Raw genomic sequence first — 57671 nt, 5'->3', positions numbered from 1 at the left:
GCTGCAGATGAGCTGGATTGGAATACGACCCATAAACAATATGCTCCTGAAACACGGAAAGAGATGGATAGAATAGTGGCTGCGGATGCTCTGGTCTTTGTGTTTCCACTATGGTGGTATAGTGTCCCGTCCATGCTAAAAGGGTACCTGGATAAAGTGTGGAACATAGGTTTACTTCAGGAGTTCACGACAAAGCAGGTTCTGTGGATGTGCTTGGCGGGAGGGACTAGAGAACATCTGATCAAGTATGAATATCACGATTTGGTTACTAATTATTTGAATAAAGCCATTGCTGGTTACGCAAGAGTAAGAGAGTCCAAGGTGGAGTTCTTCTATGATACTTTGTCCGAGTCGAAAGAATACATTGAAGGTTTACTGGAGCACGCTTATCAATTAGGTCTGGCATATAAGTGAATTTTATTCTGATAACAATGAGAATTTCATATTGTTGAGGATTTGTTAAATCCTGATTATTGAAAAAGGGTTAAGGCTCATTAGATGGCACTTAACCCTTTTTTATTTTACAGACGAGCCCTATCCTTTTATAGGCTCGTGCATAGGCACTCCCTTTTCAAAAGCAGAACTCGCAGTTTGCTTGGCCAGCTTCTGTTTTTCCCACAGAGCTCTGGCAATAACCAGCATGGAGAGTACGCCAACATATAGTAACAGAGAACCGAGTTCGGGAAGCATCTCTTGCAAAGGTGCACCACGCAGACCCATGGTGCGCAGGAATTTGTACATCCACACGAAGGGGAAGAAATCACCGATTTGAATCGCTAAAGGTGGAAACAGTGATCTGGAAAGAACAGCCCCTGACAAAACAAAAGCAGGCATGAGTATCATCACCATTCTGCCGATGGCTATTCCCGGATGTGCAGCGCCCCACGCAACCAGGACATTGATACAAACGATACCGAATACATACAGGACAACCGGAATTATAAAGAAAATCGGATTGGCCTCGAAACGGCCTCCCCCAAACACTTTAAGCATCCCGAGAGAGAAGATTAAGCCAGCCGTCGAAAACAGCGTATAATGAAGCATACGCAGCAGGATGTTGAATGGATTTTGCAACTCAACAGCCAGCCTTTTGGAAACCCGGAGTCTAGCGACCAGAGGTAAGCTATTTATATTCAGTATCATAAAAGAGAACATACAAGTGAAGGCAAGTATCGTCGTATTCTGATAGTCATTGGTTGGGTTAAACAGGGAACGCACTTCCAAGGCGATACCATTGAGGGCCCCTTGGGCCTGGTCTGCGTTCATCCCGGTTTTCAACATAGCTGGAACAGACAGTTCCATATTCTCGGAAACGCTAATTTCCTGCATAGCTGTACGAATCGAAGTAATAGATTGAACATTGGTATTATCGAGAATGAGACCCACGCGGCTAGAATGGTTCAAGCTTTTCCCTGCATTGATATTTACAATGAAGTGCTTGATAATAAGTGAATATCGCACGAGACAAAGAACCCAAAAGTGAGGAATCTGGAATGACGACAAAATTATACTACACTGCTCCGCATCTTACGGAGTGGGACACTCATATTACACGAAGCATGGAAAGAGACGGAAAATATTTGGTTATGCTGGAGGAAACGGCCTTCTATCCGCATGGCGGAGGCCAGCCTTGTGATACAGGAACCATTCAGGGCGTTCGGGTATTAGATGTTGTCCTCGAAGATGGGGACATTTGGCATCAGGTAGAGCGTTTGCCGGAGGATCGGAAAGTAGCCTGCCGATTGGATTGGGAGCGCAGATTTGATCATATGCAGCAGCATAGCGGGCAGCACTTGCTGTCAGCGGTTTGTCTAGAGTTGTTGGGTGCCCGTACGGAAAGCTTTCATCTGGGACAAGAATATGACACGATTGATGTGAACTGTTCGGATATAACGCCTGCGCAGCTATCGGCAATCGAGCAGGAAGTAAATCAGCAAATCTATAGTAATCGCAGCATAAAAAGTTATTTTGTAACCCGTGAGCAATTGAAGGACATTCCGCTTGTGAAAACGCCCAAAGTGACAGAAAATATTCGGATTGTCGAGATCGAGGGCATTGAATATAATGCTTGCGGTGGCACACATGTAGCTCAGACCGGGGAAATTGGGATCATTAAATGCTTAAAATGGGAGAAGCAGAAGGGGATGGCAAGAATCCATTTCAAATGTGGCGCTCGCGCACTCCAGGATTTTAACGATAGTGTTCAGATATTGGACGTGTTATCTATGAAGTTCAATACCGGGCGAAAAGATATTTTGACCCGATTCGAAAAGTGGGAGCAGGAGCATAAACAGCTTAAGGCGCAAGTGGAGCTCCTACAAGAGGAAAATGCTTCGTACCAGGCGAAAGAGTTGCTATCTGCTGTGCGGGGGCATGTTCTTGCTCATGTATTCGAACAAAAATCCCTGCAGGACATGCAGCAATTGGCTACCAAGCTGACAGCTGAGCATGATTTGCTTGTTCTATTTGCCACAACAGCAGAAAACAAAATCCTTCTGGCACATAACGGCACCCAGTCTGTTAGCTGCGGAGCATTTTTGAAAGAGAATCTGGGGGCATTTCACGGTAAGGGGGGCGGTAGCAACCAATCAGCTCAGGCTGCATTCCCGTCCCGTGAAGACCTTTTGAATTTCTTTGAAACGGCCCAGCGCCAGTTCGTTCAGGGCTGATGTAATGGAGGATTAGTGGCGTAGGGGAAGCTTCCACTTTTCCTTTTCTGTAAATAAAATAAAAGAAAAAATAAGTGCAACAACAGCGCCCCAAACGGCTTTATCCCCAATTGTCAAAGTTAGAAATCCCCCCAGCAAGGCTCCTACCAAGAAGGCTGCCAGGATGACACCATAACGCATCGCTCGAATGGCAGCGTTCGTGTCCTTGGTCGTTACGGCGACATACACAGCCTCGATAGCTGATCGGAGGTTACCGGTGCTGACCGTGGAGGTGTACGGCACATCAATGAGCTTGCGGAAGGAAGTCATTTGCACGGAAGCGACGAACGAGACGATCACCACCACTACCGTATTGGGAACTCCTTGCGGAATCAATCCCACGATGAAAAAAATCGCAATTTCCAGTAAAAGAATTGCGCGGGTCCAGTCCGGAGTTAAACGGTGGGTTGATTTTCGTTTAATCCCTTCAGCAACAAAAACCCCCAGTGAAAAGGCGATCAGGGGCGGGATATAGGATAACGCCTGAATCCAGTGCCCCTGAATGACTTTGACAGCCAGCAGCACGATATTGCCTGTCTGTGCGTTGGCGAAAACACCGCCTCTTCCAACAAAGGTATATGTGTCCAAAAAGCCCCCTACTAATGATAGTAAGGCGCCCAGTCGCAACGATTCGGACGTTACCTGATGTAAATGTATTTTGCCTTTCATAAACACGGCATATAAGCCTCCTATGCTAAACGTCGATTGTTTAAAGCTAACACGAAAATCCAGGACCATACAATTAAATTAATCACTTAAGCATGAAAATGACACAAAAAAGCCACATCAGGTCCCATACAATAGAAAGGACGTGATGCGGCTTGTTGGAGTGCTGTTTAAAGTGTCATCTGGAACTTCGAGAATGTGCTTATTGCAGAGCTTGAACGAGGGCTGCGCCGAATTCCTGTGCACCATCTGGGCCATCGGCTGTAATAATGTCGCTATGCGCAACGACATGCTGAGCGAGATATTCGGCTTGATGCACTTGAAGCTGATCCTTTTGTATATCCACTGGATAGCATGTAGCCGTTCTACCAGAGAGTAGTCCGGTTTGAGCCACGGCTACAGAGCCTGCGCAGATGCCAGCCAATAAAGTCTTTTGCTCATGAGTTTGTTTTAGCAGAGTTTGGAGATCCGCGTTATTCCACAGATGGTCATTCGTACCTGATCCGCCGATCACAGATACTACATCATAATCAGCCAGCACAGCGTTTGTAAAAACAAGATCAGCTGTCGCTTTACCGTTGTAGTCACCCGTGATTTCGCCTGTTTTTGTACTAGCTAGGGTCACGGTAACGCCTGCTTGCTCCAGCGCTTCCTTCGGTTTAAACAATTCATCCTCATTAAAGCGCTCTGGGGGTATAATAAAAAGAGCTTTTTTACTCATACTTTATTCCTCCTTGAATGTGTAACATTATCTACTATTGTAGGATGGCTTCGTCAGGCTGTGAAGAATGCACTTTCAAGTACGGAGGTTACCTACAGGTTACTATTAGAGTGCAAGACCATGATGATTTAGAAGGAGTTAATTATATATGTCTGATACACTAAGAGAAGAAATACGGGAGAAGATCGTCAACGGGGACTATAACTGCGAAAAGGAACTGACCCTGTCGGTGTTAAGCGGAAAGTGGAAGGTCGTTATTTTATGGCATTTGGGCGTAGAAGGGCCGCACCGTTTCAGTGACCTGCAAAGGCTGTTTCCAAAGCTGTCGCATAAAGTGCTGACCAATCAGCTGCGGGAGTTGATGGAGGACGGTATTGTGCACCGGGAAGTGTATCCCGAGGTACCTCCAAAGGTGGAGTATTCGATGACCGAGCTGGGGATGACGATTTTACCCATTGTGGAGATGATGTATGACTGGGGGAAAAAACGGGTGCAATCCATTCGTGAGGAGATGCAGCGCAGCGGTGAGGGAAACGTTTAAAGTTCCTTCATATGAAAAATAGAACGCCTTGCACTATGAGTACAATTGTACTTAGAGCAAAGGCGTTCTTTGGCATGTTAGCAGTCTGTTTTTTTATCATATTAGTCTAGGAACAATAGCGGTAGCCGTGAAGCTGCTTCAATAAGAATCATTGCTGTTCAAGTGCTGGTAGAACCTCAATCCAGCGTGTAGCCCAAGTACCGATATGGTCAAACAAAGGAGCTAAATCGCGTCCTTTATCCGTAAGAGAGTATTCAATCCGTACGGGCTTCTCAGGATAAACCATACGTTGTATGATTCCTTCTTCCTCCAGCTCTTTCAAACGGTCCGAAAGGACCTTTCCACTTAAATTAGGAATTGAATTCTCAATAGCGACGAAACGTTGCGGACCATTCGTTAGTTGAAATACGATCAATACCGTCCAACGCTTACTCAGTAGTTCCATAGCCTTTTCAAACCGTGGACACATCTGCGGAATGTTCATGTGATCACCTCATGCTTATTATTAACGATTCACTGTTAAAAGTAAATGATTTTACTTTACATAAATTTATTACTTGACGAAATGATATGATATAAATATACTTTGTTACATAAAGTAACTTGTTAGCTTTGAGACGGAGCTTAAGATATGAATACTTAAAATTTAAACTTAATTTGATGTTATTTTTGATATTATTAATGATGTAATTAAATGAACAGGTACGAACTAATCGTTGAGGTTATGGTTTGGGTGTAGGGGGAAGTCGGATGAAGCTGGAATGTGAAGTGTGCGTAGTTGGAGGGGGACCCGCAGGGACTTTGTTGTCCTGTCTACTGGCGGCGCAGGGTGTATCCACGATATTGATTGAGCGACAGAGCATAGCGGGAAAGGCCTTTCGCGGTGAAATCTTGAATGATGAGGGTCAGGAAGTGATCCAAAGGCATAAGCTGCTCGAACAAATTCATGAGAACTATGTTCTCGCCTCCACAAGGATCGAATATTGGGGGCATCAGCGGCAAGTGAAGACGGTCAAGCCAGTATCAGTTGATGGTAATGTGGGGGTTCATATTCCACAGCCTCGATTTTTGGAGGCTTTGCTCAAGCAGGCGTCAACCCACGAGTACTTCCGTTACCTGGCGGGTACAACTGTGACTGCGTTGGAAGGTAACAGCGAGCAGGGGTACACGGGCTTGACCGCACGCGATAAGAACGGTCATGAGATCACGATTCACAGTTCGTTGATTGTAGGGGCAGATGGTCGCTATTCGACTGTGCGCAAGCTGGCGCAGATGCCTGTGACGAACATTCGACACGGCTATGATCTGCTATGGGCGAAAATCACAGCACCTGCTGGGTGGGAGCCCGTCACTCGTCTGGCATGGGTCAACGGAGGACAATTGGCTTTATTCTCGCAGGCTGAGGGCTATATTCAAATTGGCTGGAATGTGGAGGAGGGTAGCTTTCCAACCCTGTTTAAGCAATCCTTTGAACCATTTATACAACGGTTTACAGAGGCTTTTCCAGATTTGAAGCATAGTGTGCATGATCATATTCGTTCATGGAAGGACTTCGTACCGTTGGATATTTTCAGCAGTCGTAGTGACACTTGGACGCAGAACGGACTGGTCCTTATTGGAGATGCGGCGCATACCATGACACCTACCGGAGCTTTTGGCTTGAACGCAGCTTTGAAGGATGCCGATGTGCTAGCCAGTGAGCTTCTTCGTTTACGACAGAAGAGCTATACCGCAGGAGACCTAAAGGCGTTCGAAGACGGACGACGGCAGGCTGTAACCGAGCTTCAGGAACGGCAACTGACGATGGAATCCACGTTTCATGAACATTTTTTACACAGAGTTCAATGATTTATGACCCTAGCAATAACGATTAGCCTTTGAGGAATTAGGCATTTTCTATATAGAGCTTATATAAAGGATGGTGCAAAGAGATGAACCAAAAAGATGTAGCTACGCTACTTAACGATAAAATTCAAACCGTTCGCGGAGAGCAATCTTCGACGATTTTGGTAGGACCGATCAAGCTGCCAGTTAATTTGGAAGGAGAAACGGTTGTTTTTCAGTGGTATTGCTGGTTGCCTGTCCGGGATGAGGAAGATCGTCAGGACTTACTGAATGCCACCGCTGAGACGATTGTGAAGCGATTGTCCACACTGGATTTGGCAGAGGGACAACAGTCAAGCGTTTTGGTGTACGGCGATCTCGAGCAGTCGGAAAATGCATTAGTTCGCATGCATAGTATTTGCCATACTGGAGATATTTTTGGTAGCAAGCGTTGTGATTGCGGATTTCAACTCCACCAGTCCATGAAAATGATCGTGGAGCATGGAACGGGTGCATTGTTCTATCTGGCTAACCATGAAGGCCGCGGAATCGGTTTGTTTAGTAAAGCAATGGCTTATATTCTGCAGGAAGAAGGCATGGATACCGTGGAAGCCAATCATCAATTGGGTTTTGAAGATGATACACGCAACTATGCGGATGCCATTAGTGTGCTCCGTCACCTGAGACAAAAGCCGGTAACCCTGATTACAAATAATCCTAAAAAACTGGATGCCTTGAAAAAATCGGGTATGAATGTGGCGGGTCGTATGCCGCTCTGGGGCGATGTGTCGCAATATAATGAACGGTATTTGAATACAAAAGTGGAACGATCCGGCCATTTGCGGGATTCCGATCTCAGGGAGGTTCTATGACCACTCACGAAAAATATATGCGCCTGGCACTGGAAAATGCCAGAAGTGCTAAAGGGCAAACAGAACCGAATCCGCTCGTCGGATCAGTCATTGTCAACAACGGCCGTATCGTTGGGATCGGCGCTCATCTGAAGCCCGGCGAGCCACATGCCGAGATTCATGCGTTGCGTATGGCGGGTGAACACGCTCAGGGAGCGACGATTTACGTAACGCTGGAGCCGTGTTCCCATCACGGCCGGACAGGCCCGTGCGCGGAAGCGATTGTGAAGGCTGGCATTCGTCGAGTGGTGATTGCAGCGCTGGACCCGAACCCGCTGGTTTCCGGCAGAGGGGTGCAGATTTTGAAAGATGCAGGCATTGAGGTCATTGTCGGCGTATGTGAGCAGGAATCCATCCGCATGAATGAAGTGTTCAATCAATATATCGTGAGCAAGCGTCCTTTTATTACGATCAAATCAGCAGTAACGCTGGACGGTAAAATTGCAACTCGAACCTCTGAAAGCAAGTGGATCACATCTGAGGCTGCACGGGAGGATGTGCATCGTCTTCGTCACGAGCATGTAGGAATCCTGGTCGGTGTACAGACCGTGATTCATGATAATCCTCAGCTTACGACTCGTCTACCAGAAGGACGGAATCCGATTCGTATCATTCTGGATAGTAAGCTTCGAATTCCATTGGATGCTCGTGTCATTACAGATGGGGAGGCTCCGACCTGGATATTCACAGGACGGGCCTACGATGAAGGCAAGCGAAGCCAGCTGGAACAGCTGGGTGTAAAAGTATATCCGACACAGGATGAAAACAGCGATCGGGTTAACCTGCCGCAAATGTTGGATATTCTGGGGGCAGCGGAGGTGTCATCGGTGTTCGTGGAAGGCGGAGCCGAAGTGAACGCTTCGTTCGTGCAGCAAGGGCTGGCAGACAAGCTGGTGCTGTATATGGCGCCGAAGCTGGTTGGAGGACGTGCAGCCCCGGGATTTCTCGGGGGAGAAGGCGTGTCTGCGATGAGCGATGCGGTGGCATTGCATGATTTGAGCGTGACACAGGTTGGTGTAGATTGGAAAATAGAAGGGTATTTTGAGCGGGGAAAATGAGTGAGTTGTTTTCGGGTGGAGGAGGCGCTTCGCGGAGAGGTTGATCTTCCGATCGCTGTTGTAGTGGGATTCTTCGGATTGTATGAGAGATTTAAAGGTAAGAATCCCACTGCAAAGGCGAACGCTTCCGCTTCTCCAGATGCAACCCCTTCGCTCCGCTGCTGCCCACCGCAAAGTCACTCTTTTTCCGAAATGTTGTGGAGCATGGGAAGGGCATAAGAAACTAAATACTCAAAAACTCAAAGGCTCAAAAACTTATAAATTCAAAACAGAGGATCTGAAGGGCTAAAAGGCCTGGAGGATTCTTTTTTTATATACTAAACGTTTATTAGGGTGAATGGTTAATGGGATGAATAACTTATAGGGTGAATGTCTTATGGGGTGAGTTTGAAAACATAATTACGCGAATGTCTACCACTGGATCTATAATTTGGATGCTGTAGGCAACATCGACCGCAGCATCACCGCTAATTCACCTATTTATGCCGTATTTCATAAAAACGGTGTAAAAACTTATGTGGCTTACAATTTTACAAACCAGTTCAAAACGGTAACCTTCTCAGATGGGCACAGTATTATCGTGCAGCCGAACAGCTTTAATACCGGAAATGGAAGCGGCGGTGGCAATCCGCAACCTGATACGGAGGCTCCGTCCATCCCGACGAATGTACGAGTTACGACCAAAACGGCATCGACAGTCACTCTGGAGTGGGATGCAGCTACAGACAATGTTGGCGTTGCGGGGTATATCGTTTATAAGGACGGGGCACAGGCGGCAGAGATAAGCGGTATTTTCGCTTCAATGACAGGGCTAAATGCAGCTTCCACTTACAGCTTTACCGTTAAGGCTCGCGATGCAGCTGGTAACCTATCTGCAGCAAGCCATGCTGTATCGGTAACTACGGAGGCAGCATCTGGCGGTAATGAGGGCGGCGGAGAAACGGAGGATTATAAAGTAGGAGCTCGCTTTGTCAGCGATCGTGAAGCATTGCTTCAATTTACACCCAAAACAGCCTCAGCCTATGTTGACGTGCATTATACTTTAACGGGTGGACAACAGCTCAATTACCGGATGACCAACAACGGCGGTGTCTGGGAGCAGCGGGTAACAGACCTCGATATCGGGAAGGGTGTCAGCTATTGGTTTACCTATGAAAAGGCGGGATTGCAATACGAGACCCCTCCATTCAGCTATACACACCAGCAGATTGCCTCAACAACGACAGACGTTCCAGAACTTCCAACACCAGGCGCTGATCCCGTTTTCGAAAAAACATCCTAGTGGATCAGGCCTAAGATACGAACGCGACTAGTTAACTATAGAGAGATAGACACGAGGGAAGCACATATGCTTCTCCTGTGTCTTTTTCGTTTTTTATAGGGTCGTAATACTTTCGCCATGTTCGCGAGTTCTAGATTACGCGATAATGATAAAGGCTGATACAGGAAGATATTACCGAGGCGCGGATTTCCAAAGGTCCCGCAGTGCCTGCCCTGATGGGGTCAGGTATCCTGTAAACTTGCGTATCCACCAACAATTAGGGTTCGATTCCCAATCGCCTTCCACGCGACTTCTGGTAGAGTATTCGAATGATCGAATAAAAACAATGAAAAGACCCGGATAAGAGCATCCCATGTCTGGTCTTGATGACAGATACCGGGGCGATGGCTATGCGGCCAGCGGATACCGGAGAGAGCAAGCGCCGACAGGGCCCGAGGCTTCGGGGATACAGATTCACAGTCGATGTTGGGCTGATGAATCCCATCCTTATAACACGAAAACAGGCGGTATCTTTCTTTTTCCTCAAGCTTGACCCCGCCGTTCACACCGGAGGGATGCTCTGCAAGGGTCCTAACCCTACTACAACAAATAAAAATAAAAAATCCTCATTTTAAAAGTGTGTTAATTTTAAGGCGGGCAGCTACGGAGCGGTCCATTTGAATCTGAAGAAGCGAAGCGTTCGCCTTTTGCCCCTGAAGTTTAACCCTATAAGGGGTTCATCAAATCCAAAAATTCAGGGGCAACAGCGATCGGAAGATCAAATGGATCGCGGAGCGCCACACGTAGAAAAAAGCACTCTTTTAAGTTGAGGATTCTAAATACTAGGAGTGATACGATGTTTAAGAAGATAACAATTAAATCCGATGAGCGCGGATTGCTGTTCAAAAAAGGAAGCTACCACAAATTGTTGCAACCAGGAACTTACCTATTGAAGACATTTCAGCAGGAAGCGGTTGAAATTTTGAATGTAGCCGAACCATTTTTTGTACCGGACCATGATATTCGTTTGTTTTTGACAGATCCCCTATTGCTTGAGCAATTGAATGTCATTGATGTAGAGGACCATGAATATGTGCTGCATTATGAGGATAATCGGTTTGTGGAGCTGCTGACGGCTGGGAAATATGCTTATTGGAACGTGCTCAAGGAACATCGTTTTGTTCGTGCAGATACTCGGCAGCCTGCAATTGATAAGGCATTGGGGCAAGCATTCTTGTCCAAGACACCGGGCTTCTGGAAGGCACTTCAGGTGGCCAGCTATGAAATGGGCTTTTTGTATTACGATAATGTGTTGCAGGGTGAGCTGAAACCGGGCAAATATTATTTCTGGATGTCCACGGTGAATACAGAGATCAAAACGATAGATATGCGACAGCAGCAGTTGGACCTGATGGGACAGGAAATCATGACAGAGGACAAAATCACGCTGCGCCTCAACTTTGTCTGTCAGTACCGTATCATCGATCCGTTGCGGGCGTTGGAATTCCGAGCATACGAGGAACAAATGTACATTATGCTTCAACTGCTGCTGCGCGAGTACGTTGGCACGATGAAGCTGGATGATTTGCTGAAAATGAAGCAGGAGATTGCGGAATATGTTTTGACTCGACTGAATGAGCAGAGCAGCGAATATGGAGTGACTTTTACGTCAGCAGGGGTGAAGGATATCATTTTGCCAGGGGATATCAAGGATATTCTGAATACCGTGCTGTTGGCAGAGAAGAAGGCACAGGCCAACCTAATCACACGACGTGAAGAGACGGCATCCACTCGTAGTCTGCTCAATACGGCCAAGCTGATGGACGAGAATGCGACCCTCTATCGTCTTAAAGAACTGGAATTCATGGAAAAAATCTGCGAGAAGATTGGCACGATTTCACTGACTGGCGGAAATACGTTGCTGGAGCAGCTGAACACGCTGGTTCACATGAAAGAGGGGCAGGGACTCCAATAACTGAAAATACTCCCGAACGATGAGTGCAAGCCGGCTCAAGGTTCGGGAGTATTTTGCGTTTTAGTTCGTCTTGGTGGATGCAAGAAAAGCGTCCATATCGATCACCGGAATGAGGGTACCCTGATGCTCCATCACAGTAGGGAACAACTCGCGCTGCCACTCTTCCTCATTGCTTTGTAGCTGACTGTCCTCGGCAGAAGCCGTGTCCTCCACCTGATCGACAAGCAGAGCAATCTTCGCACGGCTGAGCAAAATCATTTTGTCCTCGGAGGAATCGCTGGATGCAGGAAGAAGCAGCTTTTTGCGTAAATTAAGGATTGTAAAGACACCACCGCGAATAGTCACCATTCCTTCATGCCACGCTTCAGAAAAGGGAAGTGGGGTCCCTTTTTTGGCATTCATGACTTCTTCTACTTCCAGAAAGTTTAAAGCGAACTTTTTGTCCGCCAGACTGCACACAATGAATTCAGACATAGCAATTCTCCTTACATATTCAGATAAGCCATCACAAGTTGTGAATGAGCGGTAAAATGGGTTAACTATTGCGTTTTGATAGATGGAACGATAAAGTTGAGGATGCGGTAAAGTAGTTGTAGTTAATCACAGAATATCACAAACGAGCAGTTAAATCTTCCAAAATAACAACCATACGGCCAAGGCGTGGCTTCAAGTTTCCCTTCATATATAATGTTTGGGACTAAAGCTGTGTCCGATGGCACTACATTTTAAGATAAGCGGGTTGAGGTAGAGTGGATCATGAAAAGCAGCGATTAAGTATCGAAGCAGCCAGATTATACTATCTAAACGACTACAGCCAGCAAGATATCGCGGTCAGACTCGGGGTTTCGCGTCCTACGGTATCGCGGTTACTTCAGGCTGCCAAGGAACAAGGATACGTGCGGATTAGTATTGTGGACCCGATGGAGGATATGGACGCGCTCGGAGAGCAGGTGAAGAAGAAATACGGACTGGATACTGTGTTAGTCTGTTATTCGCCGTTAAATGAATATCAGGAGATCAAGAAGCATATTAGCAAAAAAGCAGCCGATTATTTGCATGAAACGGTACAGGATGCTGATATTATTGGAGTGACATGGGGAACAACCATGCATGCCGTGGCGCTTCATCTCCAACAAAAGCAGGTCAAGGGAGTTGAGGTGGTTCAGCTCAAGGGAGGCGTGAGCCATTCACATGTCAACACATATGCTGTGGAAACCGTGAATTTGTTCGCAGAAGCCTTTCATACTATAGCAAGGTATTTGCCGCTGCCTGTAATTTTCGACAGTCACGCCGTTAAGAAAATGGTCGAGGAGGATCGGCATATCCAGCGTATCATCGAACTTGGCAAGCAGGCGAACATCGCGGTGTTTACGGTGGGGACGGTCAAGGAGGATGCGTTGCTGTTCCGATTGGGTTATTTTAACGGGGAAGAGCAGAAGCTACTGCAAAGAATTGGCAAGGGCGATATTTGCTCACGCTTTTTTGACGCTGAGGGCAACATATGCAGTCAGGAAATCAATAGTCGTACCGTCGGGATTGATTTGCCTGATTTGCGAAAGAAGGAGAAGTCCATTCTCGTCGCTGGAGGCCAGCGTAAAGTGGAGGCCATTCGGGCATCGCTGCGTGGCAAGTATGCGAATATCTTGGTGACGGATCAGTTTACGGCACAAGCACTTTTACAATAGAGCAAGTCGCCTCCATCCAGCAAAATACACGGTTATGGCGTGTGCCTACAGGGTAATATGAATGGTAGGTGAACGCCTTATGTACAAGCGTGAACATAATTTCAAAATGTGTTTTACATATGTTCAAAGCCGTGCTATGATGATCTCATCACAGAGAAATAAAGGACTTTTGTCTTCAACTATTTATCTAATGAAGGAGCTTTTAGATATGAACATTGCAGCATTAATCGACCATACATTGTTGCGTGCAGATGCGACGAAGGATGAAATTACGAAATTGACTGCCGAGGCAAAAAAATATCAGTTTGCTTCTGTATGTGTGAACCCGGCGTGGGTAGCTTATGCAGCAGAACAGCTCGCAGGCACAGGCGTAGCCATTTGTACAGTTATCGGTTTCCCGCTGGGAGCGAGCACGTCCGCAACGAAAGCATTTGAAACGAAAGATGCTATTGCTAACGGAGCGACTGAAATTGATATGGTTATTAACATAGGCGCTTTGAAGGAACGTGATGTACAGCTCGTCGAGCAGGACATCCGTGCGGTCGTGGAAGCAGCTGCTGGTACACTGGTAAAAGTGATTATCGAGACCTGCCTGCTGACTGACGAAGAGAAGGTACTGGCATGTGAGCTGTCCGTCAAAGCGGGGGCGAATTTTGTGAAAACCTCGACAGGCTTCTCAACAGGTGGAGCTACTGCGGAAGATGTGGCTTTGATGCGCAAAACGGTAGGACCTGAGATTGGTGTCAAGGCTTCAGGCGGTGTACGCAGTCTGGAAGACGTGCAAAAATTAGTAGAAGCTGGCGCAAGCCGGATCGGTGCAAGTTCCGGTGTGAAAATCATCGAGGGCGAGCAGTCTACATCTTCCTACTAAGTTTATTTTAAAGTCATGGAGGGATTCGCAATGAAGGATCAATTGATTCAGAAAGCGCTTGAGGCGCGTAAACAGGCGTATGTTCCGTATTCGAATTTTCAGGTGGGTGCTGCGGTTCTCGGAAGCGATGGCACGATTTATCACGGATGTAATGTGGAAAATGCCTCCTACGGCTTATGCAATTGTGCAGAGCGGACAGCGATTTTTAAAATGGTATCCGAAGGCTGCCGGAAAATTGATTCGATTGCGGTTGTAGCTGATACGGAAGGGCCTGTGTCTCCATGTGGGGCCTGTCGTCAGGTCATTTCCGAATTTGCTCATCAAGATACCAAAATTTATCTGACAAACCTTCATGGCAACACGGAAGAGTGGACGGTGGATCAATTACTGCCGGGTGCCTTTCGACCTGCGGATCTGGGGAAATAAAAAAAAGAATGCCTCTTTGGGGCGCGTTCTTTTTATGGGGAATGTAAGCGCTTAATGTAATAAGGGGGAAATTAAATGAAATATGTAATCGCTCTGGTGGGACTGCTCGTTGTTTTTGCACTTACTTACGTTGCCAGTAGTGACAAACGTAAAATCAGGTATCGTCCGCTGGTGGTTATGGTTGTGTTGCAGGCGGCGCTAGCTTTTGTATTGCTCCACACAGGTATTGGCGAAATTCTAGTCAAAGGTTTTGCAAAAGGGTTTAAAAGTCTGATTGATTATGCTATGGAAGGGATTAACTTTGTATTTGGCGGAATTGCGAATGAAGGAGCAGCACCGTTCTTTATCGGTGTACTGCTGCCAATCGTGTTCATATCCGCGCTGATTGGTATATTGCAATATGTAAAAGTGTTGCCTTTTATTATTAAATATATCGGGCTTGTCTTGAGCAAAGTAAACGGAATGGGTAAACTGGAATCCTACAACGCTGTAGCTTCGGCTATCTTGGGTCAATCCGAGGTGTTTATTTCCGTTAAGAAGCAAATTGGTCTGCTGCCAAAACATCGGTTGTATACGCTGTGTGCGTCTGCGATGTCTACGGTGTCCATGTCGATTGTGGGAGCTTACATGCAAATGTTAAACCCCAAATATGTGGTCACAGCTTTGGTATTGAACCTGTTCGGCGGCTTCATTATCGCTTCTATTATTAATCCGTACAAGATTGAGAAGGAAGACGATTTACTGGAGGTTCAGGAGGAAGAGAAGCAGTCCTTCTTCGAAATGCTCGGGGAGTATATTATGGACGGTTTCAAGGTTGCGATTACGGTAGCTGCGATGCTGATCGGTTTTGTGGCGCTGATTGCCATGGTTAACGGGATTTTCTCCTGGTTGTTTGGAATCAGCTTTCAGGCGTTGCTTGGATATGTGTTTGCGCCTTTCGCTTTTGTCATGGGTATTCCGTGGAACGAAGCCGTTCAGGCGGGCAGCATTATGGCTACCAAACTCGTATCCAACGAATTTGTGGCTATGCTGGATCTGACCAAGCAAACAGGCTTGTCGGAGCGCACGGTCGGGATCGTATCGGTATTCCTCGTATCCTTTGCTAACTTCTCATCCATCGGTATCATTTCCGGGGCTGTGAAGGGTCTGCATGAAAAACAGGGAAATGTGGTGGCCCGCTTTGGTCTGAAGCTGTTGTACGGGGCAACGCTGGTTAGCGTGCTGTCGGCAACGATTGCAGGGTTGTTTTTGTAGAAAAAAACAGCGAGTCAGGAAAGGATTTTTATAATGTCTAAATTCAAACGGATTCACTTGGTGGTTATGGACTCGGTTGGTATCGGCGAAGCGCCGGATGCTGCCCAGTTTGATGATTACGATGTAGATACACTCGGTCATATTGCGCGCGAACGTGGCGGCCTGAAGATGCCGAATATGGGCAAGCTCGGTCTGTCCAACATTCGTTCCATAGAAGGGATACCAGTGGCCGATAAGCCACTCGCGTATTACACCAAAATGCAGGAAGCGTCCAATGGCAAGGATACGATGACGGGTCATTGGGAAATCATGGGTTTGAATATTGCAGTTCCTTTCCGTGTATTTCCTGATGGGTTCCCGGATGAGCTGATTCAACGCATTGAGGAGCACACAGGTCGCAAAGTGATTGGCAATAAGCCTGCTAGCGGCACGGAAATCATTGATGAGCTGGGCGAAGAACACGTGAAAACTGGAGCGCTCATCATCTATACCTCGGCGGACTCTGTGCTGCAAATTGCGGCGCATGAGGAAGTTGTACCTTTGAAGGAGCTCTATGAGATTTGCGAGTTCTGCCGTAAAATCACGCTGGAAGATCCGTACATGCTGGGTCGCATTATTGCCCGTCCGTTCGTAGGTGAGGCAGGGAATTTCTCTCGTACCTCTAATCGACATGATTACGCGCTCAAACCATTTGGTCGCACTACAATGAACGAGCTGAAGGATGCAGGCCTGGATGTGATCGCCTTGGGTAAAATCTCTGACATTTATGACGGCGAGGGTGTAACGAAGGCGGTGCGTACGGTGTCCAATATGGACGGCATGGATAAGCTGGTGGCCACGCTCGACGAGGATTTCACCGGATTAAGCTTTCTGAATTTGGTGGACTTTGACGCTGTGTACGGTCACCGTCGTGATCCACAGGGATATGGTCAAGCTTTGGACGATTACGATGCGCGTTTGCCAGAGGTTTTTGCTAAAATGACCGATGACGATCTGCTGATCATCACTGCAGACCATGGGAATGATCCGACGTATCGGGGAACGGATCACACCCGCGAATATGTACCTTTGCTGGCATATTCCCCGCGTTTTACAGCTGGGGGCAAGGAACTTGCGGTTCGTATAACCTTTGCTGATATTGGAGCGACTGTAGCGGATAACTTTGGTGTGAAACTGCCTAAACACGGAACGAGCTTTTTGGCAGAGCTTCAGTAATCCAGGGCCCGCAAGAGTCAAGCAAGATTACAAAGATTAATGTAACGGTATAAATAACGATACAAGCACGGACAAATGGGACGGAGGAATAAAAACATGAGTGTACACATTGGAGCCAAACCTGGAGAGATTGCAGAAACGATTTTGCTGCCAGGAGACCCGCTACGGGCAAAATTTATTGCTGAAACATATCTGGAGGACGTGACCTGCTACAACGAGGTGCGCGGAATGCTCGGATTCACGGGTACGTACCAAGGCAAACGCCTATCTGTACAGGGAACTGGGATGGGGCTGCCGTCTATCAGTATTTATGTCAACGAACTGATTAGCGAATACGGTGTGAAAAACCTGTTCCGCGTGGGTACATGCGGCGGAATGAAGGAGCATGTGCACGTTCGTGACGTCATTTTGGCACAAGCATCCTGTACGGATTCCGGTATGAATCGCCATATTTTTGGTGGCTACGACTACTCGCCGATTGCCAGCTTCGATCTATTGAAGAGCGCTTATGATCGTGGTGTTGCCAAAGGCTTGAACATGCATGTCGGCAATGTATTCAGCTCAGACAGCTTCTACCGTGATGATAAATCAGTGGTACAAAAGCTGATGGAATACGGTGTGCTGGGTGTAGAGATGGAAACTTCAGCTTTATACACGCTCGCAGCCAAGTTTGGCGTAAACGCACTGACGATTCTGACGGTAAGCGATCATTTGCTGACGGGGGAAGAAACGACCGCAGAAGAACGGCAAACGACCTTTAAAGAAATGATGGAAGTTGCACTGGATACAGCAGTATCTCTGTAAACGATCATACGCACAGTGAGGAGAAATGACATATGAGAATGGTAGACTTGATTGAGAAAAAACGTGACGGAAAAGAACTGAGTACGGAGGAAATTAATTTTATTATCCAAGGCTACACTCAGGGTGAAATTCCCGATTATCAAGTCAGTGCATTGGCGATGTCCATTTTCTTCAAAGATATGACTGAACGCGAACGCGCTGATCTGACGATGGCGATGGTTCATTCGGGTGATACCATTGATCTGTCCGCGATTGAAGGTGTAAAGGTCGATAAGCATTCTACTGGCGGCGTGGGTGATACAACAACGCTGGTGCTGGCTCCGCTCGTAGCGGCCTTGGACATTCCGGTAGCCAAAATGTCAGGCCGCGGCCTCGGACATACCGGAGGAACAATCGACAAGCTGGAGGCTATAGCAGGTTTCCACGTAGAGATTAGCAAGGACGAATTCGTGGATTTGGTGAATCGCAGTAAAATTGCGGTCATCGGACAAAGCGGCAACCTGACACCTGCGGACAAAAAGCTGTATGCCCTGCGTGACGTTACGGCGACGGTCAACTCGATTCCGCTGATTGCCAGCTCGATTATGAGTAAGAAAATCGCTGCCGGCTCCGATGCTATCGTACTCGATGTAAAAACAGGTGCAGGCGCATTTATGAAAACCGTAGATGATGCCAAAGCACTGGCACATGCCATGGTGAGCATCGGTAACAATGTGGGTCGCAAAACGATGGCAGTCATTTCCGATATGAGTCAGCCGCTGGGTCTGGCTATCGGGAACTCACTGGAAGTAAAAGAAGCAATTGATACGCTGCGCGGCGAAGGACCCAAAGATCTGGAAGAACTGTGCATGGCTTTGGGCAGTCAGATGGTATTTTTGGCAGGGAAGGCAGATTCCCTCGATAACGCCGAAGAGAAGCTCAAAGAAGTCATTCGTAATGGCAAAGCACTGGAAAAATTCAAAGAGTTTATTGCGAATCAGGGCGGTGACGCTTCTGTAGTGGATCATCCTGAACGCTTGCCGCAAGCACAGTATCTTATTGAGGTGCCTGCGAAGCAGGACGGTGTGGTAGCTGAAATCGTGGCTGACGAAATCGGTACCGCAGCGATGTTGCTTGGAGCAGGACGTGCGACCAAAGAATCCGAGATTGATCTGGCCGTCGGCTTGATGCTGAACAAAAAGGTCGGGGATGCTGTTCAAAAAGGCGATTCGCTAGTTACTATCCATGCGAACCGTGAAGATGTAGCCCAAGTGCTGGAGAAAATCTACGCGAACATCCGTATTGCAGATCACGCGGAAGCGCCAGTGCTAATCTACGGAACAGTGACAGAGTAAGCGATAAGCCCTACTCATAAAGTCGTATTAGTAGCATGCATATGAAGCCGGAGGCCCTAAGTTTAGGGTGCTTCCGGCTTTTCTGTTGTCCTCGTTCTCAGACAATTGAACGGCAGAATTTAAAAATGGGGTTGTCAATTTCAAGTGAGGGTAATATACTGAACCCATAAACTGACGACCGTTCGTAAGGTATTGGAGGAAAAGCATGACACTACAGAAAATTAAAACAGTTAGCTTGCAGCAATTTGCGAAAAAGGGATACGATGCGTCCTCTCTGCAACTGATAGCTGATGAGGTAGGGATTAAAAAGCAGTCCATTTATGCTCATTTTAAAAGCAAAGATGATTTGTTTTTAGACATATTTAAGGATGCGGTGGATCAAGAGATTTTGGAACTGGATCGTTATTTTCAAGATCAATCCGAACAATCACTTGAAGTTGTCCTGCGCGGACTAATCGTTGAATTTAAGGAACGCTATGAGAGTGCTATGAATTTGCGTCTGATTCTGTATATCGGCTTTCTGATTCCATCTGCACTGGAAAGCCAGGTTCAGGCTTTGGTCACACGCTACGTACAGCATAAAACCAGCTTGGTACACGGGCGACTGGCAACTGAAACATCGGTTAAACTTCGTGTTCCAGCTCAATCTGCCGCGACAGCCTATATGAATTTGATTGAAGGCATGCTGGTAGAACTGGTGTACAACGGCACCGACGGTTTTGATTTGCGTCTGGAAAGCTCTTGGGATATTTACTGGCATGGCTTGATTCGGGCCTGAACAACTGAGCAGTCGAAGTAAACATGATTGTATTGGGGGAAGAGAACAGTGTCTGTGAAAGAAAGCTTTTGGTCCAGAAACTTTATTTTTTTGATGATATCCAACGCTTTGTTGTTCATGGCATTCGAAATGCTTATGCCTACGCTGCCGCTGTTTGTGGAAAGTCTTGGCGGCAGCCCATCCCAGATTGGATTGGTGACTGGCGTGTTTATGTGTTCTGCTATATTGATTCGTCCATTTTCAGGTACGCTGATCCAGCTCTTGGACAAGAAGTATGTTCTGATTATCGGAGTTGTGATTTGTATGCTGGCAACGGGAAGCTACATGCTTTCCAGTAGTTTGGTACTGCTGTTAGTATTTCGGCTGGTACATGGCTTTGGATTCGGCATTGCGAGCACGTTGTATGCTACCTCAGCCTCAGATGATTTGCCGCCTCATCGTATGGGGGAAGGAATGGGCTACTTTGGCGTAGGTGAAACCGTAGCGATTTCAGTGGGGCCACTGATTGGTATATGGATGCTTCACGCATCAGGTTTTAACGGACTGTTTTCCACGGGAGCTATAATTCTACTGTTGTCGCTCGTGATGAGCGTATTGGTTCGTCGCCGTGCTCCGAAACCTATGTCGGCGGATACAGTGCAGGGCAAAAAGAAGGTTCCTTTTAAATTATTTGAAAAAAGAGTGCTGCTGCAATCCTGTCTTGCGTTGCTGGTTGGCGTGGTGGCAGGTGGAGTGATGTCTTTCGTGGCTTTATTTGCCAAGGAGCAGGGCTTTACCAATGCAGCATGGTTCTTCTTTACTGTGGCTATGGCAAGCTTCCTCGTCCGACTGGTGTCAGGTAGAATTTTCGATACCAAAGGCCCAGCTTATATCCTGATTCCTGCAGGGATTGTGCTTATCGCCGCCATCGTTATGGTGGCCTCATCGCGGACCGAGTTACAATTTTTGGTTGCTGCTGTGATGTATGGTTTGAGCTTTGGAGCTATTTTCCCAGCTTTGCAGGCTTGGGCAATCAGTGTGGTCGGAGAAGATGAGCGAGAGGACGCTGTAGGCTCCTTTTATAATTTCTTCGATTTGGGCATTGGAGGAGGCTCTTTGGTTCTGGGGATGGTTGCTGGATTAACCTCTTATAAAACAATGTATTTGTTCTCCACTTTGCTGATTGCGGCTTATCTAATTATATTTGTGACGTATATTGTATTGGATAAGAAAAAGAAAAAGTCCCATAACACGTTGAACGTATAAGCTATGATTACGGAATACGAAATATATGATGGAGCGCTTGCGTTTGGGTGCCTTTGATCAAGTTTGAAAAAAATGACAGCCGGACTCATAATAGATATGAGTTCGGCTTTTTTTACGAAGGAGGAAATCAAATGGTGGAGAAGTGGGTTTGGGTTGGGGTTGCCGGGGCAATCGTGGGTTATGTCACTCTTGCCAATATATCGACTACCATGCATAGTACATCATCGGTGAGTCAGGCGCACTCGGCTGCTCCGTTAAGTGCACAGAGTGAGAATGGGAGCGCAGCGAAGCGTATCGTACATGATCAAAGAATGCATTTTGAAGGACAAGGCGGAACGAACTTTAAATTTGAAGAGGGGCGCAAGCTGTACATCAGCATCAAGAATGTTGGAAAGCAGCCCATACAATACAAGCTCAACAGTTCGAATGGATCGGACTTGCAAGGTACAACGAGCGGATTTTCCAGTCGAACGTTGCAGCCAGGAGAACGCCATGATCTGCTGTTTGTAAAGCCAGAAGGGCAGGATGAAGCAGCAAATGACTCCTTAAAAGAGCTGATTTTGAAAGTAAGTACGGACGATGGATCGCAAGGAAGCGTTAAAACCTTCGCCTATATCACACTGTAAGCTCCTTCCAGAAAGGGCACGACATGCGGTCATTAGTCTACTTATGTTACAATAGAACGGTTGAAGACTTAATGAACAGAATAGGTCAGAGCAGAAAGCAGAAAGGATGACCCGTTGTGCCCATAAACCATGAATTCGGTAATCAAAAGATGTCACGGAGGCTGTCACTCACAGCTATTTTACTTACACTTACTTTTGTAGCACTTACTGGCTGTGGTCAGGATAAGAATGCTGAAACCATTGATACTGGAAGCAGTACAAGCGTGATCGAGAATGGAGCCGGTGGTAATCGTAGCGGTTCAGCCCAAAATGACAAAGCAGCGAAAGAGAGCGAGAGTGCAGAAAACAGCGATACTGATGCACAAAAGTTAGCTCCTTCGGCTCCAGCTGCTTCATCGGATACTTCTTCTTCTCCGGCAGCCTCCAATCCATCGCAAAATCCATTTGAGGTAGCAGGTATTCAAGATCCTAAAGCGTTTTTGAACACGTTCAAAGCGCTGCAGAAGGCAGTTGCCGACAATGACAAGGAGAAAGTGGCCGATTATATTTTGTACCCTCTGCGTGTTAATGATAGTGAAAAGTCGTTAACGATTCCGAATAAGAAAGATTTTATTGCCAAGTATGATCAGATTTTTACGGACGCGATTCGCGAGGCGCTTGTGAATCAAAAGACAGATGATTTGTTTGTTAATTATCAGGGAGTCATGGTGGGATCAGGTGAACTGTGGTTGAGAAGGGCTACGGACAATCCGAAGCTTTTTGGAGTCTTTTCGATTAATCTTGAAACGGTTGCCAACTAAGTCGTACCCCGTGTGTAAATGACCTCTAAACGGTCGGAAACATATACAATGTTTCTGACTGCCCCCCTTAAAGAAAGAAAAGTACAGATAATGCATACCAAAAAAAGGTTTGACATCACTCCTAAACTCTCGTATTATATCCGTATAACTCATTAAACAGGTAGGAATTAAAGAATTAAAGTTTGATCTCGCCATTTTGGCGGAGAACCTCTAGGAACAGCAGGCAGACACTGTCCACACGACAGGTTTGACCTAACAGGGCTGCATCAGGGAATTCTCCGCTCTTTTTTTAATTATGTCTGTAAATAACAGGCGTAAATGAATACAAATTACATAGAATTCGGGGTGTCTTGATGAAGAGGCAATGGAAAAGTGGACTTATTCTCGGACTATCTTTGGTTTTAACGATGATGCTAAGCGCTTGCGGGGCAAGCAAGGGAGGGACGGAGGTAGATGGTAGCTCTGCTGCCGTGGAGTTGCTCAATGTTTCTTATGATCCGACCCGTGAGCTGTATGAGGCATATAATAAAGCATTTGCCGCCCATTGGGAGAAGGAGAAAGGACAGAAGGTTACGATTAAGCAATCTCACGGAGGATCTGGCAAGCAAAGTCGTTCTGTGCAGGACGGGCTGGATGCGGACGTGGTCACTCTGGCTCTGGGCTATGATATTGATGCGCTACAGGAAAAAGGACTCGTTCAAGAGGGATGGCAAAGTAAATATGAGCATAACAGCGCCCCGTACACTTCAACCATCGTGTTATTGGTACGCAAAGGGAACCCGAAAGGGATTAAGGACTGGGACGATTTAATCCGTGGCGATGTGCAAGTCATTACACCGAATCCTAAAACTTCGGGTGGAGCACGTTGGAACTATCTTGCAGCCTGGGCTTATGCGCTCAAGAAGAACAATAATGATGAAGCCAAGGCCCAGCAGTTTGTACAGGAGCTGTATAAGCATGTGCCGGTATTGGATAGCGGAGCACGTGGAGCGACAACGACTTTCGTAGAGCGTGGAATTGGCGATGTGCTGATTGCATGGGAAAATGAAGCACTGCTCTCGGTGAAGGAGCTGGGTACGGATAAATTCGATATCGTATATCCATCGATCAGTATATTAGCTGAACCTCCGGTAGCAATAGTCGATAAGGTGGTAGATAAAAAAGGTACACGCGAGGTAGCGGACGCGTACCTGAAATATTTGTACAGTGAAGAAGGGCAGACCATTGCTGCTGAAAATTATTATCGCCCAACATTGGAGAGTGTGACGGCAAAGTTCAAGGATCAATTTCCTAAATTGGAGCTCGTAACCTTGAAGGATGTATTCGGGACATGGAAGGAGACGCAGCAGAAGCATTTCAGCGACAAAGGCATTTTTGACCAGATTTATGTACCCGGCAGTTCATAAAATAGGTGGACTGTGTAGACGATTGGATTGGTAGCCGCGAGTGTCATAGTGAATGAATTCAGAGAGGGATGGACAGAACATGAGTCAAGTGCAAGCCACTCGAAAACGCGTACTTCCCGGGTTCGGGTTAACAATGGGTTATAGTGTGCTGTATCTCAGTCTGGTGGTGCTGGTGCCTTTATCGGCACTGCTTCTGAATTCAACTGGACTGACGTGGGAGAAATTTTGGGACGTGGCGACTGATGTCAGGGTGCTGGCTTCCTACAAGGTTAGCTTTTTGTGTGCCGCGGCTGCGGCGCTGATCGACCTGTTTCTCGGTTTATTGATAGCCTGGGTGCTGGTGCGTTATGAATTTCCGGGGAAACGAATTTTTGATGCGGTGATTGATCTGCCCTTTGCTTTGCCTACTGCGGTAGCGGGGGTTGCTCTAACTGCCCTATATGCGCAGAACGGCTGGATCGGTTCGTTGTTCGAACCGCTTGGATGGAGGATGGCGTACTCACAGACGGGGATTACGCTAGCATTGATGTTTATTGGCATTCCGTTTGTCGTACGGACAGTTCAGCCGGTGCTGGAGGAACTGGACAAGGACGAGGAGGAGGTCGCTGCTACGCTGGGAGCTGGCAGATGGCGTATCTTCTGCAGCGTTATTGTGCCGGAGCTGGTACCACCGCTGCTGACGGGTTTTGCGCTCGCCTTTGCCCGTGGCATTGGCGAGTACGGCTCTGTCGTCTTCATTTCTGGCAATATGCCGATGAAGACGGAAATTGCTCCACTGCTCATAATGTCCAAGCTGGAGCAAAATGACTATGCAGGAGCTACGGCGGTAGCATTGATGCTGTTGGTGATTTCATTCGTGCTGTTATTCGTGATTAACAGCATTCAGCGCTGGTCACGGCGCCGTGCAGTTTAACGTAACTGCCTAAACGCAACTGTTAATATAATTGTTTAACGTTAATATGCAGGGCTGCGCATAATACCCGCGTTCTAAGGAGGGATACACCATGTCACAAGCAATAACTGGGCAGGAGCTTGCTTCTGCACCAGTGCCTTCATCCGCACCGCCCAACAGGGTCACAACCGAAGCCCCTTGGGTGAAGTGGACGCTGATTGGTGCTGCTTTTTTAGCTTTGCTCTGGGTACTGGTATTGCCGCTAATCGTCGTGCTTACCGAAGCGCTCAAGCAAGGATGGGGCGTCTACGTCGAAGCGTTACGGGACCCAGATGCCATGTCTGCATTGCGGTTGACGCTGCTGGTGGCAGCGATAACGGTACCGCTGAATACGGTATTTGGTGTAGCTGCCGCTTGGCTGATCACGAAATTTCAATTTCGCGGCAAAGGCTTACTGGTCACCTTGATTGATTTACCCTTTGCCATCTCTCCTGTCGTTGGAGGGCTGATGTATGTATTAGTGTTTGGTGCACAGGGCTGGCTTGGACCGTGGCTGGACGAGCATGATATTAAAATTATATTTGCTTTGCCTGGTATTATTTTAGCGACGCTGTTCATCACCTTTCCATTTGTGGCGCGAGAACTCATTCCAATGATGGAAGATCAGGGACAGCAAGAGGAAGAAGCGGCGGTCACGCTGGGCGCGCGCGGTTGGCGCATTTTCTGGAAAGTGACGCTGCCGAACATCAAGTGGGGTCTGCTGTATGGCATCATTTTGTGTAATGCGCGAGCCATGGGTGAGTTTGGTGCAGTGTCCGTCGTCTCTGGACATATCCGGGGAGAGACGAACACACTGCCGCTGCATGTGGAAATTTTGTATAACGAATATCAGTTCTCGGCATCTTTTGCGGTGGCCTCGTTATTATTATTACTTGCTCTGGCAACCTTGGTGCTTAAAAGCTGGTTTGGACGCAAACGCGTGCATTAACTTATGATTTTGTATATGATCCCTTAGGGCCTCTCTTTGCGTCTATCGTCTGTTAACGGCGAGAAGATGGGAAGAGAGGCCCTTGTTCTAAGGTGGCTGATATGGATAATAAAATGATCATATCAAGGCACGTTGGTGTGCCCAGGAGGAGCGAAGGGAAAAATGAAACATCCGTTTCAGTCCTACCGTCAGCTGTTTCCAGTGCTGTCCTCACATATCCATGTAGGGAGCTGTTCCCAAGGGGCCGTATCGAGGCCGGTTTCCGCTGCCATTGAGGAATATCATCGAAGTTTGCTGCAACACGGTCATAACGGTGATCTGTCTATGGCACGTTTGGAGGAGGCTAGAGGGCATTTTGCCAAGCTCATCGGGGCGGAGACTGACGAAATTGCGGTCCTGTCCTCAGCCTCTGAGGCGATTGCCGGGGTGGCCACAGCCCTTCCTTATGTATCGGGAAAAGAAGGCATTGTGTATGCGGACACCGACTTCCCGACAGTGGGACACATCTGGCAGGCACAGGAGATGTTCCGTGATCACATCTGTTGTATCCCCTCCATCGAGGGAGAAGTGATAATAGAACAGTATGAGGAGCATGTTACGGAGAAAACTGCGCTCGTTATGGTGTCACAAGTGAACTATACCAACGGATTTCAGCAGGATTTAAAATCCATTGCAGATATAGCTCACCGAAATCAGGCGTTGCTGTTTGTGGATGCCTATCAGTCTGTAGGGATTATTCCAGTGGATGTAAAGGCAATGGGCGTAGATATTCTGGTCGCTGGAGCACGCAAATATATGCTTGGGATTCCGGGCGTGGCTTTTCTTTATGTAAGCAAGGATCGAATAGACCGCTTCAAGCCCCGTCTTACGGGCTGGCTTGGGCAGGAGCCCGCTTCCCGGTTTGATATTGCTCACCCGGTTCCGGCGGCGGGAGCCCGACGCTTTGAGACGGGATTGCCTTCTTTCATTAGCATTTTTGCCGCCAATGCGGCCTTAAAGCTGCTGCTGGAGATTGGGGTCACGAATATTCAGGCTTATATGAGTGAGTTGTTGGATTTTTCCGTTGAATATGGACGACGCAAAGGGCTACACATACGTGTACCTTACAGGGGAGGCACATTACCAAGCCTACTCGCTGTTGAAGTAGCGGACGTGTCGGCTGTGGAGAAGAATTTGAGAAGCCAAAATATGATCGTTTCAGCACGAAAGGATGTTATCCGTGTGGCTCCGCATTTTTACAATACGGCTGAGGAAGTCCGACGGGTTTTAGATGAATTGGCAGGGAGATGTTGAACGACAAAAGCCTCTTCCGAGTGAATGGGAGCATAACATGTCCCTTTTTACACAGGAGAGGCTTTTTTGGCGTTTAGAATTCTAATTATACGATTCGTTTGCGCAGCCAGCCGGAAATCAGATCCGTCAAAATGATCAGGACCACGATGCCGAGCAAGATAACGCCTACGCGGTTCCAGTTGCGCATTTGGAGTGCAAACAGTAGCGGAGTACCGATACCACCTGCACCGACCAGACCAAGCGTGGTAGCAGAACGGATATTAATTTCAAAACGGTAAAGCGAATACGAAAGAAACTGTGGAATCACCTGCGGTAGCACGGCGAAGAAAATCACCTGCCAACGGTTGGCACCGCACGCGATCAAAGCTTCCTGGGGCCCGTGATCGACACTTTCAATCGTTTCCGAGAAAAGCTTCGCCAGCATGCCGATGGAATGAATGCCGAGGGCAAGCACACCCGCAAACGAGCCGGGGCCAACGGCTTTGATAAACAAGATGGCGACGATCATTTCGGGAAATACCCGGATGACACTAAGTACAAATTTCCCGCTACCCGATAAGGGACGCAGACGGGTCATATTGCTGGACGCCCAAAAGGCGAACGGAAGGCAGACAAATGCGGACACGAAGGTTCCGAGCACTGAAATGACCAGCGTATCCAGCAACCCGCGCAGCAAATCCTCTCCCTCAGGGATGTAGACGAACGACCAGTCGGGATGAAGGAAGCCGTCCAATATAGCGACAGAGACACTTTTGGCCGTTCCCTGTAATCCTTCAAACTGCATCCCGCGAAAAGCCCAAATATAAATGATGATTAGCAGAATAGCTATCGCCCATAGGCGCAGGCGGGAGCCCATAGGTCTGCGAAGCGTAGGATCATTCATAATAATTTCCTCCGTAGCAGGTTACTGCCGTAATCAATCGCAAGGACGATGACGAGGGTCAGTAGAATAATGATGCTTGCCCGATCATATCGGAACAGCCCCAGAGAACGGTCAAGCAACAGACCGATACCGCCAGCGCCAACCAGGCCCAGAACGGAAGCCGCGCGCACATTAACCTCAAAGGTATACAGCAAGTACGACACAAAATAAGGCAGAGCTTGCGGAACGACACCAAAGGCGATGACCTGAATGCGGCTCGCGCCAACAGCGGTCATAGCTTCCAGTGGTCCGGGATCAATGGCTTCAATCGCCTCAAAGGTCAGCTTGGCTATAATGCCAAAGGAGAAGAAGAGCAGGGCGAGCATCCCTGCAAACGGCCCGATGCCGAATACCGCCACAAAGATCGAGGCGAACAGCAAATCGGGAATCGTCCGTACTAGATTCAGGATCGTGCGCATCGGCAGCGAAATCAGCTTGCGCGGCATTACATTATAGGCACACAGCAACGCGACAGGGATTGCCAATATGGCTCCCAGTGTCGTGCCGACAATAGCGATCTGGATCGTTTCCAGCATCGGTTTCCAGATGGTAGGCAAGTAACTCCAATCAGGAGGAAACATTTCCTCCAGCAATTTGCCCATCTCCGGTAAGCCAACGATCAATTGGTAAGGCGTGGCATCCGTATGAATGGAGCAGGCTACCAGCACTACGATAAAGATCATCCAGGTGGCGTAACGCTTATAGCGTCCTGGCAAAGGTGGCCCTGCGGGCGGCTTACTTGGCTGCGGCGGTCCAGCATGCGGTGACGGTTGCGTCGAAGAGAGCGGCTGGGCAGTAGAGTCGGGCTTCATGATCCCACTCCCAGCAGCTCATCATGCTTGATGGCCCGGCCGTAGATCTCCGCAAAGGCCTCATCCGTAGCCTCCTTCGGTGTGCCGTCAAAGACCACTTCTCCGGCGCGCAATCCGATGATCCGCGTTGCATATTCGCGCGCGAGATCAATGAAATGCAGATTGACGATGGTCGTAATCTGCATTTCACGGTTGATCCGCTGGAGGTCATCCATCACCTGGCGGGTGGTCAGCGGATCCAGCGACGCGACAGGCTCGTCCGCCAGAATGATTTTAGCCTCTTGCGCCAGAGCGCGGGCGATGGATACGCGCTGCTGTTGGCCACCGGACAGTTCATCTGCCCGGCTGTAGGCTTTTTCGCGGATGTTCACGCGCTCCAGCGCTGTTAGTGCCAGTTCGATATCCTCCTTCGGGAAGAGGCCGAGAATGGTTCGCAGCGTCGAATGATAGCCGACACGGCCGGAAAGTACATTGCGGAGCACCGTCGAACGCTTAACCAGATTGAAACTTTGAAAGATCATGCCGATGTCACGGCGAATGCGCCGCAGCTCGCTGCTTCCAGCAGACGTAACGGACCTGCCACCCACGACAATATCGCCGGACGTAATGTCATGCAGTCGGTTAATGGAACGCAGCAGGGTAGACTTACCTGCACCGGATAAGCCGACGATGACGACCATTTCTCCCTCCTGAATCGTCAAATTAATATTGTTCAACCCTTTGGTGCCGTTCGGGTATGTTTTCGATACGTTACGGAATTCGATCATATGCTCCCAACTTTCTCCCCCGATGGGGTGGAATGAAAACAACACCGCCATGAATACATGGACGGTGCTGCCCTGTCATTCGTAAAGCCTGTTTCGTAGCTGTTACTTCATTACAGTACCTTGCTTGCTCCGGTTACTTAACCGCTTGACCAACAGCTTCGGCGTATTCACGCACGGAGTCGAAGTTTTTATCGTCGCCCTTTTCATAACCTACATGGGTGTAAATCTCTTTAATGATTTCGCCGCCTGCTGGGTCTTTGGCAATGTCAATAAAGGCTTGGCTGATCTTGTCTCTCCACGCTTGATCCATATCAGAACGTACGCTGACGGTGTCATTTGGAATTTTAGCTGTGTAATGAATGACGCGAGTTTTTTCAAATACATCCGGGATTTCCTTCTTCACCGTGTTACGTGCATCCTGGAAAACAGCTACCGCATCAACCTGACCGTTCAGCAACGCCAGAATAGCAGCATCATGGCCTTTGATTGTCACACCCTGCACATCCGTGTCCGGGTCCACGCCAGCTTTTTTCAGCTCTGCTGCAGGGTACACGTAGCCTGCGGAGGAGGTTACATTTTGCCAGCCAACCTTCTTGCCTTTCAGATCAGCTAGACTTTGAATCGGAGAATCCTTTTTCACTACGATCATGGCTTTATAAAAGTTTACTTTTTCAGTCGTGTCCTTGCCTGTAGCATCTTCAATGCCGTAGCGTTGAGCTTGCAACAGCAAATCGGCTGCTTTACGGTTATCGTGTGCCAGTACATAAGCATTTGGCGGAAGGAATCCTACATCTACCTGTTTGGAAGACATGGCTTCCACGATTGTATTGTAGTCAGGAGATACCGTTACTTTCACCGGGATTCCAAGCTTGTCACCCAGTAGATTTTCGAGCGGTTTGGCTTTGGCTTCGAGCGTATCTGCATTTTGAGAAGGAACGAACTGTACCTTTAACTCCTTAGGAACATAGGCTGTGCTTTCGTTTTTAGAGCCATCTGTACCCGGAGTGGACACGCTGTTGTTATTGCTTGCATTGGAGCCACAAGCGGCCAGACCCGCTGCCAGTGTGAAGGTCATGCACAAGGTCAGTGCTTTTTTGAACAAAATAATTTCCCCCTAAACATAGTAATAACGAAAATAAAATTAAAAACCTGTAAATGCTGTGACAAACCAAATCTTAACAGCTAGTCCCGCTGCTAGGGTAAAAACCACTCCTGACTTTGGTAAAAATGATGTAAAATTTATCATATTAACATTCTCTTAACAGTGCTCTGTTAGACTTGTTCAAGCTCTATGACCGAAGCTGAGGGAGAGAACAAGATTGGATATTTTGGATATTAACGAAAAGGCAGGCCATGAAAATCTAGGTCCTGTGAGGGTGAAGTTCCGCATTATGGTTACAACCGATCTGCATGTCAGCTTGTGGAATTATGACTATTATACAGATCAGGAAACGCTGCATTACGGTCTGGCGCAAACTGCCAGCCTGATTCAAACGGCCCGGGCAGAGGTGCCCAATCACCTGCTGCTGGATAACGGAGATGTGATTCAAGGGAATCCGATGGGGGATTATGCTGTACAACGCCTTCAACAAGACCCAAGCGCGGTGCATCCCGCCTATAAAGCCATGAATCTGCTTGGGTACGAGGTGGGCAATATCGGGAATCATGAATTTAACTATGGACTGGAATATTTGCAGACTTGCCTTCAAGGAGCGAAATTTCCTTATGTGAATGCCAACATTTATATAGCAGGAGAACAAGAACGAAATTATTTTACACCATATCTATTGCTGGATAAGACGGTAGAGGATGAAGCAGGCAGTAAGCATCTATTGAAGGTGGGGGTCATCGGCTTTGTCCCTCCGCAAATTATGCAATGGGACAAGGCGTGGCTGGAGGGGAAAATCATTGTCAAAGATATGCTGGAAACAGCAAGACGGTTTATTCCAGAAATGAAGGCAGCGGGAGCCGATCTGATCATTGCCATGCCCCATGCTGGCTTCGAAGATATTCCCGAAACACTTGATATGGAAAATGCGGTGCTGCATCTGAGCAGGGTGGAAGGGATTGACGCCATTGTGTTTGGTCATGCCCATAAAGTATTCCCTGGACCTTCGTTTATGGGGAAAACAGGTGTTGATCTAGAGCGAGGTGCCATCCATGATATTCCAGCAGTGGAGCCGGGCTTTTGGGGGGATCATCTGGGGATCATTGATCTGGAGTTGACCTTTAGTGGAGGAAAGTGGCAGGTGGTTGCATCTGCTGCCGAGGTACGCCCGGTGTATGATCCGATACGCAAGGAGGCGCTGGTACAACCGGATACTGCCATTCAGCAGGCGGTAGCAGAAGAGCACGCCGGAACACTAGAGTATATTCGTGCACCTGTAGGTCAGACGACGGTGGCGGTGAACAGCTTTTTTGCTCAGGTGATGGATGATGCTTCGGTTCAGCTCGTGAATGATGCGCAAATGTGGTATGTGAAGCAGCAGATGCAAGGGAGCGAGTACGAAGGATTGCCCGTTCTGTCGGCAGCAGCTCCTTTTAAAACAGGCGGCAGATATGGCCCATCGTACTATACCCATATTCCAGCGGGAACGTTGGCGATCAAGCATATCGCCGATCTGTACAATTTTCCGAATACGCTGCATGTCGTTCGACTGACCGGAACGGAAATTCGGGAATGGCTGGAGTGGTCTGCTGGTCAATTCCGGCAAATTGATCCTTCAGCAGAACAAGAGCAAGAGCTGATTAATTCTGATTTTCCAAGCTTTAATTTCGATATCATCGACGGCATCAGGTATCAGATTGATGTAACACAGCCAGCCAGATATGATGCTGACGGGGGCCTAAAGGACCCAGATGCACACAGAATCATTCAGATGTCTTTTGATGGCGAACCGATGGATATGCAGCGACATTATCTGGTTGTTACGAATAACTATCGCGCGTTTTCCTCTGCGCTGGTCAATCCGGGTGGAGAGCGAATTATACTTGCTTCACCGGATGAAAACCGTCATGTGCTGACCGAATACGTGCGGCATATGAAGACGTTGACGCCAAAAGCTGACGGCCATTGGTCCCTCGCCCCATGGTCAGGGCGTCCGCATGTGACGTTCCTGACCTCACCGCAAGCAACGGATGCCGCTAATGCCTATTCGGAGTTGCTTTATGAAGGGTTAACGGTAGAAGGGTACGCTAAGTTTGCCGTCGATTTCGGACGTTCACGGTAGAACTGCTAACTAGTTTTTGTCCTATAAGTCCACAGCATCAAAATAATAGAAATAGACTGTCCCGCAGAGGACGGTCTTTTTTCATAAAACAGATTTAAAATCGTACAAAACTCGTGATTTTATATGTCCTGAGTCGTGTTTAAAGTTATTGACCTCTCGTATAAATAGACATATACTTTGATTAAACAAATTTTGGTTTAAAAGGTAATGAAAAAGTCACCATCATTCGTTTGAGGGGGTGTCCCTTTGGAAAAAAACACCACGATCCGCGCAGAAATAGAAAAGTATATTCAAACTGAAGGCATTTCAATGCAGTGTTTTGCAGATGCTTCCAAGGTAAATCCGGGTACACTTAGCGGTATACTTAATCGGAACCCACCACGGCCGATCTCAGTCAATCAGCTTGATCTGATTACCGAGGCCATGGGATTGGAAGAAGGATCTTTGTTCGAGATGTATGTTGATGAATGTTTTATTCATTCCTTGCCGCACTGGAGGAGGTTGCGTCCGTTTCTCCTGCGTTGTTCAGAGTTGAACAAGCTGGAGTGTATACGCAGTGTACTTGGCTATTTGATGGACGATTTATCGAACGTTCCTGCCATTTTTGAGACCGCAGAAGCGATGTTTGAGGATGGCAGATATGAAGCTTCCATGCTTCTGTATGATTGTGTCATCGAAAGTGAGAAGTATACCCACTCTGAACGATTGGCGATCAGCTATTTCCGTATATTCCAGATTCAGATTAAGGATAACCAACGGAACTTGAAGGCTGCTGTACAATTCCATTTGTACCGTAGTCGTCTACCGGAAATTTACGCATTGGAAGGCTTACATATGCTATCTCAAGTGTTTGCTTTAAAAATGCAATGGTCCGAGATGGAAATGTATGCGGACGAGCTAAGAGAGCTGGCGCAGGCATTGTATCGCAATCGGAACCGTTTCGGAGATGAGCACCTGGAGCTGCTTAAGCCGCTCGTTTATTACTATGCTCAGGGGCATCTACTCAAGGCCAGTTGCTATGAGTTTCAGGGTAGATATGAGGAATCCAAGCAATGGATTGAAGGTTATGCAGATTTGAGCTGGTTTGAGGGTTTAGACGAAGAAGGCTGGAAAGTGGTCAACTTGCATCGTGTATATGCACAGGGCAACCGACTTTGTATTGAAATTAAAATGGGCAACACTTCTGCAATCTATGAATATATTACTTACCTGCGCGAGCATCCGGATGAGACATTGGAAGGCTTGAACACCTTGCTCGAATCGGCGAACCGGTTCGGTTATTTCGTGGATGCCGAACTGGGACTGTTTAGTCAGCAACTCAAGAACTTCTGGGAGCTTGCACCGGAACGATGGGACACTCATTATCGCAAGCACTTTAATGCATTTCGTTTTGCATCCTTTTGTAAGGTGTTTGCAGAATATTATTTCCGAAAAGGCGATTACCCCGAGGGAGTGGGACAAACACTGCATTGCTTGCAATTGTCTGTTGATAATAGCTATACCGAACATATCATTGGTTGTATGGCTTTATTTGAGCAGCATCGGAATTTTGCTACACCGGAACAGCAGCAATTGTATCAGAGCCTATGCCTGGGCGTACGTGCAAATGAAAAGAATCATGCCTATGATCACAGTACCGGCGGATATTTATAATTCTAAATTTCATTCAAATTCTTCATATAACACGTTATTGCGAGGATATTCCCGTTTCAAAAGGGGATGTTCTCTTTTTTTAGCTGCTGCCGTCGCTTGTGACTTTTAGCATAGAGAGGATCGTTTTGCGCGTTGACAAGTTTCGCAAGCGGGATTAGGATAAATGCAGCACAGAAAGTGAAGGAGAGCATGAACAAATGACGATTCCCAAAACATTAACGATAGCCGGCTCCGACACAAGCGGTGGAGCGGGTATTCAGGCAGACCTGAAAACCTTTCAGGAGCTTGGCGTATATGGTATGACCGTATTGACAACCGTAGTAGCGATGGGGCCTAAAACCTGGGACCATCTTGTATATCCTGTTGCGTTGGATGTGGTAGAAGCGCAGCTGCGTACTGTATTGGAAGGTATCGGCTTTGATGCGATGAAAACCGGCATGCTAGGCTCGGTTGATATTATCGAGCTGGTAGCCAGCCATTTGAAAAAGCATGATCTGAAGCGGATCGTAATTGACCCGGTCATGGTCTGCAAAGGCACGGATGAAGTGCTTCAGCCGGAAAATACAGAGGCGATGCTGGAATTGTTGATCCCTGGCGCTGACCTGGTAACACCGAACTTGTTTGAGGCTTCGCAACTGGCGAAGAATGGACCGATTACGACACTGGAGCAGATGCAGGAAGCGGCTGCGATTATTCATGAGCGTGGAGCTAAGCATGTACTGATCAAGGACCGTGGCAAAATTCGTGCAGGTAAAGCGATGGATCTGCTATATGACGGAATCACTTTTGACTGGTTTGAAGCCGATGTTGTAAAAACAAACTTTACCCACGGTGCAGGCTGCACCACTTCGGCAGCGGTAACGGCTGGTTTGGCACAAGGGCTGACTGTACGTGAAGCAGTGGATCAGGCCAAGAAATTCATTACACAGGCCATTGAAGGTAGCTTCAAGCTGAATGAATTCGTCGGTCCAACCCTGCATGCGGCACATCGTTTGCAAAACCAATAAAGCATGAAGGTCTGCGACATTAGGGAGACTTATAAATCCCCACCAGGCTGTATATATATTTAGGTTGCTTTAGGCAGCGACATCTATGATATATAAGTTAGATTAGGCTCAAAAGCCGCAATACATAGTATTGCGGCTTTTGAGGTTGTATTTTATTGGAATTTCAGCTTCCAGTTTGGTCTAATCGTACTGTATAATAGGCATCAGATTTATTACATTTAAGGAGGAACCGAAGCAATGACATTATTCAGCCAAATGGCTTACAGCCGACCAGAGCAACCTGAAATTGAACAGCGGTTTAAAACACTGTTGCAGCAGTTTCGTGAAGCGGACAGCGTAGAACGTCAAAATGAAGTGATTTATGCGATTAATAAGCTGCGCAGTAATGTGGAAACGCAATTGCAATTGGTGGAAGTTCGGCACTCCATTAATACGGAGGACGCCTTTTACAAAGCGGAGCAAGAGTACGCTGATGATTTCATGCCGGTTATTCAGGAGTATGTAACCGATTACTACCGGGCATTGGTGGATTCTCCATTCCGCAACGAGTTGGAGAATCAATGGGGCAGCCAGCTTTTCAGTATTGCCGAGGTAGCCCTCAAGTCGTTCCATCCGGATATTATTGAGGATTTGCAGCAGGAGAATAAGCTGACTTCGGAATATGCTCAATTGATTGCTTCAGCGAAGATCCCGTTCGAGGGGGAAGAACGCACATTGTCACAGCTCCTGCCATTTGAAATGGCTACCAACCGGGAGACACGCAAACAGGCCTCCGAGGCTAAATATCAATTTATGAGTGAGCATGAGGACGAGCTGGATCGAATTTATGATGAATTGGTCAAGGTACGTACGCGCATGGCACACAAGCTGGGCTATGACAACTTCGTAGAATTGGGCTATGCCCGCTTAGGACGTACAGATTACAATGCCGAGATGGTAGCCAATTTCCGCGAGCAGGTGCTGAAGCACATCGTTCCTTTGGCAACCAAGCTGAAGGAGCGCCAGCGCGAACGGATTGGAGTAGATCAGCTTCGCTATTACGATGAAGGCTTCAACTTCCTGTCAGGCAATCCTACGCCTAAAGGTGACCCGGAGTGGATCCTTCGTAATGGAGCACGCATGTATGAGGAGCTTTCAGCGGAAACACATGAATTTTTCAGCTTTATGATCGAACGTGGATTAATGGATTTGATCAGCAAAAAGGGAAAACAAAGTGGAGGCTATTGTACATTTTTGAGCGAATATGGCACGCCGTTTATTTTCTCCAATTTCAATGGTACGTCCGGTGATATCGACGTATTGACGCATGAAGCAGGTCATGCCTTCCAGGTCTATGAAAGCCGACATTTTGAAATTCCCGAGTACCATTGGCCAACGATGGAGGCGGCTGAGATTCACTCTATGAGCATGGAGTTTTTTGCATGGCCCTGGATGAATCTGTTCTTCGAGGAAGATACGGACAAATATCACTTTGAACATCTATCTTCATCGTTGCTGTTCGTTCCTTACGGCGTAGCCGTGGATGAATTCCAACATGCCGTATACGAACATCCGGATTGGACCCCAGCCGAACGTAAAAGCGCATGGCGCTCCATTGAACGTAAGTATAAACCGCATCTGGATTATGAAGGCAACGAGTATCTGGAGCAGGGCGGATTCTGGCACAAACAGGGGCATATTTTCCAATCTCCGTTCTACTACATTGACTATACACTCGCGCAACTGTGCGCGTTCCAATTCTGGAAACGCATGAGTATCGACCGGACAGCAGCGTGGGAAGATTATTTGAAGCTGTGTCGTGCTGGGGGAAGTCGATCCTTTACCGGATTGGTTGAGCTGGCTGGACTCATCTCGCCATTCCAAGATGGTTGCATTGCCTCAGTAATCGGAGAAATCGAAGCATGGCTGAACAGTGTGGATGATAAAAAGCTGTAAGCTAACTAAAAAGGGCATTTCACTTACCTGTCAAAGCGGAAAAGCATGCAAATGACATGTTTTATAGGTAAAAGCAGGGCAATTGCACGAAAAAAGCCGGGAACCTCTACATGATGTAGGAGTCCCGGCTTTGTGTGATTTTAGAGCAAATATAACCCTATTAATGTTTAGTGTTAAGCGGTTTAAGATTGGCCTCAATCGAAGCACGGCGCGACTCCAAAAATGGAGGCAGTGATAGGGATTCGCCCAGAAACTCCAATTCCTCATCGGTGTCAAACCCCGGTCCATCGGTAGCCAATTCAAACAGAATGCCGTTCGGCTCACGGAAGTACAAGGAACGGAAATAAAAGCGATCTACAAAACCAGAGTTGGAAATCTGCAGCTGCCCAATACGGTCTACCCATTGTTTGAGCTCTTCCTCGGTTTCAACACGGAAAGCTACATGGTGCACACTGCCGCGTCCTGGTCGCTCTTGTGGCAGATCGTTGCGCTCTTCCAGATGCACCTCAGTTCCTGTACCGCCTTCACCCGTTTCATAGATGACCACATCCGCTTGTCCAGCAACAGGGGAAGGATAGGAGCCCTTTTTACGGAAGCCCATAACCTGTTCAAGGATGAGAATAGTATTCTCCGCTTTGGGAATGGTCAGATGAACCGGCCCAAGTCCTACAATGCCGTATTCGGCAGGGACAGGGCTTTTCTCCCAAGGCGTGCCGCCGCGCATTCCGTGATCATGCTCATCTGAAACGAGGAAGAAGCGTTGTCCTTCAAAATCCTCAAACGAAAGTGCCAGGCGTCCTGCTTGATCCGTAATTTCGCCATGTTTTACATCCAGCTGCTCGAAGCGGTTTTTCCAGTAATCCAGTGCCTTGTCATTTGGTACCCGTAGGGAGAGAGCTGAAATGCTGTTATTTCCTGTACGAGTTTGTCCCGCATGTGGAATTTCAAAGAAAGTGACTTCTGTACCCGCAGTTCCACGCTCATCTCCGTAAAAAAGGTGATACACACTAACATCATCTTGGTTCACCGTTTTCTTGATCAACCGAAGTCCCATTACCTGAGTATAAAAATCAACATTTTTAGCCGCTGCCGCTGTAATCGCCGAAACGTGATGCAATCCTAATAGTTTCATGTCATTATCCTCCTTGGTTTTTATATGATTAGGTTTTTCTAAACAAAATAAACAGTCGAAAAACTTTTCTTTATATTTATTATCTTGATATTAAGATATATTATTTTTGATTGTTTGTCAACTTAAATTATGACTTTGCTTGGAAGACGGACAAAACTAGAATTTCGAAATAATGCAAAAGCAGATACAATAAAGCCCAATAAGGCCCAATATAGATAGAACGAATTTTATTATAAAAGGAGTGTACTCAATGTATACGGATAAGGATTTAACGATTAGGCCTGTTACAGAAGAAGACCTGCCGGCTCTTTGGACGTTAACTTTTAAGGAAGAAGCACCGGAATGGAAGCAGTGGGATGCACCTTATTATGAACATAAGCCACTTTCTTTTGAGGAGTATTTAAAAGAGAAGGAAAAGCGAATCGGGCAAGATGACTTTTGGATCATTGAAGTGGAGGGTAAGGTCATTGGATCGGTTAGCTACTATTGGGAGCATCAGCCTTCCCAATGGCTTGAAATGGGGATAGGTATCTTTGATTCGCGGTATTGGAGCGGTGGGTACGGTACGAGGGTGCTTCGACTGTGGATCACGCATTTGTTTAATACATTACCTCTAGTAAGAGTGGGCTTTACAACCTGGTCAGGAAACCATCGGATGATGAAGGTTGGGGAGAAACTGGGCATGACCCTCGAAGCCAGGCTTCGCAAGTGCAGATATTATGATGGAGAGTATTATGATTCGATCCGAATGGGGCTTTTACGGGAAGAATGGCGGGGATAGTTGTTCTGCAAATAAGAACCTTTCTAAGCATAAAAAGATGATCTCTGAATGGATCAGAAGTCATCTTTTTTGACGCGCATGGGTATTTTGCTTTCTTATTGTTAGGTGTATCTACTCTGATCCTCGAAGTCGCTCTACAATACTTTGTTTGTTGTTCATAGAATAGACTGCTGCTGGAATAAGTATCCCAAGCAATAACAGTAAAGGCAATGAGACTAGAAGTGGCCAAATTATAAAGTGATAGCTTAAAAGCCATAGCAAGCTGCAAAACGGTTTCACAATCAAAAGAGAAAATAAGACTGCCAATAGAATAGAGGTTAGGCTAGTAGCCCCAACATAATATAACCCTTCATAAATTAGCATTCCTCGCAGCTGCCGTTTGGTCATGCCTATGCTCTGCAGCATAGCAAATTCTTTGCGTCGGGTCAGTATGCTGGTTAAAATCGCATTAATAAAGTTCAGGATACCAATCAGGCCAATAATCAAGCTGAGCAGGCCGCCGATCATTATAACAGTAGTTTGCATACCTGATAAAGCATCTCTGGATGTAATTTTAGATTCATAGCTCATCATTGGTTCAATTGTTTCAGTGTATCGCTTCAAAAAACTCTGCATGGATGCTTCCTGAATTGAAGATACATTAAAGGCATAGCTCATTACCGCAGGCTGCTTTACAAGTGATTTGTATATATTCGCCGGGAGGTAGAAGCTATAACTCTGAAAGCGATCCGAATTGGAATATTTGATACCCACATGGCCAAGTACTGTAAACTTTTGCGTTATATACTCTCTATCCGGTGGAGCATCTGATGTACTCACATAACTATGCAAAGTAACGTTTTCTCCTACTTTATGATGAGTGGATTTCATGTAGGGCTTATCGTTGTCATCCAGTTCGACGCCTTCCAGGATATACTTACCGGAAGCTAGTTTCTTAAAATCAAGCTCACCATCAATCAATTGCAGCCGATGTAGCGGTAGCTCTTCAAGACCATACACTTCTATAAGGAAGTTGCCGCGAGCATCAGTGTTCTGGGTTTCATCCGTGATTCCTTTTGTATTCTCAGCAGTGAGAACCGTTGGACTACCGTACAATCGACCGCCTTCTTCAAAGCCTGGTTGTGCCTGTACAGCCTTAATAAAACTTTCAGTGGTTTCATTTTCATGCCCACTAAAACTGCTCGGGACCTGGAAATATCCAGCATGGGCAATGAGAAAATCGGTATCATTAAATTTGGATAAAAATTTATCCATATCAAAACTCTGAGACAGCGTGAAAACTGTATTTAGAAGCACCAAGCTTAAAGAAAGACTAATCACCACTAAAATAGTGCGTTTTTTATTACGCCCCAGGTTGGAACGAGCCATGAGGTGGATTTTTGCACCTCCGGTTGATTTTTTCAGCTTACCATTGTTCTTGTTTGCCCCACTTGTGTATCTGACTGCTTCTATCGGTGATACGGATGATGCAACTCTGCCTGGCTTGAAAGTGCTGATCATTACGGTAATGAGCGCGAACAAAGCAGATCCGATAAAAATCCATGGGTTGGGAGATACCGATATCACGGTACCGTTAAAATTACTCATATTTATAATAAAAGGCACGAGCGATTTACCAATAAAAAAACCTGCAATCAATCCAATCGGGATTCCTAGAACTGATAGAATCAGCGCTTGTCTGCGGATGATCCTGCGAATTTGTTTACTGCTTGTACCGATCGTCTTTAAAAGACCATAAAAACGGATATCTCGCATTACCGATATTTGGAATATATTATAGATGATCAAATAACCAGTAAATATGATCAGTAACAGGGCAGAAGTCAACGCTATGATGGTCTCTGTATCTAGACTAAAATTGGTTGAGATGTATGCCCAATTTACATTACTCGCGATATAGTTCGGTGCATCTTCGTCAAGCGAATATCCACTTTCGGTAATCACTTTATTGAGCTTTCCTCGCAAATCAAAACTATTGTCGAACATCATATATGCACAAATGACTCCTGTATAGAAGTGATCCTTTTTATAGGTGCTTTGTAATTCCTTGGCATGAGCATCGACATAGGCTTTAGAAGCGAATATTTGCCCTACCTTAACTACAGGATCACTTTTCCACCAGCCAGAGAGGACAAAATCACGCTGTACTTCTTTACCTCGTATGTTAAGCTTTATTCTCAAAGGTGCTCCAATCTTCAGTGGAACATCCAATAGCTGCAACGTCTTGGAGTCTGCAATCACTTCATTTTCTGCGACAGGCTTGTGCCCCTCTTTAAGCTCAATAAAACCGAGCTTCATCCCTACATCATCGTAATACCAGAACTCTGTACGGCGTTTTAGGAAGTTGTCGTTTTTAACTCCGTCGCTTAATATACGGTTATAAGCGATTTCCTTGATCAATGGATGATCCTTGACATGATTAAATTCATCATCCGTTATATATTTGAGTACGGCATGTCCATCTCCACCGACCTGTCGCATAGTTGCCCGTTGTAAGTTTTCTATAGCGCCAATCCCCATAGTGAACAGTGTTGTAAATAGCAATGAGGTTAGTGCTATGGCAACAATAGCAAAGAGGTTACGGGCTTTATTTACTTTGAAGCTCTTCTCTGATAAATTACGGATTACTTTTTTGTTCTTTACCTTGATCATTTTGTATCACCGCCGACAATTTTACCGTCCTCAATACGGATGATACGATCCGCCATTTGCGCAATTTCCTCGTTGTGGGTGATCATCACTATCGTTTGGCGGAACTGCTGGCTGGATACTTTGATCAATCCCATCACATCCAGACTGGTTTTACTGTCCAGATTTCCGGTGGGTTCATCTGCCAAGATAATGGCGGGCTTGGCTGCCAGTGCTCTGGCAATGGCTACACGTTGCTGTTGTCCACCGGAAAGATTGTTTGGCAGATTATTCATTTTATGGTCAAGGCCCAAGGTATGTACAATTTTATCTACGTGGGTTTTGTCGGGTTCTTTACCGTCCAGTTCAATAGGAAGCACAATATTTTCGTAGACATTCAAGACAGGTACCAGGTTGTAATTTTGAAACACGAAGCCAATCTTTCGTCTGCGAAAAATAGTCAATTCTTCGTCTTTCAGTGAAGAAATATCCTTACCATCAATCGTAACGTTTCCACTGGTTGGGCGATCAAGTCCACCCAGCATATGGAGAAGGGTGGATTTGCCGCTCCCGGACGTACCGACAATAGCGACAAATTCTCCGCTTTCCACCTCTAGATTCACGCCGTCTAAGGCATGAACAGCGGTATCCCCATCACCGTAATTTTTCTTTAATGCCTGAGTTTTTAATAAAGTCATTTTGTTTCCCTCCAAGAAATAGTCTGTATCTCCTTGCTATACTATACAGACCGTATCATAATAATCTTTCAACAATCTTTCTGAAATCTAACAATGTTGAAAGAATAACCTGCCTATGGAAAGAAAAATGGAAAAGGTGAGCTACCCCGGCGTGAACATATCTTGATGTAACCACCTTCTACCATGAGCTCTTTTTCTTGCTAAAAATAGTCCAATGCCAACACCCTCCTACGAATTAGCGGTATGGGAGCGATAGTAGCGCGTGAAGATTTTACCATATTCCTCTTCCACAATGCCTATGCCATTATCGGTAATATCAATTCGGCAAAAAATCGTACGCATCACTTTAATGTTCATGTGTCCGGCAGTTTCTGTGTATTTGATCCCTTTAGCAATGCATGTATAAGGAAATGAAGTTTTTCGGCTTGTGTGGATAGAGCTTTTATACAAGAGGAGTATCCTCCAGCAAATCATATTCGCTAAGCAGTTGTGAGTAAAGGAGGATGTAGCAATGCCATTCGCGTTTTCATTAGAGTCCCGTTGCCAGGAGGGATACGGATCAGCGAAATAGATTTGTACATCATGAGTGGCTTCCAAATTTGAATAGCAGGCAAACTCTTTACCGCGGTCAGCGGTTACCGTTTGGAATGCAGCAGTAGGGTACGGGGAAGCAGCTATACCAAACGCAATCTCCATGGATAACGCCGTGCGATCCGGCATCTGAATGGTGGTGTACAAGCGGGTTTTGCGTTCCACAAATGTGGCCACACAGCCTTACTTTCTCCACGGACTGAAACGACGGTGTCCAGTTCCTAATGACCGAACGTTTCCCGAGACCGTACCTCTTTTGGACGCTGGGAGATGGGCTTGCCTTTGTGTCGCAGGACGGTAAGTAGGCCTTTCACCAAAAGGTCTATATATAGCCAGCGATAGATGGTTTTAAAGCATACGATAATGACCCAGCCAGAAGTTTTGACCAGGTCATTTTCTTTACAGGGGGATTTATTCTTCTGTTCGCAGTCGTTCTACGATAGTTTTCCTGTCGCTCAGAGAATAAATAGCGAGAGGAAGACATATCCCAAGAGCGAGCAGAACAGGCAGCACGAGGATCAGCGGCCAGATAATAAATTTATAACTCATAAACCATATTTGACTACTCAAGGGTCTCGCAATCAGGACGGAAAATAGGCTTCCTAATAAGATGGAGCATATGCTGGTGCCGAGCACATAGTACATCCCCTCATAAACAAGCATTGTTTTTAATTGTTTGTTGGTCATGCCGATACTTTGTAGTATAGCAAATTCTTGATGGCGGGTCAGAATACTAGTTAGAAGCGCGTTTGCAAAATTAATAATGCCAATCACCCCAATAATAATACTGAGCGCACCGCCGATCATCAAAATTGTTTTTTGCATACCTGAAAGCTCGGCAATTGAGGTGAATTTGGATTTATAATGCATCGTGGGCTCCTTTATTTCGGTATAGTTCTTTAAGAAGCTCTCCATCGTTTTTTCTTTACTATCGGATACATTAAAGGCATAACTCATCACCACAGGCTTCTTCACAAGCGTTTTGTAGATATCCGCCGGGAGATAGAAGTCAGTATAACTAGCAACGGCTACACCAGAATTGGATGATTTTACGCCAACATGACCAAGCACTGTGAATTCATGGCTAGTATACTCCTGGGCATTTGCTGTGTCCATATAGTTATGAAGAGTAACCTTTTCACCTACTTTGTATACGGATAGTTCCATTTCAGGATGATCGTAATTGTCTAACCTGATTCCTTCCAAAATATACTTTCCTGAAGCTAGCTTGCCATAATCAAGCTCACCATCAATTAATTGTAGTCGGTGAAGGGGGAGATCTTCAAGCCCATACATTGGTGCAGATAAGTTGCCGCGAGCGTCAGGAGTGACGATTTCCCCGTACAGCTTCTTCCCCTCTTTGTTCTCTTTATACTCGACAGTGAATAAATTGCCGCCACTGTACAATCGTCCACCTTCTTCAAAACCGGGTTGTGCCTGGACGGCCTGAATATAGCTTTCTGTCGTTGCATTGTCAGGGCCCGTGAAATGTTCTTGAAAATAATCAGCATGTGCAATCAGAAAGTCAGTGTCATGACTTTTAGACACATACTTATTCATATCCAGACTTTGGGATAATGTAAAAGTAGTATTCAGTAGCACTAGACCTAGAGAAAGGCTAAGCAGCACCAAAATAGTCCGCTTCTTATTGCGGCCTAAGTTGGTTCGAGCCATCAGCGGCATTTTAGCACCGTTAGTAGATTTTTTTAGTTTTTTCTTATCCTTTTTGGTAGTTCCGTCTACGTATCTTACTGCCTCGATCGGAGACACAGTCGCCGCAATTCTACTAGGCTTATATGCACTGATCATAACTGTCATGACTGCAAACAAAGCGGAGCCGATAAAAATCCATGGGCTGGGGGATGTAGTTACCTCAGCATTTGCGTGCATAGAAGTGTTCATAAGCAGCAGAGGGATAAGCGATCTGCCGACTAAAAAACCTGCGAGCAAGCCGATAGGAACCCCGATCAAGGAAAGAAATAATGCCTGTCTGCGGATAATTCTGCTGATTTGCCTGCTGGTTGTGCCAATGGTTTTTAGAAGACCGTAGAAACGAATATCACGCATCACCGAGATTTGGAAAATATTATAGATGATCAAGTAGCCAGTAAGCATGATCAGTAACAGACCAGTGGCTAGGGGGAAGACGGCTTCAGGGTTCGAACTGAAAGTGTTGGAAAGATACGCCCAGTTCACAGAACTTGCAATGTAGTTCGGTGCATTTTTGTCAAGGGAATAACCGCTTTCTGTAATCACTTTATTAAGATTTTCCCGCATATTCGAGCTGTTACCGAACATGATAGTTGCATTGATGGTTCCGGTCATATCATGATCCTGCTTATATGTGTAGCGTAATTCTTCGGCATGTGCATCCACATAAGCTTTAGAAGCATAAATTTGACCTCTGTCTATCATGGCGGCGGGGTCACTCTTCCACCAGCCGGAGAGGATAAATTCACGCTGTACCATTTTGCCGTGAACCTCAAGCTTCAAGGACAATGTGGCGCCCTCTTTCAGGGGAGTACCCAGTAACTGTAGGGTCTTCGAGTCCGCGATAACCTCATTTTCCGCCACTGGCTTGTGGCCTTTTTCTAGCTCAATCAATCCTAGCTTCAGCCCTACATCGTCATGATACCAGAACTCCGCATGGCGCTTTAAAAATTGCTCGTTCGTCACCTTTTCACTTAACAGGCGGCTATACGCTATCTCTTTAATAAGAGTGTGGTCTTTGATGTGATTAAATTCCTCATCGTTGATATATTTGAGATAACCCTGCCCTGCCCCACCAGCCTGTCGCATCGTTGCCTGTTGGAAGCTATCCATCGTGCCAAGCCCCATAGTAAATAGAGATGTAAATAACAAAGTGGTTAAGGCAATAGCGATAATCGCAATAATATTGCGGATTTTATTCGCTTTAAAACTTTTATCTGATAAATTACGAACCGCCTTACTGTTTTTTACTTTGATCATCGGGTCGCACCACCTACTATTTTACCGTCCTCAATGCGGATGATCCGATCTGCCATCTGCGCGATTTCTTCGTTGTGGGTAATCATTACCATCGTTTGGGCGAACTGCTGGCTGGATACCTTAATCAATCCCATTACATCCAAACTGGTTTTACTGTCCAGATTTCCGGTGGGTTCATCTGCCAAGATAATGGCGGGCTTGGCTGCCAGTGCTCTGGCAATAGCTACACGTTGCTGTTGTCCACCGGAAAGATTGTTTGGCAGATCATTCATTTTATGGTCAAGGCCCAAGGTATGTACAATTTTATCTACGTGGGCTTTGTCTGGTTCTTTACCGTCCAGTTCAATAGGAAGCACAATATTTTCGTAGACATTCAAGACAGGCACCAGGTTGTAATTTTGAAAAACAAAGCCAATCTTTCGTCTGCGAAAAATAGTCAATTCTTCGTCTTTTAGTGTAGAAATATCCTTGCCGTCAATCGTAACGTTTCCACTTGTCGGACGATCAAGTCCACCCAGCATATGGAGAAGGGTAGATTTTCCGCTCCCGGACGTACCGATAATAGCGACAAATTCTCCGCTTTCCACCTCCAGATTCACGTCGTCTAAGGCATGAACAGCAGTATCTCCGTTCCCGTAATGCTTCCTTAATGCCTGAGTTTTCAATAGGCCCATATACATTCTCCTCCACAAAAAAATGTCTGTATCGTAGTCATCTACAGTACAGACACTAACACACTAATCTTTCTACAATCTTTCTGAAATCTAACGGTATTGAAAGAATTAAGTATCCATAGAAAGAAAAATAGAGAAGGTAGAACCACGGCCGTAGTGTGACCGTACTTTGATGTACCCACCCTCCGCAGCGATGATTTCTCTAGCTAAAAACAGTCCAATCCCGACACCCTCCTGCGAGTTAACAGTAGGGGAGCGATAGAAGCGGGTAAAGATCTTCCCTTGTTCTTCTTCTGCAATGCCTATGCCGCTATCAGTAATATCAATTCGACAAAACAATTCGTATGCCATCACTTTTATATCCATGCTTCCGCCTGTCTCTGTATATTTTATAGCGTTATCCATAATGTTATAGACAGCTTCACTGGTCCACTTTAGGTCAAAATAAGCATGAATAACGGTGTCCTCCCTAATAACTGAAATCCCTTTGGCATCTGCTTTTGGCGTTATTTGCTCCAGTGCAGCATCAAGGAGCTTATGAACAGATTCTCGCCTTGGCGCTACCGTGATAATCCCCGTTTCAAGCCGCGATGTTTTCAACAATGCCTGGATCAGGAAGTTAAGCTTTTCGGCCTGTGCAGATAGAGCTTTCACACAAGTGGAGGTATCCTGTGATAGTTCGTATTCGCTAAGTAGTTGGGAATAAAGCAGGATGTTGGCCAATGGTGTTTTCGTTTGGTGTGAAATATCGGAAATCAGCTCATTTATTTTATTTTTTTCGGCAAGCAAATTTTTGGAGGATACGGAACAAATGGAAAGAAATCTCACAAATTTAGCTTCTATTGCAGAAAGAACGGATTCATCAAAGACATCCTCTGAGAAGCTGCCATTTATCGCGGCATCCAGCATGTTCTCAATAGTTTTCATTGTTCTTTGGACGCTCCTGCGATACAGCATAATAGCAACCATAGTAGTGCATACAGCAGCAACGGCAATTCCAATACATATATATAGGAGTGTTGTCATTTCAACGCCCAGGTGTAGCCCAGCCCATACACCGTTTTAATATATTGTGGGGAGGAGGGGTGATCCTCCAATTTATCCCGCAACCTTTTTATCGTAACCGACAAGGCATTTTCACCTACATACTCAGCTCCGTTAGTCCAGATGCTGTCTATCAAATGATCACGCGAAACGGTATTTCCTCGATTGTTGATTAGGATGCGCAACAATTTTTGCTCCGTTTTACTTAGTTCAATAGGTGTATTATTTCTAATAAATTCCATCCTTTCAAATGAGAAAGAAAAATCTCCTAGCTGAATGGAGTCTGTAAGCGAGTATCCGGATTTCTTTAGCTGAACACCAACCCTCGCTCTCAGTACCATCAGACTGAAGGGCTTGGTGATATAGTCGTCAGCACCCAACTCAAGACCAGTGACGATATCTGTTTCCATATCATTTGCTGTTAGAACGATGACGGGTATCATTGTTTTTTTTCGTATATGGGTTAAAAGGTCGAGTCCACTTCCATCCGGCAAATTTACATCAAGAATCACTAGGTCAAAAGCAGTGATGTTCAATTGTTCTTTTGCAGCAGTAATGTCATATGTTTGCGTAAATACGTTGTTAGGTTCTTTGAGAGCAAGAACAATACCATTACTCAAGGCGGTATCATCCTCGACGATTAATATGTGATTCATCATTCTCCTCCTGTTTTTTTGGTCTATCAAATTAATGAAACCCGAATTCCAAGAACTGCTTACAGTAAAAATGGAAAAGAGGGCCCCAAAATCTTCCACCTCTATTTTACAGGATATTGCTCTTATTTGCTCATTCGCTCTTTAGACTATTCAGGTTTTGCTAACACCTTTCTTGATATGGTTTATTCATTGCAAAAAAATTTGACAGATACAATATCACTGATATAATTTATGCTAGTTGATTTTGATAATCATTATCATTATTGGAGGGGAGGACAGGGCCGAAGCTTGGTACAGGTTATTGGACAGGCTCCCTTAGTTAGAGATGAAATTGCGCTATTTAATACTGGCTTTTCTGGTACTGGCTTTCGCCTCGGTGTTTATCGGTGTTCATGATGTAACTCCACTTGATTTGTTCCACTTAACCAACGATCAGGCGCAGGTACTCCTGATTAGCAGATTCCCACGATTGATCAGTATCATTATCGCAGGGGCGAGTATGAGTATCTGTGGATTGATCATGCAGCAGCTTACCCGGAACCGATTTGTTTCTCCCACCACTGCAGGGACGATGGATGCGGCACGATTGGGTGTGCTGATGGCCATTATGGTGTTTGGAGCGGCAGGATTTTGGACGAAGATGCTGACGGCTTTTGGATTTGCTTTAGGGGGAACGCTGATTTTTATGAAGATACTGGATAAAATCCGTTTCAAGGACCCGGTGTTTATCCCGCTTGTCGGTCTGATGTTTGGGGGCATTTTAAATTCGGTAACGACTTTTTTTGCCTACAAATATAACCTGATTCAGGGCATTTCTTCGTGGATGCAGGGAGATTTTTCTCTCATTATGAGTGGTCGCTATGAGATGCTGTATCTTAGTGTTCCTTTGGTCGCGTTGGCGTACATATATGCGAATCGTTTTACAATTGCAGGCATGGGTGAGGATTTTGCAGCCAATTTGGGAGTTCATTACAAGCGTACCGTCAATGTCGGGTTAGTGATCGTGGCTTTGGTTTCCTCTGTTGTCATCTTAACGGTCGGGACGATTCCCTTTTTGGGGCTAGTTGTACCCAATCTCGTCAGCATGTATATGGGGGATAATCTGAAAAAAAGCCTGGCCCATACAGCGATCTTGGGCGCCGTCTTTGTGCTGTTTTGCGACATTCTGGGACGGGTGATCATTTATCCGTATGAAATTTCTGTAGGGCTTACGGTGGGTGTGATCGGGAGCGCGTTGTTCTTGTATTTGCTGCTGAGGAGAAGGGCCTATGAATCCTAAATTAAAAATCGGAATATTAGCTGCTGCCGCGCTTGTGTTGATTGCTGCTTTTGTATTTATAGATCTTCCGCATACCTGGCATTACGCGCTGCCACGACGATTGAAAAAGATCGCAGCTTTCATTCTGACAGGTGGCTCCATTGCTTTTGCAACCGTTATTTTCCAGACGGTTACGAATAATAAGATTTTGACTCCGGGTATTATCGGACTGGATTCGCTGTATATGCTGATTCAGACGACGATTATTTTTGCATTTGGTTCCGTACCCTTCATTTCGACCAGCAAAGAATTGAACTTTTTGCTGTCAGTGGGGCTGATGGTGCTGTTCGCAGGACTGCTATACAAATTAATTTTCCGCAAAGATGGACGTGGGATTTATGTACTTTTGCTGATTGGCCTGGTATTCGGCACACTATTCAACAGTCTGTCTACCTTTATGGAGGTACTGATTGATCCGAACGAATTTGCGAAAATCCAGGACAAGAGCTTTGCCAGCTTTAGTAATGTAAACACCGAACTGTTATGGCTTTCTGTATTCGTGCTTGTGCTCGTATTTGCTTATGCGTGGAGATTCATCAAGTATCTGGACGTGCTGTCGCTCGGACGAGAGCATGCGATTAATTTAGGTCTCCCTTATGGTTTTATTATCAAAAGGCTGCTAATTATCGTAGCGATTCTCATTTCCATTTCTACAGCGCTTGTTGGGCCGATTACGTTTCTCGGATTAATTGTGGCCAATGTGGCTTATCAGGTGATGAAAACCTATCAGCATCGTTATATTATTCCGGCCTCTATCTGTGTCAGTGTTATTGCGTTGGCAGGATGCCAACTGCTGGCAGAAAGAGTATTCGACTTATCGACAACAGTCAGTGTCATTATTAACTTTATCGGGGGGGTGTACTTCCTGTACCTTTTGCTGCGGGAGAATAAGTCATGGTAGAAGTCAAAAACGTATCCAAACGCTACGGGAATAAAAATGTGGTGGATCAGGTATCTGTCACTGTACCTAAAGGCACGATTACCTCCTTTATTGGACCTAACGGCGCTGGAAAAAGCACCTTGTTGTCGATGATCAGTCGCCTGACTGACAGTGATGAGGGAGAAATCCTCATTGACGGGCAGGCCGTGAGCCTGACGAAAAGTGAGGAGCTAGCTCGGAAGATATCGATTTTAAAACAGACGAATGATGTCAACATCCGCTTAACCGTGAAGGAACTAGTCAGTTTCGGTCGTTTTCCGTATTCCAAGGGCAGATTGAACAGCGAGGATCGCAAAATGGTGGAGCAGTCTATGGCTTACATGGGACTGGAGGATATGAAAGATAAGCATATTGATTTGCTTAGTGGGGGACAGCGACAACGGGCTTTTATTGCCATGATTTTGGCTCAGGACACAGAATACATCCTGCTGGATGAGCCGCTGAACAATCTGGATATGAAGCATTCGGTTCAGATTATGAAGACGTTGCGTGGTTTAGTTGATGATCTCGGCAAAACGATTCTAGTCGTGCTGCACGACATTAATTTTGCATCCTGCTATTCAGACTATATTGTGGGGATGAAGGATGGCAGGTTGCTAAAACAAGGAACGGCAGACGAGATGATTGATAGTCAGGTATTAAAGGACTTGTACGATATGGATATTCCGATTCAACAGATTGGTGACCATAAAATTTGCGTTTATTTCACTTAGGGGGAATGTTAAATGAAGAAAAATATGATGTTTTTAACGCTGATGCTTGCATTGGTACTGATCGCGTCAGCCTGTGGCAAAGCAGCTCCGGCAACACCAGAGACGACTGGAAACGGCTCCTCTGCTGCAACAACGGAATCCAAAACCATCTCGGTCAAACACGCACTGGATGAAAACCCGGTCCAAGTCAAAGTTAACCCCAAAAATGTCGTTGTCTTTGATTTTGGTTCATTGGATACGCTCGATAAGCTGGGTGTTGACGTTGCGGCAGTGGCGCAGCAGGATCTTCCTACGTATTTGAGCAAATATAAAGATTCCAAATATGCAAGTGCGGGCACGCTGTTTGAACCGGATTACGAGAAAATCAGTGATCTGTCTCCTGAACTGATCATCATCGGCGGCAGACAAGCTGATGCATATAAAGAGTTGAGCAAAATTGCACCGACCATTTCGATGGCGGTAGACACCAAGGATTATATCCATTCCTTTAAGAAAAACGTTGAAACACTGGGGCAAATCTTCGACAAAGAGGATGCTGCCAAGCAGGAACTGGCTGCGATTGATAGCTCCATCAAGGGCGTACATGACAAGGCTGTAGCGAGCAAAGCTAAAGGACTGATCGTGCTGACAAATGAAGGAAGCCTGAGCGCATATGGCTCACAATCCCGTTTCGGTATCATTCATGATGCTTTTGGCGTAACCCCTGTAGATCCTGGCATTAAAGTATCCACGCATGGACAAAAAGTTTCTTTTGAATATGTACAGCAAAAAAATCCGGATTATATTTTTGTCGTTGACCGTGGAGCAGTGGTGGTCGAAGAAGGCAAGGAGCAGGTTACAGGTAAACAAACCATGGAGAATGAACTGGTGAAGAAAACCAATGCATTTAAAAACGGTCATATTATATACCTTGATCCTAACTACTGGTACCTGTCAGGTAACGGTCTGGAATCTGTATCTGAAATGATCAAGGAAATAGATGCTGCATTGTAATGCATACATTTACATCATGGGGGACTGTGTAGGATGAAAGGTCATGTAGATGAAATTTCATTAGATGGGTATCTTGTGCACGTCTATACACCTCCCGTCTCCGTGAATCATAATGAGCTGTATCCTGTGCTGTATGTGCAGGATGGTAGCTCTTTATTTCTAAGCGGATTAGATGAGCTGGAAAGAGGTTTTTCTACGGGGGAGCTGCCCCGTGTGGTGCTGGTGGGTATTCAGCCCGTAAATCGGCTGGATGATTATACGCCTTGGAAGGCAGCTGCTTTAGTAGAAGGAAGACCTGCTTTTGGTGGTGGTGGAGATGCCTATCTGGCGTTTGTGGTTACAAAAGTAATGCCATACGTCGAGGCAAAATATCCAGTGCATACTGGAACGGAGCATACGGGCATTATCGGCGCCTCATTGGGCGGATTAATTTCCATGTATGCCGCCTTCCAGTATAAGGACGTATTCGGACGCGTCGGTTCCATCTCAGGCTCGTATTGGTATCCGGGTATGATTGATTATATGCAATCTGCATCATGTGCAACTGTGAGGGATGGGACACAACGCTTTTATATATCTGTCGGGACCCGTGAAGGTGAAGGGAAGACGAATGTACAAAAAGATATGGTTCCGCTCACCCTCCAGGCACACGAGTTGCTGCGGACACAGGGACTGGATGCAAAAGATGTGCTTCTTGAGCTGGATCAGGATGCGGTACATCGTGTGGATTGTTTTCAACGTCAATTTCCTAAGGCCGTTCAATGGCTATTCGGATAGTACGAATTAATTACGAATTAATTACGAATCGTATACAACAACCTCAAAGATTGGAGAGTGTGGAGTCTCTATGCCTTTGGGGTTGTTTTTTTCGTATAATAGAGAAATATTGAAAATTTAAAGTTATACGTTATTGGAAGTGAGGGGAGCATAAATGAAAAGAAACCGCCTAGGATCATCAGATTTGCTGGTAGGTGAGATTGGTTTGGGATGTATGTCGGTCGGTACGGAGGAGCAGCAAGCTGTTTACTTGATTCATGAAGCGTTAGACAGGGGCGTAAACCTGTTGGATACGGCCGATTTGTACCAGCACGGACGCAATGAAGAAATTGTGGGTGCAGCGATCCGTGGACGGCGACAGGAGGTCATCCTGGCGACCAAGGTCGGCAATCGGCGTCTACCGGGGCAGGAGGGCTGGGGATGGGACCCGTCCAAGAAATATATCCTGTCAGCTGTTAAAGAAAGTCTGCGTCGCCTGGGAACGGACTATATCGACCTGTATCAGCTGCATGGAGGGACAATTAACGATCCGATAGACGAAACCATTGAGGCTTTTGAGCAGCTACAGCGGGAGGGCGTCATCCGTTATTATGGTATTTCCTCCATTCGCCCGCACGTCATCCGTGAATATGTCAAACGCTCGAATATCGTTAGTGTTATGAATCAGTATAGTTTACTGGACCGACGTGCAGAGGAAGAGGTACTGTCTTTGCTTCAGGAGCGGGGAATCAGCGTGATTGCACGTGGACCCGTAGCGAGCGGTGTATTGGCTGATAAGGGGGAAGAAAAGGCAGCGAAGGGATACCTAGACTACGAAGAAGCAGAGCTGCTGGACGTGCGTAAGCAATTAAAGGCTTTTGCAGGGGCGGACCGTAGTATGGGGCAGACAGCTATCCGTTATAGCCTTTCACATCCGACTGTCGCTGCTGTGATCCCGGGTGCAAGCTCTTTGGGACAATTGGAGCATAATATTTCTGCTGCAGATATTGCACCGCTAACTCAACAAGAGCGGCAGGCGCTACAGCAGATTAGCCGAGCCAATCGTTATGATGCGCAATACCGCTGATCCCGGCAATGATGGGACAAGTGTCAAACATGTAGCCGTCCCAGTTGCAATTTATAAAAGAACCATTACAATATAAGAATAAGCTTCCGTTTATATAATTCCATATGTGAATATGGAGATGTTTTGTAAATACAACCTAGGAGGGACTAACGAATGGAACGCATCGAATCTCAGCAGCAATATCAGGATTTAATTAACGGTGACGGTCTGACCGTCGTGAAATTTGATACAACCTGGTGTCCGGATTGCAAGACACTGGATAAATTTATGGACGGCATTATTGAAGAAAACGCGGATAAGCGTTTCTTTGCGCTTGATGCGGAGAAATTCCAGCCGATTGCCGACGAAAATCAAGTGCGCGGCATTCCGAGTCTGCTCGTGTTCCGTAATGGCGAAAAAATTGCTCATTTGCACAGCAAATACGCTAAAACGCCAGCTCAAATCTCGGAATATTTGACTACACTGGAATCCAAACAATAATCAGAACGCATGATAGGGGGATCGTTCAGTACGATCTATCCTTTCTGCAAAATAGTAAAAGGGATATCCAAGGCTGATCATTCAGACCCTATGGATATCCCTTTTTAGTTATTGGTTATTGGTACCAAACAATGGCTTATAAAATAATGAAAAAGAACACAGCCGCCAGCACGAAGCGGTAAATGGCGAACGTAGTCAGGCTCAAGCGTTTGAGCAGACCGAGGAATGTTTTGATCGCCAGCATCCCGACGATAAAGGAAGTAATAAAGCCTGCTGCGAACACCGGAAAATCACTCATAGACAGATGATCCATACTTTTAATCATATCAATACCCGATGCACCCAGCATGACCGGAACCGATACGAGGAATGTAAATTCCGCGGCTGCCGTATGACTTACACGTGCGAATAGGCCCCCAGACATGGTTGAGCCTGAACGGGAGAAGCCTGGCCATAGAGCTAGGACTTGGAACAGACCGATGGTAAAAGCCTGTTTGTACGTGATCTCATCCAACGTATGTGATCTAATGGGCGGATGAAATTTCTCGGCCGCAATCATCAACAGGCCTCCGATGACTAAACTATAGAGAACCGTTTCAGGACCAAACAGGTATTGCTTAATTACATCACGGAACAGTACGCCAATTAGCCCAGCTGGGATCATGGCTAAAATAATATGTAGCAGGTTTAGACGTGGCTGACTCGAGATTTTGCGTCTGAAATCAAACAGGCTCAGGAATCTGCGCCAGTATAATACGACGACTGCCAGCACAGCACCTAATTGCACGATAACCTCAAACGTTTTGACCGTATCATTCTCTGTGTTTAATCCTAGAAGATCAGCCGTAAGGATCATGTGACCCGTCGAAGAGACCGGCAAAAACTCTGTCAGCCCTTCAATAATTCCCATAATAATAGAAGATAAAATATCCACTTTACTAGCTCCTCCTTACACGCGTGCAGGGCAAACGACCTAAGCCGTTTGCCCTGGAAATATGTCATTTCAGTAGGAGTGAACACAAGTGTCAAGTGCAAAGATAAACGCTCAGGTCACACGGTTCATTCCCGGGAAGAAGTGTCCGATTCTGCTTCCAATTCAGATGCGGGGGATGTGTGGTGTAAAATAATCTCCACCCGACGAATACGATTTTTACCCATTTCACGAATGATAAATTTCACATCTTCTTCTATGAATTCCTTGCCCTGTCTAGGTTCCGGAACCCGGCTATACACCCACCCTCCGACAGTATCCACGTCTTCATCGTCCAATGTCAAGCCAGTCAGATCACTCAGATCGGAAAGCATCACTTTACCATCCATCAAATAACTGTTCTCCGTCAGTTTCTCGATTTCCTTCCGTTCATCCTTATCAAATTCGTCCCGAATTTCGCCAACAATCTCCTCCAAAATGTCCTCGATGGTAATGAGACCGGAGGTTCCACCGTATTCATCGACCAGGAGAGCGATATGAACCTGCTCCTTCTGCATACGTTTCAGCAGTGTGTTGACGGGGATAACTTCCGGAACGGTCAAGATCGGTTGAATCAGGCTGTCGAAAACAAGCTCGGGATTGCGATCATACTCAAGGAATAGCTGTTTGGTATTAATCATACCAATGATCTGATCCTTGCTATCTGTCGCCACCGGAAAACGGGTATACTGCTCTTCGTGAATAGTCAGCATGTTTTCTTTTAGCGAGCGATTCGTAAACAAGCATACCATATCTGTACGTGGCACCATAATTTCTTTGGCAACGGTCTCGTCAAAAGCAAAGATACGATTTACGTAGCCATATTCGGTGTTATTGATCTTACCACTTTCCACGCTTTCGGACAAAATGATCTGAATTTCTTCCTGAGAGTGCGCTTCTTCATGCTCACTAGCCGGTTGAAGACCAAACAGACGAACCAGACGATTGGCCGAGCCGTTAAGGAGCCAAATAAACGGATACATAATCCGGTTAAACCACACGATGACTGGAGAGGTTAACAAACTGACAGCTTCCGCTTTGCGGATCGCCAATGTTTTGGGAGCCAGTTCGCCGATCACCACGTGCAGGTAAGTTACAATGACGAATGAAATAATAAAGGCCAGGATATGTGAAAAATCCCCATTGATGTTGAGCTGTTGAAAGAGAGGCTCCAGCAATTTGACTACGGTCGGTTCACCGAGCCAGCCGAGTCCCAACGCTGTAATCGTAATACCAAGCTGACAGGCGGACAGGTAGCCGTCCAGATTATTGACGACCTTTTGTAGCGCCAGTGCGTTTTTACGGTTCTCCACAACCAGCTGATCGACCCGGCTGGAACGGATTTTAATAATCGCAAACTCGGTAGCCACGAAGAAAGCACTAAATAAAATCAACACCGCAAACAAAAATAGACTGACACCTATACCCATATAATTTTCACTCATCCCTTTTTCGTTCAATTTTTTTAAGGAACTCCATTTTAAGTTCACTTGAACTTATTTTAAGAACTTAAAAGAAAATATACAAGGTTCATATGGAATCGTAGCAGGTCGCCTACCTCCAATTTACACAGAAAATAAGGCATAATAGAACCCGCACGTCTCATTGCTTCACTTTACAAGCCTAGTTTGA

The 57671-nt window shown here is 46.2% G+C and carries 53 protein-coding genes and 2 pseudogenes (1 of these 55 cut by a window edge); 36 read left to right on the top strand and 19 right to left on the bottom strand.

Translation table 11 applies throughout. The features are described from left to right. Nucleotides 1-414 carry the 3' portion of an NAD(P)H oxidoreductase gene (locus tag G9G53_RS18475; RefSeq protein ID WP_165149510.1) on the top strand. Its footprint begins 147 nt before the window's first position, so only the last 414 of its 561 coding nucleotides appear in the window; the start codon falls outside the window, past its left edge; it ends in the stop codon at nt 412-414. Nucleotides 415-534: 120 nt separating this feature from the next. Here G9G53_RS18475 and G9G53_RS18470 read toward each other — a convergent pair whose 3' ends face one another. Then, nucleotides 535-1461, bottom strand: a complete 927-nt coding sequence (locus tag G9G53_RS18470) for an ABC transporter permease (RefSeq protein ID WP_274597672.1) — start codon at nt 1459-1461, stop codon at nt 535-537. 32 nt (nt 1462-1493) lie between these two features. Between G9G53_RS18470 and G9G53_RS18465 the strand changes: the two genes are divergently transcribed. Next, on the top strand, nt 1494-2669 hold the full coding sequence (locus G9G53_RS18465; RefSeq protein WP_165149508.1) for an alanyl-tRNA editing protein: 1176 nt from the start codon (nt 1494-1496) through the stop codon (nt 2667-2669). A gap of 12 nt (nt 2670-2681) precedes the next feature. Here the strand turns inward: G9G53_RS18465 and G9G53_RS18460 are convergent, their stop codons facing one another. Both G9G53_RS18460 and G9G53_RS18455 read right to left on the bottom strand, forming a co-directional pair. Beyond that, nucleotides 2682-3383 (bottom strand): YoaK family protein, encoded by a 702-nt coding sequence (locus tag G9G53_RS18460; RefSeq protein ID WP_029519333.1) that lies wholly within the window; start codon nt 3381-3383, stop codon nt 2682-2684. Nucleotides 3384-3576: 193 nt separating this feature from the next. Next, nucleotides 3577-4095, bottom strand: a complete 519-nt coding sequence (locus G9G53_RS18455) for a DJ-1/PfpI family protein (RefSeq protein WP_069011589.1) — start codon at nt 4093-4095, stop codon at nt 3577-3579. 148 nt (nt 4096-4243) lie between these two features. On the opposite strand from G9G53_RS18455, the gene G9G53_RS18450 reads away from it, so the two are divergent. Beyond that, nucleotides 4244-4636, top strand: a complete 393-nt coding sequence (locus tag G9G53_RS18450; protein WP_165149506.1) for a winged helix-turn-helix transcriptional regulator — start codon at nt 4244-4246, stop codon at nt 4634-4636. A gap of 148 nt (nt 4637-4784) precedes the next feature. Here G9G53_RS18450 and G9G53_RS18445 read toward each other — a convergent pair whose 3' ends face one another. Continuing rightward, nucleotides 4785-5120 (bottom strand): winged helix-turn-helix transcriptional regulator, encoded by a 336-nt coding sequence (locus tag G9G53_RS18445; protein WP_013312049.1) that lies wholly within the window; start codon nt 5118-5120, stop codon nt 4785-4787. Nucleotides 5121-5386: 266 nt separating this feature from the next. Here G9G53_RS18445 and G9G53_RS18440 point away from each other — a divergent pair, with 266 nt between their 5' ends. The 6 genes and pseudogenes from G9G53_RS18440 to G9G53_RS18415 all read left to right on the top strand — a co-directional run bounded on the left by G9G53_RS18440 (nt 5387) and on the right by G9G53_RS18415 (nt 11665). Continuing rightward, complete coding sequence (locus G9G53_RS18440; protein ID WP_165149504.1) at nt 5387-6484, top strand: FAD-dependent monooxygenase; 1098 nt, start codon at nt 5387-5389, stop codon at nt 6482-6484. Nucleotides 6485-6567: 83 nt separating this feature from the next. After that, entirely contained in the window at nt 6568-7332 is a 765-nt protein-coding gene (locus tag G9G53_RS18435; protein WP_029519329.1) for a GTP cyclohydrolase II, read from the top strand. Continuing rightward, a complete protein-coding gene (gene ribD / locus G9G53_RS18430; protein WP_029519328.1) occupies nt 7329-8429 on the top strand; it encodes a bifunctional diaminohydroxyphosphoribosylaminopyrimidine deaminase/5-amino-6-(5-phosphoribosylamino)uracil reductase RibD in 1101 nt (366 codons plus the stop codon). Before G9G53_RS18435 ends, ribD begins: the two co-directional genes overlap by 4 nt. 403 nt (nt 8430-8832) lie before the next feature. Beyond that, nucleotides 8833-9711, top strand: a pseudogene (locus G9G53_RS18425) (fibronectin type III domain-containing protein); the annotation flags it as partial. 352 nt (nt 9712-10063) lie between these two features. Further along, complete coding sequence (locus G9G53_RS18420; protein WP_165149502.1) at nt 10064-10243, top strand: hypothetical protein; 180 nt, start codon at nt 10064-10066, stop codon at nt 10241-10243. Nucleotides 10244-10546: 303 nt separating this feature from the next. Continuing rightward, entirely contained in the window at nt 10547-11665 is a 1119-nt protein-coding gene (locus tag G9G53_RS18415; protein ID WP_165149500.1) for a slipin family protein, read from the top strand. A gap of 60 nt (nt 11666-11725) precedes the next feature. Here G9G53_RS18415 and G9G53_RS18410 read toward each other — a convergent pair whose 3' ends face one another. Then, complete coding sequence (locus G9G53_RS18410) at nt 11726-12139, bottom strand: chemotaxis protein CheW (protein WP_039273916.1); 414 nt, start codon at nt 12137-12139, stop codon at nt 11726-11728. 275 nt (nt 12140-12414) lie between these two features. On the opposite strand from G9G53_RS18410, the gene G9G53_RS18405 reads away from it, so the two are divergent. The 15 genes from G9G53_RS18405 to G9G53_RS18335 all read left to right on the top strand — a co-directional run bounded on the left by G9G53_RS18405 (nt 12415) and on the right by G9G53_RS18335 (nt 27282). Beyond that, nucleotides 12415-13350 carry a sugar-binding transcriptional regulator gene (locus tag G9G53_RS18405; protein WP_023990386.1) on the top strand — a complete coding sequence of 312 codons (936 nt, stop codon included), beginning with the start codon at nt 12415-12417 and terminating at the stop codon, nt 13348-13350. Nucleotides 13351-13558: 208 nt separating this feature from the next. After that, a complete protein-coding gene (gene deoC / locus G9G53_RS18400) occupies nt 13559-14221 on the top strand; it encodes a deoxyribose-phosphate aldolase (protein ID WP_029519323.1) in 663 nt (220 codons plus the stop codon). Between the two features lie 30 nt (nt 14222-14251). Then, nucleotides 14252-14647, top strand: coding sequence for a cytidine deaminase (locus tag G9G53_RS18395; protein WP_029519322.1), 396 nt, complete (start codon nt 14252-14254; stop codon nt 14645-14647). Nucleotides 14648-14722: 75 nt separating this feature from the next. After that, complete coding sequence (locus G9G53_RS18390; protein ID WP_029519321.1) at nt 14723-15901, top strand: NupC/NupG family nucleoside CNT transporter; 1179 nt, start codon at nt 14723-14725, stop codon at nt 15899-15901. A gap of 33 nt (nt 15902-15934) precedes the next feature. Then, entirely contained in the window at nt 15935-17116 is a 1182-nt protein-coding gene (gene deoB / locus G9G53_RS18385; protein WP_029519320.1) for a phosphopentomutase, read from the top strand. Nucleotides 17117-17212: 96 nt separating this feature from the next. Then, the gene (gene deoD / locus G9G53_RS18380; protein ID WP_165149498.1) at nt 17213-17920 is read left to right on the top strand and encodes a purine-nucleoside phosphorylase; all 708 of its coding nucleotides are present in this window, start codon (nt 17213-17215) and stop codon (nt 17918-17920) included. A 32-nt stretch (nt 17921-17952) separates the two neighbouring features. After that, nucleotides 17953-19254: a pyrimidine-nucleoside phosphorylase gene (locus G9G53_RS18375; RefSeq protein WP_029519318.1), complete on the top strand. Its 1302-nt coding sequence runs from the start codon at nt 17953-17955 to the stop codon at nt 19252-19254. Nucleotides 19255-19459: 205 nt separating this feature from the next. Continuing rightward, the gene (locus G9G53_RS18370) at nt 19460-20032 is read left to right on the top strand and encodes a TetR/AcrR family transcriptional regulator (protein WP_029519317.1); all 573 of its coding nucleotides are present in this window, start codon (nt 19460-19462) and stop codon (nt 20030-20032) included. Nucleotides 20033-20080: 48 nt separating this feature from the next. Beyond that, nucleotides 20081-21277, top strand: a complete 1197-nt coding sequence (locus G9G53_RS18365) for an MFS transporter (protein ID WP_069011941.1) — start codon at nt 20081-20083, stop codon at nt 21275-21277. Nucleotides 21278-21408: 131 nt separating this feature from the next. Beyond that, on the top strand, nt 21409-21903 hold the full coding sequence (locus G9G53_RS18360; RefSeq protein WP_029519310.1) for a hypothetical protein: 495 nt from the start codon (nt 21409-21411) through the stop codon (nt 21901-21903). Nucleotides 21904-22019: 116 nt separating this feature from the next. Next, nucleotides 22020-22703, top strand: a complete 684-nt coding sequence (locus G9G53_RS18355) for a hypothetical protein (protein ID WP_029519308.1) — start codon at nt 22020-22022, stop codon at nt 22701-22703. Nucleotides 22704-23056: 353 nt separating this feature from the next. Next, complete coding sequence (locus G9G53_RS18350) at nt 23057-24109, top strand: sulfate ABC transporter substrate-binding protein (RefSeq protein ID WP_029519306.1); 1053 nt, start codon at nt 23057-23059, stop codon at nt 24107-24109. A 79-nt stretch (nt 24110-24188) separates the two neighbouring features. After that, nucleotides 24189-25022, top strand: a complete 834-nt coding sequence (gene cysT, locus G9G53_RS18345) for a sulfate ABC transporter permease subunit CysT (RefSeq protein ID WP_103048302.1) — start codon at nt 24189-24191, stop codon at nt 25020-25022. A 91-nt stretch (nt 25023-25113) separates the two neighbouring features. Then, nucleotides 25114-25989, top strand: a complete 876-nt coding sequence (gene cysW / locus G9G53_RS18340) for a sulfate ABC transporter permease subunit CysW (protein WP_069011947.1) — start codon at nt 25114-25116, stop codon at nt 25987-25989. A gap of 162 nt (nt 25990-26151) precedes the next feature. Further along, a complete protein-coding gene (locus tag G9G53_RS18335) occupies nt 26152-27282 on the top strand; it encodes an aminotransferase class V-fold PLP-dependent enzyme (RefSeq protein ID WP_029519301.1) in 1131 nt (376 codons plus the stop codon). Nucleotides 27283-27367: 85 nt separating this feature from the next. On the opposite strand, the gene phnE (G9G53_RS18330) is transcribed toward G9G53_RS18335, so the two are convergent. From phnE (G9G53_RS18330) to G9G53_RS18315, 4 genes are all read right to left on the bottom strand, one after another. Next, a complete protein-coding gene (gene phnE, locus G9G53_RS18330; RefSeq protein WP_029519299.1) occupies nt 27368-28165 on the bottom strand; it encodes a phosphonate ABC transporter, permease protein PhnE in 798 nt (265 codons plus the stop codon). Next, nucleotides 28162-29016: a phosphonate ABC transporter, permease protein PhnE gene (gene phnE, locus G9G53_RS18325; RefSeq protein WP_029519297.1), complete on the bottom strand. Its 855-nt coding sequence runs from the start codon at nt 29014-29016 to the stop codon at nt 28162-28164. The genes phnE (G9G53_RS18330) and phnE (G9G53_RS18325) overlap by 4 nt, the downstream gene beginning before the upstream one ends. Further along, on the bottom strand, nt 29013-29783 hold the full coding sequence (gene phnC, locus G9G53_RS18320) for a phosphonate ABC transporter ATP-binding protein (protein WP_069011950.1): 771 nt from the start codon (nt 29781-29783) through the stop codon (nt 29013-29015). Before phnC ends, phnE (G9G53_RS18325) begins: the two co-directional genes overlap by 4 nt. 133 nt (nt 29784-29916) lie before the next feature. After that, nucleotides 29917-30885 carry a phosphate/phosphite/phosphonate ABC transporter substrate-binding protein gene (locus G9G53_RS18315; protein WP_069011952.1) on the bottom strand — a complete coding sequence of 323 codons (969 nt, stop codon included), beginning with the start codon at nt 30883-30885 and terminating at the stop codon, nt 29917-29919. Between the two features lie 217 nt (nt 30886-31102). On the opposite strand from G9G53_RS18315, the gene G9G53_RS18310 reads away from it, so the two are divergent. The 4 genes from G9G53_RS18310 to G9G53_RS18295 all read left to right on the top strand — a co-directional run bounded on the left by G9G53_RS18310 (nt 31103) and on the right by G9G53_RS18295 (nt 37608). Further along, on the top strand, nt 31103-33013 hold the full coding sequence (locus tag G9G53_RS18310) for a bifunctional 2',3'-cyclic-nucleotide 2'-phosphodiesterase/3'-nucleotidase (protein ID WP_165149496.1): 1911 nt from the start codon (nt 31103-31105) through the stop codon (nt 33011-33013). A gap of 246 nt (nt 33014-33259) precedes the next feature. Beyond that, entirely contained in the window at nt 33260-34666 is a 1407-nt protein-coding gene (locus G9G53_RS18305; protein ID WP_069011956.1) for a DNA-binding protein, read from the top strand. Nucleotides 34667-34863: 197 nt separating this feature from the next. Next, nucleotides 34864-35673 carry a bifunctional hydroxymethylpyrimidine kinase/phosphomethylpyrimidine kinase gene (gene thiD / locus G9G53_RS18300; protein WP_039273953.1) on the top strand — a complete coding sequence of 270 codons (810 nt, stop codon included), beginning with the start codon at nt 34864-34866 and terminating at the stop codon, nt 35671-35673. A 237-nt stretch (nt 35674-35910) separates the two neighbouring features. Next, the gene (locus G9G53_RS18295) at nt 35911-37608 is read left to right on the top strand and encodes a M3 family oligoendopeptidase (protein WP_165149494.1); all 1698 of its coding nucleotides are present in this window, start codon (nt 35911-35913) and stop codon (nt 37606-37608) included. Between the two features lie 160 nt (nt 37609-37768). On the opposite strand, the gene G9G53_RS18290 is transcribed toward G9G53_RS18295, so the two are convergent. Next, entirely contained in the window at nt 37769-38740 is a 972-nt protein-coding gene (locus G9G53_RS18290; protein ID WP_165149492.1) for a ring-cleaving dioxygenase, read from the bottom strand. A gap of 250 nt (nt 38741-38990) precedes the next feature. On the opposite strand from G9G53_RS18290, the gene G9G53_RS18285 reads away from it, so the two are divergent. Further along, nucleotides 38991-39521 carry a GNAT family N-acetyltransferase gene (locus tag G9G53_RS18285; protein WP_029519285.1) on the top strand — a complete coding sequence of 177 codons (531 nt, stop codon included), beginning with the start codon at nt 38991-38993 and terminating at the stop codon, nt 39519-39521. A 111-nt stretch (nt 39522-39632) separates the two neighbouring features. Here the strand turns inward: G9G53_RS18285 and G9G53_RS18280 are convergent, their stop codons facing one another. From G9G53_RS18280 to G9G53_RS18245, 7 genes and pseudogenes are all read right to left on the bottom strand, one after another. After that, on the bottom strand, nt 39633-42173 hold the full coding sequence (locus G9G53_RS18280) for an ABC transporter permease (RefSeq protein ID WP_029519283.1): 2541 nt from the start codon (nt 42171-42173) through the stop codon (nt 39633-39635). Then, complete coding sequence (locus tag G9G53_RS18275) at nt 42170-42847, bottom strand: ABC transporter ATP-binding protein (protein WP_165149490.1); 678 nt, start codon at nt 42845-42847, stop codon at nt 42170-42172. The genes G9G53_RS18280 and G9G53_RS18275 overlap by 4 nt, the downstream gene beginning before the upstream one ends. A gap of 495 nt (nt 42848-43342) precedes the next feature. Next, nucleotides 43343-43797: pseudogene (locus tag G9G53_RS18265) on the bottom strand (IS30 family transposase); the annotation flags it as partial. Nucleotides 43798-43849: 52 nt separating this feature from the next. Then, entirely contained in the window at nt 43850-46408 is a 2559-nt protein-coding gene (locus G9G53_RS18260; protein WP_165149488.1) for an ABC transporter permease, read from the bottom strand. After that, complete coding sequence (locus G9G53_RS18255; protein WP_165149486.1) at nt 46405-47082, bottom strand: ABC transporter ATP-binding protein; 678 nt, start codon at nt 47080-47082, stop codon at nt 46405-46407. The genes G9G53_RS18260 and G9G53_RS18255 overlap by 4 nt, the downstream gene beginning before the upstream one ends. A gap of 108 nt (nt 47083-47190) precedes the next feature. Beyond that, entirely contained in the window at nt 47191-48108 is a 918-nt protein-coding gene (locus tag G9G53_RS18250; protein ID WP_165149484.1) for a sensor histidine kinase, read from the bottom strand. Continuing rightward, complete coding sequence (locus G9G53_RS18245) at nt 48105-48782, bottom strand: response regulator transcription factor (protein WP_165149482.1); 678 nt, start codon at nt 48780-48782, stop codon at nt 48105-48107. The genes G9G53_RS18250 and G9G53_RS18245 overlap by 4 nt, the downstream gene beginning before the upstream one ends. A 325-nt stretch (nt 48783-49107) precedes the next feature. Between G9G53_RS18245 and G9G53_RS18240 the strand changes: the two genes are divergently transcribed. The 7 genes from G9G53_RS18240 (at nt 49108) to G9G53_RS18210 (ending at nt 55069) form a co-directional block, all read left to right on the top strand. After that, the gene (locus tag G9G53_RS18240; RefSeq protein WP_129550005.1) at nt 49108-50061 is read left to right on the top strand and encodes an ABC transporter permease; all 954 of its coding nucleotides are present in this window, start codon (nt 49108-49110) and stop codon (nt 50059-50061) included. Further along, on the top strand, nt 50051-51001 hold the full coding sequence (locus tag G9G53_RS18235; RefSeq protein ID WP_039273794.1) for an iron chelate uptake ABC transporter family permease subunit: 951 nt from the start codon (nt 50051-50053) through the stop codon (nt 50999-51001). Before G9G53_RS18240 ends, G9G53_RS18235 begins: the two co-directional genes overlap by 11 nt. Beyond that, a complete protein-coding gene (locus G9G53_RS18230; RefSeq protein WP_039273792.1) occupies nt 50995-51753 on the top strand; it encodes an iron ABC transporter ATP-binding protein in 759 nt (252 codons plus the stop codon). Before G9G53_RS18235 ends, G9G53_RS18230 begins: the two co-directional genes overlap by 7 nt. 12 nt (nt 51754-51765) lie before the next feature. Next, nucleotides 51766-52746, top strand: coding sequence for a siderophore ABC transporter substrate-binding protein (locus tag G9G53_RS18225; RefSeq protein ID WP_165149480.1), 981 nt, complete (start codon nt 51766-51768; stop codon nt 52744-52746). A 33-nt stretch (nt 52747-52779) separates the two neighbouring features. Then, the gene (locus G9G53_RS18220; protein ID WP_165149478.1) at nt 52780-53523 is read left to right on the top strand and encodes an alpha/beta hydrolase; all 744 of its coding nucleotides are present in this window, start codon (nt 52780-52782) and stop codon (nt 53521-53523) included. 154 nt (nt 53524-53677) lie between these two features. After that, nucleotides 53678-54589, top strand: coding sequence for an aldo/keto reductase (locus G9G53_RS18215; RefSeq protein ID WP_165149476.1), 912 nt, complete (start codon nt 53678-53680; stop codon nt 54587-54589). A gap of 153 nt (nt 54590-54742) precedes the next feature. Next, nucleotides 54743-55069 (top strand): thioredoxin family protein, encoded by a 327-nt coding sequence (locus G9G53_RS18210; RefSeq protein WP_025721930.1) that lies wholly within the window; start codon nt 54743-54745, stop codon nt 55067-55069. 136 nt (nt 55070-55205) lie between these two features. Here the strand turns inward: G9G53_RS18210 and bacA are convergent, their stop codons facing one another. Together bacA and G9G53_RS18200 are read right to left on the bottom strand one after the other, a co-directional pair. Beyond that, nucleotides 55206-56003: an undecaprenyl-diphosphate phosphatase gene (bacA, locus tag G9G53_RS18205; protein ID WP_029519259.1), complete on the bottom strand. Its 798-nt coding sequence runs from the start codon at nt 56001-56003 to the stop codon at nt 55206-55208. Nucleotides 56004-56128: 125 nt separating this feature from the next. Next, the gene (locus G9G53_RS18200) at nt 56129-57499 is read right to left on the bottom strand and encodes a hemolysin family protein (protein ID WP_165149474.1); all 1371 of its coding nucleotides are present in this window, start codon (nt 57497-57499) and stop codon (nt 56129-56131) included. Nucleotides 57500-57671: the final 172 nt, after the last annotated feature.

This window comes from Paenibacillus sp. EKM206P (assembly GCF_011066155.1).
Lineage (GTDB): Bacteria > Bacillota > Bacilli > Paenibacillales > Paenibacillaceae > Paenibacillus > Paenibacillus polymyxa_D.
Note: the sequence above shows the minus strand (reverse complement) of the source record. Positions and strands in the feature narration are given on the sequence as shown.

Excerpts from the sequence above, each read along its gene's own strand:
- G9G53_RS18465 (WP_165149508.1), top strand. The coding sequence starts at position 1,494 with ATGACGACAAAATTATACTACACTGCTCCGCATCTTACGGAGTGGGAC.
- G9G53_RS18455 (WP_069011589.1), bottom strand. The coding sequence starts at position 4,095 with ATGAGTAAAAAAGCTCTTTTTATTATACCCCCAGAGCGCTTTAATGAG.
- G9G53_RS18450 (WP_165149506.1), top strand. The coding sequence starts at position 4,244 with ATGTCTGATACACTAAGAGAAGAAATACGGGAGAAGATCGTCAACGGG.
- G9G53_RS18445 (WP_013312049.1), bottom strand. The coding sequence starts at position 5,120 with ATGAACATTCCGCAGATGTGTCCACGGTTTGAAAAGGCTATGGAACTA.
- G9G53_RS18440 (WP_165149504.1), top strand. The coding sequence starts at position 5,387 with ATGAAGCTGGAATGTGAAGTGTGCGTAGTTGGAGGGGGACCCGCAGGG.
- G9G53_RS18435 (WP_029519329.1), top strand. The coding sequence starts at position 6,568 with ATGAACCAAAAAGATGTAGCTACGCTACTTAACGATAAAATTCAAACC.
- ribD (WP_029519328.1), top strand. The coding sequence starts at position 7,329 with ATGACCACTCACGAAAAATATATGCGCCTGGCACTGGAAAATGCCAGA.
- G9G53_RS18420 (WP_165149502.1), top strand. The coding sequence starts at position 10,064 with ATGTCTGGTCTTGATGACAGATACCGGGGCGATGGCTATGCGGCCAGC.
- G9G53_RS18415 (WP_165149500.1), top strand. The coding sequence starts at position 10,547 with ATGTTTAAGAAGATAACAATTAAATCCGATGAGCGCGGATTGCTGTTC.
- G9G53_RS18410 (WP_039273916.1), bottom strand. The coding sequence starts at position 12,139 with ATGTCTGAATTCATTGTGTGCAGTCTGGCGGACAAAAAGTTCGCTTTA.
- deoC (WP_029519323.1), top strand. The coding sequence starts at position 13,559 with ATGAACATTGCAGCATTAATCGACCATACATTGTTGCGTGCAGATGCG.
- G9G53_RS18395 (WP_029519322.1), top strand. The coding sequence starts at position 14,252 with ATGAAGGATCAATTGATTCAGAAAGCGCTTGAGGCGCGTAAACAGGCG.
- G9G53_RS18390 (WP_029519321.1), top strand. The coding sequence starts at position 14,723 with ATGAAATATGTAATCGCTCTGGTGGGACTGCTCGTTGTTTTTGCACTT.
- deoB (WP_029519320.1), top strand. The coding sequence starts at position 15,935 with ATGTCTAAATTCAAACGGATTCACTTGGTGGTTATGGACTCGGTTGGT.
- deoD (WP_165149498.1), top strand. The coding sequence starts at position 17,213 with ATGAGTGTACACATTGGAGCCAAACCTGGAGAGATTGCAGAAACGATT.
- G9G53_RS18375 (WP_029519318.1), top strand. The coding sequence starts at position 17,953 with ATGAGAATGGTAGACTTGATTGAGAAAAAACGTGACGGAAAAGAACTG.
- G9G53_RS18370 (WP_029519317.1), top strand. The coding sequence starts at position 19,460 with ATGACACTACAGAAAATTAAAACAGTTAGCTTGCAGCAATTTGCGAAA.
- G9G53_RS18360 (WP_029519310.1), top strand. The coding sequence starts at position 21,409 with ATGGTGGAGAAGTGGGTTTGGGTTGGGGTTGCCGGGGCAATCGTGGGT.
- G9G53_RS18350 (WP_029519306.1), top strand. The coding sequence starts at position 23,057 with ATGAAGAGGCAATGGAAAAGTGGACTTATTCTCGGACTATCTTTGGTT.
- cysT (WP_103048302.1), top strand. The coding sequence starts at position 24,189 with ATGAGTCAAGTGCAAGCCACTCGAAAACGCGTACTTCCCGGGTTCGGG.
- cysW (WP_069011947.1), top strand. The coding sequence starts at position 25,114 with ATGTCACAAGCAATAACTGGGCAGGAGCTTGCTTCTGCACCAGTGCCT.
- G9G53_RS18335 (WP_029519301.1), top strand. The coding sequence starts at position 26,152 with ATGAAACATCCGTTTCAGTCCTACCGTCAGCTGTTTCCAGTGCTGTCC.
- phnE (WP_029519299.1), bottom strand. The coding sequence starts at position 28,165 with ATGAATGATCCTACGCTTCGCAGACCTATGGGCTCCCGCCTGCGCCTA.
- phnE (WP_029519297.1), bottom strand. The coding sequence starts at position 29,016 with ATGAAGCCCGACTCTACTGCCCAGCCGCTCTCTTCGACGCAACCGTCA.
- phnC (WP_069011950.1), bottom strand. The coding sequence starts at position 29,783 with ATGATCGAATTCCGTAACGTATCGAAAACATACCCGAACGGCACCAAA.
- thiD (WP_039273953.1), top strand. The coding sequence starts at position 34,864 with ATGACGATTCCCAAAACATTAACGATAGCCGGCTCCGACACAAGCGGT.
- G9G53_RS18295 (WP_165149494.1), top strand. The coding sequence starts at position 35,911 with ATGACATTATTCAGCCAAATGGCTTACAGCCGACCAGAGCAACCTGAA.
- G9G53_RS18290 (WP_165149492.1), bottom strand. The coding sequence starts at position 38,740 with ATGAAACTATTAGGATTGCATCACGTTTCGGCGATTACAGCGGCAGCG.
- G9G53_RS18285 (WP_029519285.1), top strand. The coding sequence starts at position 38,991 with ATGTATACGGATAAGGATTTAACGATTAGGCCTGTTACAGAAGAAGAC.
- G9G53_RS18280 (WP_029519283.1), bottom strand. The coding sequence starts at position 42,173 with ATGATCAAGGTAAAGAACAAAAAAGTAATCCGTAATTTATCAGAGAAG.
- G9G53_RS18275 (WP_165149490.1), bottom strand. The coding sequence starts at position 42,847 with ATGACTTTATTAAAAACTCAGGCATTAAAGAAAAATTACGGTGATGGG.
- G9G53_RS18260 (WP_165149488.1), bottom strand. The coding sequence starts at position 46,408 with ATGATCAAAGTAAAAAACAGTAAGGCGGTTCGTAATTTATCAGATAAA.
- G9G53_RS18255 (WP_165149486.1), bottom strand. The coding sequence starts at position 47,082 with ATGGGCCTATTGAAAACTCAGGCATTAAGGAAGCATTACGGGAACGGA.
- G9G53_RS18250 (WP_165149484.1), bottom strand. The coding sequence starts at position 48,108 with ATGACAACACTCCTATATATATGTATTGGAATTGCCGTTGCTGCTGTA.
- G9G53_RS18245 (WP_165149482.1), bottom strand. The coding sequence starts at position 48,782 with ATGAATCACATATTAATCGTCGAGGATGATACCGCCTTGAGTAATGGT.
- G9G53_RS18240 (WP_129550005.1), top strand. The coding sequence starts at position 49,108 with ATGAAATTGCGCTATTTAATACTGGCTTTTCTGGTACTGGCTTTCGCC.
- G9G53_RS18235 (WP_039273794.1), top strand. The coding sequence starts at position 50,051 with ATGAATCCTAAATTAAAAATCGGAATATTAGCTGCTGCCGCGCTTGTG.
- G9G53_RS18230 (WP_039273792.1), top strand. The coding sequence starts at position 50,995 with ATGGTAGAAGTCAAAAACGTATCCAAACGCTACGGGAATAAAAATGTG.
- G9G53_RS18225 (WP_165149480.1), top strand. The coding sequence starts at position 51,766 with ATGAAGAAAAATATGATGTTTTTAACGCTGATGCTTGCATTGGTACTG.
- G9G53_RS18220 (WP_165149478.1), top strand. The coding sequence starts at position 52,780 with ATGAAAGGTCATGTAGATGAAATTTCATTAGATGGGTATCTTGTGCAC.
- G9G53_RS18215 (WP_165149476.1), top strand. The coding sequence starts at position 53,678 with ATGAAAAGAAACCGCCTAGGATCATCAGATTTGCTGGTAGGTGAGATT.
- G9G53_RS18210 (WP_025721930.1), top strand. The coding sequence starts at position 54,743 with ATGGAACGCATCGAATCTCAGCAGCAATATCAGGATTTAATTAACGGT.